Here is a 55,577-nt window from a genome sequence, read left to right as displayed (position 1 = left end):
GTGGATTCCGCGGTGAAATCGGGGGCAATATCGTTGATGCGCAGTCCCATCGGGTTTCCTTTCGGGTTAACTCCGGGGGGCACCATATCGGGCATGGGCAAAGTTCCAAGCCCAAATCCTCCACGCAGGCTTCTTGCGCCGTGGCGGTGTAAATGCGACCATTCGGTCGATGAATAGGAGGGTCCCATGACCGAGCTTCTGGACAAACGCAATTTCTACATCGACGGCAAGTGGGTCGCCCCCGCCGCCCCTCATGATTTCGAGGTGATCGACCCCTCGACCGAGGACCCGGTGGCGATGATCTCGCTCGGTGGGCAGGCGGATACCGATGCGGCGGTTGCCGCCGCCAAGCGGGCCTTCCCGGCCTGGTCGGAGACGCCGCCGGCCGAACGCCTAGCCTATGTAGAGAAGATCCTGGAGATTTATCAGCGCCGCGCCGCCGACATGGCCTGGGCCATCACCCATGAAATGGGCGCGCCGTCCGACATGTCCGCCGCCGATCAGGTGGAATCGGGCACCTATCACACCAAGAACTTCATCCGCGCCTTCAAGGATTTCGAATTCGTCCGTCCGCTGGGTGCGCATGCCCCCAACACCATGATCTCGTGGGAGCCGATCGGTGTGGTGGCGCTGATCACGCCATGGAACTGGCCGATGAATCAGGTCACGCTGAAGGTGATTCCGGCGCTGCTGGCGGGCGATACCATGGTGCTGAAGCCCTCGGAAATCGCGCCGCTGTCGTCGATGGTCTTCGCGGAAATCGTGGACGAGGCGGGGCTGCCGCCGGGCGTCTTCAACCTGGTGAACGGGGATGGCGAGGGGGTGGGCACGCAGCTGACCGTGCACCCGGATGTCGAGATGATCAGCTTCACCGGCTCGACCCGCGCCGGCATCGCGATTTCGCGCGCTGCGGCCGATGGTCTGAAGAAGGTCGCGCTGGAACTGGGCGGCAAGGGGGCCAATCTGATCTTTGCCGATGCCGATGAAAAGGCTGTGGTGCGCGGCGCGCGGCATGTCTTCTATAATTCGGGGCAAAGCTGCAATGCACCGACCCGGATGCTGGTGCAGCGCGAGATCTATGACCGCGCCGTCGAAACCGCGAAGGAGGTGGCCGAGAAAACCGCCGTCGCCAGCGCGCATGAACCCGGCCGCCATATCGGTCCGGTGGTCTCGAAGCGGCAATGGGACCAGATCCAGGGCCTGATCGAAAAAGGCATCGCCGAGGGCGCGCGCCTTGTCGCCGGCGGTCCCGGCCTGCCCGAAGGGGTCAATCGCGGCTATTTCGTGCGGCCTACGGTCTTTGCCGATGTGAGCAATGACATGACCATCGCCCAGACCGAGATCTTCGGCCCGGTGCTGTCGATCATCCCCTTCGATACCGAGGAGGACGCGATCCGCATCGCCAATGACACCGCCTACGGCCTGACCAACTATGTCCAGAGCGAGGATGGCGACCGCCGCAACCGGCTGTCGCGCCGGCTGCGGTCGGGCATGGTGGAAATGAACGGCGAAAGCCGCGGCCCCGGCGCCTTTTTCGGTGGGGTCGGCCGGTCGGGACGCGCCCGCGAAGGCGGTATCTGGGGGATCGAGGAATTCATGGATTCCAAGGCCATCAGCGGCTGGGACAGCAAGGCCTGACCGGGCCATTGTGCATCAGGGCCGGCCGGATGAACCGGGCCGGCCCTTTTCGCTCGGCGCCGGGGAGGGTGACTGATCAGCTGCCAGGCAGAGCGCAGATGACCCGCGCGCTGGGGGTGATCGGCATCCGAACGACTGGCTCCCCGGCGGCTTGCTGCCGCTGTAGGGGCCTAAGGGGGCCGGGGCGCGCATTCTCGACGCCATCGCGCAAGTGCAGAAGGCAGGCGACCGGGTGATCCCGGTCCGCCATCTGGCCCCCGCTGGATCGATCCTGTTCACAGAAGGCGGAGTGGGGTCCGAAATCCGTCCGGCGGTGCTGACGGCAGCGTGGGACGCGCCGGTGGTCATCAAGCGCTTCGCCGATGCCTTTCAGGGCGCTACGCTGATGGAACATCGGGACTGCATCGAGGTATTGCCGATCTGCGGGATGATGACCCGGAACTGTGTCGTCTTCACCGCCATGTCGCGCGATGCCGACCCGTTCCGCGTCCGGGTCATCGGCGATCTCCGCGCCGCCCTGATCGCTCCGGTGCATCTGATTGCGCTGAATGCGCTCGGCGCAAAAACCGAGGTGACGACGGTTGCGGAGGTCCGGCCGCGCTGACCGCCGGTTATGGCCGTGAAATCAGCGGCTTGGAGGGGGCTCGCGGAATAACAGACGATATCAGTCAACTATTTGTTTTAATTGGGGAAAAATCTTGACCCGCCCGCTCGGGCCGCTTATATCTGCGGGCAAGGCCACCCCGGACGCCACCATGACGGCAGCGACCAAAGGCAGCAGAGATTTCGCAGCAAGGCAGCCACCGATCCGGTCGCAACCCAGCCAGCGATTGAAAAAGGGACAGCGCCGCTGTCCCTTTTTTGGTGCCGCGCTGCCGGTCGGGATCAGGCCCAGTCAACCTCGGCCAGGAAGATATAACCGGCGCCGTAGATCGTCTTGATCAGCTGGGGATTTTTCGGGTCCTCGCCCAGCTTGCCCCGCAGCCGCGAGATGCGCACATCCATCGCCCTGTCAAAGCTTTCGCCGCCCGCGCCGCCCAGCGTTTCCAGCATCTGCCCGCGCGAGATCAGACGCCGCGGATTGTCCAGAAACATCCGCAGCACCTCGGCCTCGGCATGGCTGAGCGGGGTTTCGCCGCCGTCAGGGCCCGCCAGCAGATAGCGGTCGAAATCGGCCTGCCATCCGGCGAAGGCGGCGCGCGACCTTTGGCCGGAACGGCTGGCGGCAGGGCGGCGCAGGCGGGCGCGCAGGCGGGCGACCAGTTCAGCCGGTTCGAAGGGCTTGATGATGTAATCGTCGGCGCCCAGCTCCAGCCCGGTGATGCGGTCCTGCACCTGCGCGCGGCCCGACACGATGATGATCGCCGCGCCGGATTCGGTGGCCAGCCGATGCACCAGCGCCAGTCCGTCGCGATCCGGCAGCCCCAGATCGACCAGACAGGCATCGGGGGTGATGCGGCGCAAGGCGGCCTCGAATTCGGTGGCGCGGGAAAAGCCCATGGTGCGGAAGCCCGCCGCCTCCAGCGTGTCGGACATGATCCGGCGGATGTCGGGTTCGTCTTCCAGAATCGCGATCAGTGGGGCGTCAGTCATCGAGCACCTCTGAAATGGCATCGCTGAGGGCGATGCTGTCGAATGGTTTGGTCAGCACCGGGCAGGGGGCGCTGGCGCGCAACGGATCGCCCGGCGGCAGCGCAGTCATCAACAGCAGGGGCGGCCGTCCGCTGCGCGCCAGCGCGTGGCCCACCCCGTCCCCCAGCTGCATATCCGACAGGATCAGCGTCAGGCCCGGCAAATCGGTCAACCCCTGCGCTTCGGCCAGCGACGCGGCCTCGATCACCGAATGGCCCATCGAGGTCAGCATCCGGCGCAGCATCTCGCGCAGGCTGTCATCGTCTTCGACCAGCAGGACCATCTGCGGGCTGACCGGGCGCAGCGGCAGGCGCAGCCGCACCCGCGCGCCGGGGGTGTCGGCGCGATTGGCAAGGTGCAGCGTGCCGCCCGCCAGACGCGCCTGATCGAACACCATCGACAGTCCCAAGCCCGATCCATGGCCCTTCTTCGTGGAAAAGAAAGGCTCGGTGGCGCGGGACAGCGCCTCGGGGGTGAAGCCGGTGCCGGTATCGGTCAGCTCCAGCTCGACCCAGGGGGCGTTGGCGCGGGCCGTCAGGGCGATGGTGCCGCCCGCCGGCCCCATGGCGTCGCGGGCGTTGAGGATCATGTTCAGCAGGCTGTCCTGAACCTGCCCGGGATCAAGCATCAGCGCCGCGTCCGGCAGATCGGTGTCCAGCAGCAGCACCACCCGCTCGCCCAGGGTGGGGCGCACCATGTCGCAGAGATCGCGCAGCAGCCCCTCCAGCCGCACCGGCTGACGGGCAGTGCCGCGCGGGGCGGCGATCTGGCCGATGCGTTGCAGAAGCTGCACCCCCCGCCGGGCGGCGGCCAGTGTCGCCTGCACATCGGCCTGCGCACCGGCTGCCAGATCGGCATGGGACAGCCGGTCCTGAAGGCCGAGGATGATGGTCAGCAGATTGCCGAAATCATGCGCGAGGCCCGAGGTGATCTTGGCCGCCAGCTCGCGCCGCGAGGCATGGGTCAGCGCCTCGCGCACCTCGACCTCGGCAGTGACATCGGTCGACAGCACGAAGACGCCGTTACCGCCGCGGTCCGGGGTCAGCGCGATGCGGATGCGGCGGCCGGATTCGGCATGGGTGATTTCGAACACCTGCTGGCGGCCGGAAAGGGCCTGATCCATATGCGGCCGGATCACCGCATAGGTCGGCGCGCCCAGCACCTGTTCCGCCGTCAGCCCGACAATGTCGGGCCGGGTGCCGGGAAAGACCTGCGGCAACTGGCGGTTGGAAAACAGATAGCGGTGATCGCGGTCCAGATGGGCGATATGGGCCGGAACCATTTCCGTCACCTGCCTGGTCCGGGCCTGGGTTTCGGTGACGATCCGCTTGGCCTCCTGCAGGGCCGAGATCATCGCCGCCAGTTCGCGATTCGCCGCCGACAGCCGCTCGGCATGGTCCAGCACCTGCGAGGATAATTCTTCGGAGCGGGCGCGGAGCATCGCCTCGTGCCGCTTGGTTTCGGTGATGTCGGTATAGACCGTGACCCAGCCGCCCTGCGACAGCGGCGCCCCCTCGACCGAGATCCAGTGCCCGTCGGGGCGCTGGCGTTCCATGTAATGGGGCTGGAAGGCGCGGGCCTGTTCGACGCGGATGCGCACGGCCTCGTCCGGGTCATCCTGCGGGCCGTATTCGCCGCGCAGCACCAGATAGCGGATGGTGTCCTCGAAAAAGGTGCCGGGCCGGGTGAGATTGTCGGGCAGGTCGAACAGTGCCTGATACTGGCGGTTGGACACCGCCAGCCGCAGATCGGCGTCGAAGATCGACAGCGCCTGGCCGATCAGGTTCAACCCCGACTGCATCAGCGCGGCCCGTGAATCACTGGCGATCATGCGAAATCCTTCCTCTGCCCGTTGGTTAGCACCCGAAAGCGGCTTCGCATAGCGCGTAAGAATTCGTTATATTTTCGTAAAACTGCGGAAATGATTGCCGGGAAACCTGTGCAGGCCGATCAGTGGTCGCAAGAACCACGACCGGCCGATCGGGCCGACGCCATTCGGACCGCAGAGGGAGGAGACATGGCGCAACCTGCAGCAACCGCCGGGGCGGAACCGCAATCCATTCCCGCACTTCTGGCGCGGAATGCGGACCGGCTGGGCGACTGCCCCGCCTACCGCGAGAAGGAGTTCGGGATCTGGCAAAGCTGGACCTGGGCGCAGGCGGCCGAGGAGATCCGGGCGCTTGCTCTGGGGATGCTGAACCTTGGCCTTGCGCCGGGCGATCATGTCGCGGTGATCGGGCGCAACCGTCCGGCGCATTATTGGGCGATGATCGCGGCGCAGATGTGCGGCGCGGTGCCGGTGCCACTGTATCAGGACGCCGTCGCCGAGGAGATGGCTTACGTTCTGGGTCACAGCGGCGCGCGTTTCGTCATCTGCGGCGATCAGGAACAGGTCGACAAGGTGCTGGAGGTGCAGTCCGCCGCCCCCCGGATCGAGCAGATCATCTATACCGACAAGCGCGGCATGCGGAAATACGACCATTCCCGCATGAACGCGCTCGCGGATGTGCAGGCCGAAGGCCGGGCGGCCGCGCAAAGGCTGGGGCCGGAACTCGATGCGCGCATCGCCGGGCTGGATTACGACAGCACCTGCGTGATGCTCTATACCTCGGGGACGACGGGCAAGCCCAAGGGCGTGGTGCTGTCGAACCGCAACATCATCGAGACCGCCAGGAACACCAGCGAATTCGACAAGCTGACCGCGCGGGACGATGTGCTGGCCTATCTGCCGATGGCCTGGGTGGGCGATTTCATCTTCTCGATGGGGCAGGCGGCCTGGACCGGTTTCACGGTGAACTGCCCGGAAAGCCCGGCCACCATGATGACCGACCTGCGCGAGATCGGCCCGACCTATTTCTTCGCCCCCCCTCGGGTGTTCGAGGGCCAGCTGACCAATGTGATGATCCGCATGGAGGATGCCGGCCGCTTCAAACGCTGGCTGTTCAGGCATTACATGGGGGTGGCGCACCGCGTCGGACCGGCGCTGCTGGACGGACAGCCGGTCGGCCTGATCGACCGCATCGCCTATGGCCTCGGCAATATCCTGATCTACGGCCCGCTGAAGAACACCCTCGGCTATTCCCGGATCCGCGTGGGCTATACCGCGGGCGAGGCGATCGGGCCGGAGATCTTCGATTTCTACCGCAGCCTCGGGATCAACCTGAAACAGCTTTACGGCCAGACCGAAGCCTCGGTCTTCATCACCCAGCAGCCCGATGGCGAGGTGCGCTCGGATACCGTGGGTGTGCCATCGCCGGGGGTGGAACTGAAGATCGCTGAAAATGGCGAGGTCTTCTATCGCAGCCCCGGCACCTTCGTCGAATATTACCAGAACCCGGAAAGCACGGCCTCGACCAAGGATGCGGAGGGCTGGGTGGCCACGGGCGATGCCGGATTCTTCGAACCCGGCACAGGTCATCTGCGCATCATCGATCGCGCCAAGGACGTGGGCAAAATGGCCGATGGCCGGATGTTCGCGCCGAAATATGTGGAAAACAAGCTGAAGTTCTATCCGAACATCCTCGAAGCCGTGGTGATCGGAAATGGCCGCGACTATTGCACGGCGATGCTCAATATCGACCTCAGCGCGGTCGGAAACTGGGCGGAACGCAACAATATCGCCTATGCCAGCTATCAGGAACTGGCCGGCCACCCGCAGGTCTATGCCGCCATCCGCGAGCATGTCGAGGCGGTGAACCGCTCGGTTGCGGAAGACGAGATGCTGTCGGGCTGCCAGATCCACCGCTTCCTTGTCCTGCACAAGGAACTGGACCCCGACGATGGCGAGATGACCCGCACCCGCAAGGTCCGCCGCGCCGTCATCAACGAGAAATTCGCCGATCTGGTGACCGCGCTCTATGACGGCTCAAGCAGCGTCTATACCGAAACGCAGGTCACGTATGAGGACGGCCGCAAGGGCAAGATCAAGGCGACCCTGCGGATCGAGGACGTGCCGGTCTTCGGCGAGGCGCCTATGCAGAAGGTGGCTGCGGAATGAGCAAAGCCGTCATCACCTACAGTCCCAGCTATCTCAGCGGTGCGCTGATCGCGCTGGCGGGACTTTTGCTGGCGTGGCTGGTGCCTTCGGCGCTGACGGGCTGGATCAGCGACGCCATCGCCGGCGCGCTGACGGGCGGCTTTGGGGTGGCAGCGGCCAGCCGGCTGTGGCCGGGCCTGCCGCTTGGCCAGATGATTCAATACGGCCCCGCCGTCGCCATTTATGGCGTCGTCGTCGGCCTGCTGGCGGGAGGCTGAGATGTTGGACCAGACCGAAGGCTATACCACCGCCGACGGCCGCCAGATCGGCCCGGTTCTGCTGGACCTGCGCGGCATCACCCTGCGCTTCGGCGGTGTCGAGGCGATCAAGAATATCAGCTTCGACATCAGGCAGGGCGAGATCCGGGCGATCATCGGACCGAACGGGGCGGGCAAGTCTTCGATGCTGAACGTGATCTCGGGCTTTTATGTCCCGCAGGACGGCGAGGTCTGGTTCCGGGGCCACAAGCGCGGCCCGATGAAACCCTATGAGGTCGCGCGCCTTGGCATCGCGCGCACCTTCCAGAACATCGCCCTGTTCGACGGCATGTCGGTGCTGGACAACATCATGACCGGACGGCTGAACAAGATGAAATCGGGCTTCATCAGCCAGGCGATCTGGTGGGGCCGCGCCGAGGCCGAGGAGATCGCCAACCGCGAACAGGTCGAAAGGATCATCGACTTTCTGGAAATCCAGAACATCCGCAAGACGCCGGTGGGCCGGCTGCCCTACGGCCTGAAGAAGCGGGTGGAACTGGCCCGCGCGCTCGCGGCCGAGCCGCGGCTGCTGCTGCTGGACGAGCCCATGGCCGGCATGAATGTCGAGGAGAAGGAGGACATGTCCCGCTTCATCCTCGATGTGAACGACGAATTCGGCACCACGATTGCGCTGATCGAACATGACATGGGCGTGGTGATGGACCTTTCGGACCGGGTGGTGGTGATGGATTACGGCCGCAAGATCGGCGATGGCACTCCCGCCGAGGTGCGCGGCAATCAGGAAGTGATCGACGCCTATCTGGGGGTGTCCCATGACTAGGCGCGCACGCATCCCGATGGAGGCGCCGGGCCTCGGCCATGCGCCGGCCGCGCGGGCGCCCACCCGGCCCGAAACCCGGATCATCATCGCCCGCCATGCCGCGACCCGGCCCGGACAGATCGGAGGAAACGCCTGATGGACCAGCTTCTTTACGCCTCGGAAGTGATCGTCAACGGGCTGATGACCGGGGTGATGTATTCGCTGGTCGCGCTGGGTTTCGTGCTGATCTACAAGGCCTCGGGTGTGTTCAACTACGCGCAGGGGGTCATGGCGCTGTTCGCGGCGCTGACGCTTGTCGGCATCATGCAGGGGCAGGTGCCCTTCGCGCATCTGATCAACGCGGCCTTTGGCACCCACCTGGAAAACTTCGGCTGGAACGTGCCCGCGCTGCTGGCGATCCTGCTGACGGCGGCGGTCATGGTCCTGCTGGCCATCGCCATTGAAAAGCTGGTGCTGCAGCATCTGGTCGGGCAGGAGCCGATCATCCTGTTCATGGCAACCATCGGGCTGGCCTATTTCCTTGAGGGGCTGGGCGATGTGATGTGGGGGGCCGACGTCAGGACGCTGGATGTGGGGCTGCCCCAAGGCATCAGCGAGACCATCGAGACCGCCACCAATGACTGGCTCGGCTATGGCTTCTTCATCGACCGGCTGGACATCTGGGCCACGATCATCGCGGCGGTGCTGGTGGCGGCGCTGGTGGCGTTCAGCCAATACACCAAGCAGGGCCGGGCGATGCGGGCTGTGGCCGATGACCATCAGGCGGCGCTGTCGGTGGGGATCTCGCTGCAATTCATCTGGATTATGGTCTGGTCCATCGCGGGCTTCGTCGCCCTCGTCGCCGGGATCATGTGGGGGACGAAATCGGGCGTACAGTTCTCGCTGTCGCTGATCGCGCTGAAGGCGCTGCCGGTGCTGATGCTGGGCGGCTTCACCTCGATCCCCGGCGCGATCGTCGGCGGGCTGATCATCGGCGTGGGCGAGAAACTGTTCGAATTCATCATGTCCAGCCCCGATCTGGCTGGCAGCTGGTTCGGCTTCACCATCAGCGCGACTGAAAACTGGTTCGCCTATGTGCTGGCGCTGATCTTTCTGGTTTTCCGCCCGCAAGGCCTGTTCGGCGAACGCATCATCGAAAGGGTATAGGCATGACCCATCGCGCAAGACTGGGTGGCATCGTCATTGACTGCCAGACCGAACATGTGGCCGAAGCCGCCCGTTTCTGGGGCGCCGCATTGGGCGGCGAAGTCGAGATCGACGAGGAGGGCAAATATGCCGAAATCTCCGGTCAGGGCGAGCTGAAGGTGCTGGTGCAGGCGGTGAGCCATGCCCCCCGCGTCCATATGGATATCGAATCCGATGACAAGGAGGCCGAAGTTGCGCGCCTTGAAGCCCTCGGCGCGACCGTGGTTGCCCGCATTCACCGCTGGATCGTGATGGAGGCGCCGACCGGCCATCGCTTCTGCGTGGTCAACCCCCAGGGGCCCGCCTTTCACACCCATGCGCGAGAGGTCGAATGATGGGCGGGCGGCAAGTCAGCCTGCCTCCGGCGGGGATATTTGAACCAGAGCGAAAGCCCTTGTTCATTCTGGCAGAAATATCCTCCGGGGGTGCGGGGGTGGAAAACCCCCGCCGCGGCGGACGATAGGGGGCGGACAGGATGTTTTACCGTGAGGCAGGCGATTTCAAGACCAGCTACCGCGATGACGGGCAGAGCTTCCCGATCAAGCTGGACCGATACGGCTATTACGCCATTCTGGCGGTCGCGGCGGTGGTGGTGCCCTTCGCCATCAATGACTACTGGGCGAATGCGGTGCTGCTGCCTTTCCTGATCTACGCCATCGCGGCGATCGGGCTGAACATTCTGGTCGGCTATGCCGGGCAGGTCAGCCTCGGCACCGGCGGTTTCATGGCGGTGGGGGCCTACGCGGTCTACAAGCTGATGACCTCTTTCCCCGAGATCAGCATCGTCATCCATATCCTGCTGGCGGGCGGGATCACCGCGCTGGTGGGAATCGCCTTCGGCCTGCCCAGCCTGCGCATCAAGGGGTTTTACCTTGCGGTGGCGACGCTGGCGGCGCAGTTCTTTCTGGTCTGGCTGTTCAACAAGGTGCCGTGGTTCTACAATTATTCGGCCTCGGGTCAGATCAATGCGCCCGAACGCACGGTGCTGGGTTGGGCAGTCACCGGGCCAGCCGCGACGCCCTCGGCCAAATATCTGATCTGCCTTGCCTTTGTTGTCCTTCTCGCCTGGGTGGCACGGAACCTGACGCGGGGCATGGTCGGGCGCAAATGGATGGCGATCCGCGACATGGACATCGCCGCCGAGATCATCGGGGTGAACCCTCTGACGGCCAAGCTGACCGCTTTCGGCGTCAGTTCCTTCTTCATCGGCGTCGCCGGGGCCTTGTTGTTCGCCGTCTATCTGGGCGCCGCCGAAGTGACCGAGGCCTTCGGCATCAACAAGTCCTTCCTGATCCTGTTCATGGTCATTATCGGCGGTCTCGGTTCGATCTTCGGCAGTTTCGCGGGCGCGGCCTTTCTGGTCCTGCTGCCGGTGCTGCTGAAAAACCTGCTGGTCGGGGGCCTTGGCTGGCCCACCAACCTCGCCGCCCATATCGAGCTGATGATCGTGGGCGCGCTGATCATCTTTTTCCTGATCGTGGAGCCGCATGGCCTGGCCCGCCTGTGGCAGCTGGTGAAGGAGAAACTGCGGCTTTGGCCGTTCCCGCATTAACCACGCAGAACCGGGCGAACCGGCACGCAAAACCCTTGGGAGGAGACCAGGAATGAAACTGAAACTTGCCGCCTTGGCCGCTGCCGCCGTAATGGCCGCGGCCCCCGCCATGGCCGATCTGATCGTGCCGAACCTTTCCTATCGCACCGGGCCATATGGCGCGAACGGCACCCAATATGCCGACGGCTTCAACGATTACTTCACGCTGCTGAACGAACGCGATGGCGGCATCGGCGGCGAAAAGATCCAGGTCCCGGAATGCGAGACCGCCTATAACACCGAAAAAGGCGTCGAATGCTATGAGGCGACCAAGGAAGGCGCGCTGGTGTTCAACCCGCTGTCGACGGGAATCACCTATCAGCTGATCCCAAAAGTCTCGGTCGACAAGAAGGTGCTGTATACGCCGGGCTACGGGCGCACCTCGGCCAAGGATGGCAAGGTGTTCGAATGGGTGTTCAACGCGCCGGCGAACTATTGGGACGGGGCCTCGGTCGCGATCAAGTATCTGCTGGACCAGAATGGCGGCAGCCTTGAAGGCAAGAAGATCGCGCTGGTTTACCACAACTCCGCCTATGGCAAGGAGCCGATCCGCACGTTGCAGGAACTGGCCAAGAAGCACGGCTTCACCCTGACCGAAATCCCGGTCGAGGCGCCGGGGCAGGAACAGAAATCGCAATGGCTGCAGATCCGCCGCGACAAGCCGGATTATGTTCTGATGTGGGGCTGGGGCGTGATGAATCAGGTCGCCATTCAGGAAGCCGCCAACATCCGCTTCCCGATGGAGAATTTCATCGGCATCTGGTGGGCAGGGTCGGAAATCGACGTGCTGCCGGCGGGCGCGGGCGCCAATGGTTACAAGGCGCTGACCTTCAACGGCGTCGGCATGGATTATCCGCTTTATGCCGATCTGAAGACCCATGTGCTCGATACCGGCAAGGCATCGCAGGGCGGACAGCATGTCGGCTCGGCCGTCTATTCGCGCGGCATGTATGCGGCCGTGGTCATTGCCGAGGCGATCCGCAAGGCGCAGGAACTGGCCGGGACATCCGCGATCACGCCTGAACAGCTGCGCGAGGGGTTTGAACAGCTGGATATCACGCCGGAACGTCTGACCGAGATCGGCCTGCCGGATTTCGGCCCCGAAATCAAGCTGACCTGCGCCAACCATGGCGGCAGCGGCATGGCGCGCATCCAGCAATGGGATGCGGCGGCGAAGAAGTGGAACCTGATCACCGAGTTCACCGCCCCCGATGCCGAGGTGCTGGACCCGCTGGTGGCCGAGGATGCCGCCGCCTATGCCAAGGAAAGCGGCCTGACCGAGCGTAGCTGCGACTGACGCCCGCAAGGCGGCGCGGGCGACCGCGTCGTCCCCAGAACCCTCTGCCGTCGCTCACACCGTGCAGGGGGAACGACCTGGCGGCGCAGCTCCGCGTCGCCGGGATCTCAGCAAAGGAAACCGCCATGCTCGATGCCGAACCGACCCCCGCGCCGCTGCTGGACGTCAACAATATCGAGGTGATCTATAACCACGTCATTCTGGTGCTGAAGGGCGTCAGCCTGCAGGTCCCGAAGGGCAGCATCACCGCGCTTCTGGGCGGCAATGGCGCCGGCAAGACCACGACGCTGAAGGCGATTTCCAACCTGCTGGCCTCGGAGCGGGGCGAGGTGACCAAGGGCGCCATCACCTATCGCGGCGACCGCGTCGCCGACCTGAACCCGGCGGCGCTGGTGAAGCGCGGCGTCATTCAGGTGATGGAGGGGCGTCACTGTTTCGAACACCTGACGGTCGAGGAAAATCTGCTGACCGGCGCCTATACCCGCAAGGATGGCAGCGTCGCCATCCGCAAGGATCTGGAGATGGTTTATGACTACTTCCCCCGCCTGCGCGAGCGGCGGAAGTCGCAGGCCGGCTATACCTCGGGTGGGGAGCAGCAGATGGTCGCCATGGGTCGGGCGCTGATGTCGCGCCCGGAAATGATCCTGCTCGACGAACCCTCGATGGGCCTTGCGCCGCAGCTGGTCGAACAGATCTTCCAGATCGTGAAGGCGGTGAATGAAGGCGAGGGCGTGACCTTCCTGCTGGCCGAACAGAACACCAATGTGGCGCTGCGCTATGCCCATTATGGCTATATTCTGGAAAATGGCCGGGTGGTGATGGACGGCGCCGCCGATGCCCTGCGCGAGAATCCCGATGTGAAGGAATTCTACCTCGGCATGTCCGACGAGGGCCGCAAAAGCTTCCGCGATGTCCGCTCCTACCGTCGCCGCAAGCGCTGGCTGGCCTGAGGGCGATCTGTGGGGATGACAATCAAGGAAATGAATTGATGCCCGGTTATTTTGACGATCTGGAAATCCGCAGCGCGGATGAGCGTGCCGAATGGCTTTCTGAGGCGCTGCCAGCGGCGCTGAACCGTGCCAAGACCGCGCCTGCGCTTGCCCGCTTGCTGCGTGACGTGGACGCTGCCGCGATCACCGACCGCGCGGCGCTGGCGCGGCTGCCGGTGATCCGCAAGTCCGACCTCATCGAGGCGCAGAAGAAGAACCCGCCTTTCGGGGGCTATGCCACGCGCCTCGCGGCGGAGTTCGACCACATCTTCCAGTCCCCCGGCCCGATCTATGAACCGGGGCGGCGCGATGGCGACTGGTGGCGGCTCGGCCGCTTCATGCACGCCTGTGGCGTGGGGCGGGGCGATATCGTGCAGAACTGCTTCGCCTATAACCTGACGCCGGCCGGGATGATGTTTGACAGCGCCGCCCGCGCCGTCGATGCGGCCATCCTGCCCGCCGGCACCGGCCAGACCGATCTGCAGGTGCGTGCCGCGGCCGATATCGGCTGCACCGTCTATGCCGGGACCCCGGATTTCCTGAAGGTGATCCTCGACCGCGCGGATGAGCTGGGCGAAACGCTGTCCTTCACCCGCGCCGCCGTGGCGGGCGGTGCGCTGTTTCCGTCGCTGCGCCAGCACTATGCCGATCGCGGTATTGCCACCCGGCAATGCTATGCCACCGCCGATCTGGGCAATATCGCCTATGAATCCGAGGCGATGGAGGGGATGATCGTGGATGAGGGCGTGATCGTCGAAATCGTCCGCCCTGGCACCGGCGATCCGGTCCCGGACGGCGAGGTGGGCGAGGTCGTCGTGACCACGATGAATCCCGACTATCCGCTGGTTCGCTTTGCCACCGGCGATCTGTCGGCGGTGTTGCCCGGCCTCTCGCCCTGCGGGCGCAGCAATATGCGCATCAAGGGCTGGATGGGCCGGGCCGATCAGACCACCAAGATCAAGGGCATGTTCGTGCGTCCCGAACAGGTCGCGGGCTTCGTCGCCCGCCACCCCGAGATCACCCGCGCCCGCGTCATCGCCGACCGCGAGGGCGAGATGGACGCCATGACCGTCCAGATCGAAAGCCCGCGCGCGGCGGATGCGGAATACGCCGCCTCGGTCGCCGAGGCGCTGAAGCTGCGCGGCCGGATCGAGATTGTGGCCCCCGGCAGCCTTCCCAATGACGGGCTGGTGATCGAGGATCGGCGCAAATACGACTGACTTGCCGCAGGGCGGGGGGCGCGGCATGATTTCGTCATGACCCACCCGCCCCTGCACGATCCCGACCTGTATCCGCGCCTGCAACTGCGGCTGTATCTCGGCCCGGACTGCTGGATCGGTCCCGGTAAGGCGGACCTGCTGGAGCTGATCGACCGGACCGGTTCCATTTCGGAAGCCGGGCGGCGCATGGGGATGAGCTATAAGCGCGCCTGGTCGCTGGTCGAAGGGCTGAACCGCAGCTTTGCCGAACCGCTGGTCAGCAGCGAACGCGGCGGCGCGGGTGGCGGCGGCGCGGCGCTGACCCGGCAAGGGCAGGAGGTGCTGAGGCGCTTTCGCGGTATCGAAGCTGCCGCGCAGGAGGGCGCGGCGGCGGATATGGCGGCATTGCACGCGCTGCATGTGCGGAAAATCAGCGAATAATTGCCGATGCGCAGCGTCATGGGGATCCGTCACATGCAACCGAAAGAGGTATGACGTCGATGCATGGCTGCTGCCATATCAGATGCAATCACGGATTGCGGAAGGGAATCCGGGGATTTCCGGGTCACGCCGACACCGGTTGGATCCACAGAAAAAGGCACCCCCCGAACCGGGAGATGCCTTCTGCGTCGCTTCGCCGGTCGCCGACCAATCCAAAGATTACTTGATAACTGGCTTTCCCTGATAGGTTTTCTCACCGACGCGGATCACGATGTCTCCGCCCTCGGCCTGCCGCTCAAAGACGCCCTGGACCGAGATATAGCTGCCAATTGTGATGGTGCGAATCATATCTCTCCCCCTTCTTGTGAGGTCATGTTATCCTCGGAAATCCGACCGAATGGTTAATAAACCAGAGCGGACATGTCTGTTCAGAACAGTTTGCCGATTTGCTGTGACTTTTTTGTCACAGCCATGACTGAATAATCGGGATCAAGGGAACATCTGCAGGTGGCATCTCGTAGCTGCGCAGATCCTTGGCCCGGACCCAGGCCAGTTTCTGTCCTTCGCGCGGCACGGCGATGCCTGTCCAGCGGCGGCAGATGAACAGCGGCATCAGCAGGTGAAAAGCCTCATAGCTGTGGCTGGCGAAGGTCAGCGGTGCCAGGCAGGAGGCATGGGTGTCGATGCCCAGTTCTTCGTGCAGTTCCCGGATCAGCGCTGCTTCCGGGGTCTCGCCCTGCTCGACCTTGCCGCCGGGAAATTCCCACAAGCCGGCCAGCGATTTGCCTTCGGGTCGCTGCGCCAGCAGCACGCGCCCATCGGCATCGACCAAAGCCACCGCCGCCACCAGCACGATCTTCATGCCCGCTTCCTTCATTCTGGTAAAAATATCCCGCGGGGTGCGGGGGCGCGCAGCCCCCGCCAACAGCCTTACGACCGGTAATCGGCGTTGATGTCGATATAGCGATGGGTCAGATCGCAGGTCCAGACCGTGCGGGCGAATTTGCCCAAGCCTAGATCGACGCCCAGCACCAGATGGTCGCGCTTCATATAGGCGCTGGCGGCCGCCTCGTCATAGGAGGGGGCGCGCCAGCCGTTTTCGGCCACCACCAGATCGCCGAAGCGGATAGTCAGCTTGTCGCGATCGGCTGCGGCGCCGGATTTGCCGACGGCCATGACGACACGGCCCCAGTTGGCGTCCTCGCCCGCGATCGCGGTCTTGACCAGCGGCGAGTTGGCGATGGCCATGGCGACCTTATGGGCGTCGGCGGCACTGGCCGCACCTGTCACCTGCACCTCGACGAATTTCGTCGCGCCCTCGCCGTCCTTCACCACCTGCTGCGCCAGATCCAGCATGACCATATGCAGGGCCGCCGCGAAATCGCGCGCGGGCTTGGCCCGCATGTCATCCAGGGGCGCCGCCTTCGACTGCCCCGTCGCCGCCAGGATCAGCGCGTCCGAGGTCGAGGTGTCGCTGTCCACGGTGATGGCGTTGAAGGTCTCGTCCACCTGTTTCGACAGCAGTTTCTGCAGGTTCGCGGCCGAGATCTTGGCGTCGGTGAAGATATAGACCAGCATCGTCGCCATGTCGGGGGCGATCATGCCCGACCCCTTGGCGATCCCGGCGATATGGATCGGGCCGCCGTCACCCTGCACCACCGCGCCTGCGCCCTTGGCGAACGTGTCCGTGGTCATGATGGCGCGCGCCGCCGCCGCGACCCCTTCGGCATCCAGCCTGGCCGCCATCTCGCCGATCACGGCGGTGATGCGAGCAACGGGAAGCGGCTCTCCGATCACCCCGGTCGAGGAGGAGAACACGCGGGTCGCCGGCATCGACAGCGCCTCGGCCACCGCGCCGGTCACCCGGTCCACGGCCTCCTGCCCGTTCTTGCCGGTGAAGGCGTTGGCATTCCCGGAATTGACGATGATCGCCGCGCCCTGCGTCTGGTCCTGCGGTCCTTCCAGCTTGGCCTGACAGTCCAGAATGCTGGCCGCCCGCGTCGAGGAGCGCGTGAACGCCCCCGCCACCGTTGTGCCCGGCGCCAGTCGCACCAGCATCACATCGGTGCGGCCCTGATACTTGACCCCCGCCGCGGCCGAGGCGAACTCGACTCCCGCGATCACCGGCAGATCGGGAAATCCCGCCGGCGCCAGCGGGGACACGGGCGAGGGCGCCTTAACCTTTGCGGCCTTGTCGCCCTTGCGCGCCTTCTTGTCGGCCTTCTTGTCGGCTTTGCCGGCTGCGGCTTTCCCAGACTTCTTCTTGTCGTCCCTGGCCATTACTTCGTTTCCGTTCCCAGAATGTCGGTATTCAGCACGGCCGGGTCCAGCCCTTCGGTCTTTTCGACCTTGGCTTCGGCGGTGACCTTTTCGATCTCGGCTTCGACCTTGTCGCGGCGGATCTGCTGGATCAGCGCATCGCGGATATCGGCAAGGGCCGGCGGCTGCTGGACACGGCTGTCGTTCAGTTTGATGACATGCCAGCCGAATTGCGATTTCACCGGCGTGGTCGAGGTCGACCCCTTCTCCATGCCCGCAACCGCATCGCCGAATTCCTTGACCATGCGGTCCTGCGTGAACCAGCCCAGATCGCCGCCATTCAGCCCAGACCCGGTATCGATCGAGCGTTCCTCGGCCAGCTTGGCGAAATCGCCGCCCTTGGCCAGTTCGTCGATGACGGCCTTGGCGGCTTCCTCGGTCTCGAGCAGGATGTGGTCGGCATCATATTCCGTGACCGGCTTGTCGGCCGGGAAGGCCTTTTCGTAAGCGGCCTGAATCTCGGCATCCGTCGGCTCGAATTCGGCAAGACGCTCCAGCGCGGCGCCGGCCAGATAGGCGCGGCGATCGATCACCAGCGCGGCCTTGTCGCGCGGGGTGGCCGTGGCCTCGCCCACCTCGGCCATGGCGGCCTGGCGGATCATCTGGTCCAGCATCAGGTCCCACAACTCCTGCGCGGGCATGCTGGCCATGTCGGGCGGCAGGCCCAGCTTCATCGCCGCCATCTGGCCGAGGGTGATTTCGGTGTCGTTCACCTTGGCGACGACGGTATCGGCATCCTGCGCCGCGGCGGGCAGGACGAGCGCAGAGAACAGCAGGGCGGCAAGGATCGGGCGTACGAGCATGTTTTTTCCTTGAAGATACGCCCCGCCGCAACCAGCGGAATTGGGGGCAAGCGTTGACACTCGGGGGACGCGGGCCTACATCCGGCGCAACCGAAAAGGCGCGCCCGCGCCGTTTTTTCACCTGCACTGATACGGCAGGACGGACGGTCCGGGCAAGGGGCCGCGCCCCAGCCTTTCCCGCAACAAGTCGGCCGGAGTGATCATGCTGGGTCTAGGAAGTTTGGCGAAGAAGGTCTTTGGCACCCCCAATGACCGCAAGGTGAAATCGATCCGTCCGCTGGTGGCGAAGATCAATGCGCTGGAAGCCGAGGCTCAGGCCCGCTCTGACGAAGAATTGATCGCCAAGACCCGCGATCTGCAGGCCCGCGCCCAGGCGGCCGAGTCCTTGGACGCGCTGCTGCCCGAAGCCTTCGCCAACTGCCGCGAAGCGGCGCGCCGCGCCCTTGGCCTGCGCGCCTTCGACACCCAGCTGATGGGCGGGATCTTCCTGCATCAGGGCAATATCGCCGAGATGAAGACGGGCGAAGGCAAGACCCTGGTCGCCACCTTCCCGGCCTATCTGAACGCGCTGGCGGGCAAGGGTGTCCATGTCGTCACCGTCAACGATTATCTGGCCAAGCGCGACGCCGAATGGATGGGCAAGGTCTTCACCCAGCTCGGCATGACCACCGGCGTGGTCTATCCCTATCAGCCCGATGCCGAAAAGCGCGACGCCTATCAGGCGGACGTGACCTATGCGACGAATAACGAGCTCGGCTTCGACTATCTCCGCGACAACATGAAGGGGAGCGTCGAGGAAATGGTGCAGCGCGACCACTTCTTCGCCATCGTCGACGAGGTGGACAGCATCCTCGTGGACGAGGCCCGCACGCCGCTGATCATTTCCGGCCCCTCGCAGGACCGGTCCGAGCTGTATGTGACCCTGAACCAGTTTATCCCGCAGCTGACGGATGAAGACTTCAAGCTGGACGAAAAGGCCCGCAACGCCACCTTCACCGAAGAAGGCAACGAGCGGATGGAGCAGATGCTGTCCGCCGCGGGCGTCCTGCCGGAAGGCCAGACGCTCTATGACCCCGAAAGCACCACCATCGTCCATCACGCCAATCAGGCGCTGCGGGCCCACAAGCTGTTCCACAAGGACCAGAATTATATCGTCAAGGATGACGAGATCGTCCTGATCGACGAATTCACCGGCCGGATGATGAAGGGGCGCCGCCTCTCGGACGGGCTGCATCAGGCGATCGAGGCCAAGGAAGGCGTCAAGATCCAGCCGGAAAACGTGACGCTGGCCAGCGTGACCTTCCAGAACTATTTCCGCCTTTACGACAAGCTGGGCGGCATGACCGGGACGGCGGCAACCGAGGCCGAGGAATTCGCCGATATCTACAAGCTGGGCGTGGTCGAAGTGCCGACCAACCGCCCCGTGCAGCGCATCGACGAACATGACCGCGTCTACCGCACCGGCACCGAAAAATACGCCGCCGTGCTGGAGGCGATCAAGGAATCCCACGAGCGCGGGCAGCCGATCCTCGTCGGCACCACCAGCATCGAGAAATCGGAAATGCTGGCCAATATGCTGACGCATGCGGGCATCCCCCATAACGTCCTGAACGCGCGCCAGCACGAACAGGAAGCCTATATCGTAGCCGAGGCCGGCAAGCCCGGCGCCGTCACCATCGCCACCAACATGGCCGGCCGCGGCACCGACATTCAGTTGGGCGGCAATGTCGAAATCAAGGTGATGGAGGCGCTGCGCGCCGATCCCGACGCCCATCCCGACCAGCTGCGCGAGCGGATCGAGGCCGAACACGCCGCCGACAAGGAAAAGGTCCTGGCCTCGGGCGGGCTGTTCGTTCTGGCCACCGAGCGCCACGAAAGCCGCCGCATCGACAACCAGCTGCGCGGCCGCTCGGGCCGTCAGGGCGATCCGGGCCGCTCGCTGTTCTTCCTGTCGCTGGAAGACGACCTGATGCGGATCTTCGGATCGGAACGTCTGGATGCGGTGCTGTCGCGTCTGGGGATGAAGGAAGGCGAGGCCATCGTTCACCCCTGGGTCAACAAATCGCTGGAACGCGCGCAGGCCAAGGTCGAGGGCCGCAACTTCGACATCCGCAAGCAGCTGCTGAAATTCGACGATGTGATGAACGATCAGCGCAAGGCGATCTTCTCGCAGCGCCGCGAGATCATGGACAGCGCCGAAGTGGACGAGGTCGCCCGCGACATGCGCCATCAGGTCATCGACGATCTGGTCGAGGAATACATGCCGCCGCGCGCCTATGCCGAACAGTGGGACAATGCTGGCCTTGAAAAGGCGGTGGTCGAAAAGCTGAACATGAACCTGCCGGTTTCGGACTGGGCGGCCGAGGAGGGCGTCGACCAGGACGTCATCCGCGAACGCATCACCGAAGCCACCGACACCTATATGGCCGAGAAAGAGGCTGGCTTCGGCCCTGAGACCATGCGCCAGATCGAAAAGCAGGTGCTGCTGCAGGCCATCGACCAGAAGTGGCGCGACCACCTGCTGACGCTGGAACATCTGCGCTCGGTCGTGGGCTTCCGGGGCTATGCGCAGCGCGATCCGCTTTCGGAATACAAGACCGAAAGCTTCACCCTGTTTGAAAACATGCTGGACGGGCTGCGCAGCGACGTGACCCAGCAGCTGTCGCGCATCCGCCCGCTGACCGATGCCGAACGCGAACAGATGATGCGCCAGTATCAGGACCAGCAGGCCCAGCAACAGCAGCAGATGGTTCCCCAACACGAAGAGGCTGAAGGCGGCGAGGCCTCGGCCCAGGCGCCGGGCTTCAACGCGGCCGATCCGGCAACCTGGGGCAATCCTTCGCGCAACGACCCGTGCCCTTGCGGCTCGGGCGAGAAGTTCAAGCATTGCCACGGCCGTCTGGCCTGATCCGGCCGCCGGTACGGGGGCTTTGCGCCCTCGAACCCCCGCAGGATATATGGGCCAGAATGAAAGCGCCGGCTCTTTCATTCTGGCCCATATATCCCGGGGTCCGGGGCAGCGCCCCGGCGTGCTGCCCCTACAGGGCTTTTCGCATCACCAGCGCGTCGATTCCGGGGGCATAGTAATTGCGCCTGCGTCCGGCATCGCCCCAACCGGCGCGCCGATACAGGGCCTGTGCCGCGGCGTTGTCGCCGGCCACCTCAAGGAACGCCGCGACGGCGCCGCGAGTGCGGGCTTGCGTCTCGAAGGCGCGGAGCAGCGCCCCGCCCGTGCCCTGACGGCGCGCAGCCGGCGCAACGGCGAGGGTCAGCAACTCGGCTTCATCCAGCACCGTGCGACCGAGGATGAAGGCCGCCTTGCGGGCGATCAGGAAATTGGCGGGGTCACGCAGAAGGGCCGAGAACTCCACCGCGTTCCAGGGGCGGGGATGGGTGAAGCTGGCGGCGTGGATCTGCGCCAGTTCCGCCGGCGTCATGGCAGGATGACCGGGCCGCGATCTCGCGCCGGGGCCGCGTCGGCGGGACGCAGGTAGATGGGGGCAGGGCGCGGCTGCGGGCTGCCGGAGCGGGCGAGGGCAAGCCGGGCGATGCCTTCGGCGATGGAGACCAGGGGTATGCCGCGCGGGGGGCCGGGGGGCAGGCTGTCCAGCGGGCCCTGCTGCGCATCGCCGGGTTTGTCGCCGAAGTCCTGCCAGATGGCGGTGTCGCGCTTGGCCGGGATGATGATCCGGCACGGCCGGGGCAGCCCGAAGGCGAGCGCCTCGGCGGCGCCGATGCCGATGGCGGGGATGTTCAGGGCCAGCGCCAGCCCGCGCGCGGCAGCGACCGCGATGCGGATCCCGGTGAAATTGCCTGGCCCGGTGCCGACCCCGATCAGCGACAGGTCCGCCCAGCCGAGACCGGCCTCGGCCAGCATCTCCTCGATCAGTGGCATCAGGCGTTCGGCCTGCCCCTTCGACATGTCTTCGTGGCGGCCCGCGATCAGCTGGTCGCCCGACAGCAAAGCGGCCGCGCAATGCGCGGCCGATGTGTCGAAGCCGAGCGTCAGCGCCTCAGGCAATCGGGCGCACCTCGGTCACTTCGGGGATATAGTGCCGCAGCAGGTTCTCGATCCCCATTTTCAGGGTCATGGTGGACGAGGGGCAACCCGCGCAGGCGCCCTGCATGTGCAGATAGACGACGCCGCGATCGAAACCGTGGAAGGTGATGTCGCCGCCGTCCTGCGCCACGGCGGGGCGGACGCGGGTGTCCAGCAGTTCCTTGATCTGGGTGACGATGGCCTCATCCTCGCCCGCATGGTCGGCATGGCCGGTCACATCGACCGAACCCTGCATCACCGGCGCGCCTGACTGGTAATGTTCCATGATCGCGCCCAGAATCGCGGGTTTGATATGGTCCCATTGGGCCGCATCAGTCTTGGTGACGGTCACGAAATCCGAGCCCAGAAACACCCCGGTGACCCCGTTCACGGCAAAGACGCGGGCGGCCAGCGGCGATACGGCGGCCGCATCGCTTTCGGTGAAATCTGCGGTTCCCCGGTCCAGCACGGTCTGGCCGGGCAGGAACTTCAGCGTGGCGGGGTTCGGCGTGGTTTCGGTCTGGATGAACATGGGGCGCTCCTTTGGTGGTTCATATGGGCCGCGCTCGGCTTTCGGTCAAGCCGTGCGGGCGCCGTCGCCTCGGGTTTTCCCGATCCAACGCGGGCCGGACGTTCAGGAAATCGCTTCCAGCCGCTCCCGCGACAGGTCGCCCGGAACCAGCGTGATGGCGCAGGGCAGCGAGGAGAGGTCGCGCAGCACGCGGCTGACGATCGGCCCCGGACCCGCCTTGCCGGCCGCCGCCCCCAGCACCAGCACGCCGATGTCGCTGTCGCTTTCCAGCTGCGCCAGCAGCTGCGTCGTCGGGTCGCCCTCGCGGATGACCAGTTCGGGGTCGATCCCCTGGCTGTCGCGCATCCAGCGGGCAAACAGCTGGAACTGCGAGGTGATTCGGTCCTCGGCTTCCTGCCGCATCAGTTCGGCCACGCCGATTCCGTGCTGAATCGCCTCTGGCGGAATGATGGCCAACACCACCACAACCCCAGATGTATGTGCGGCCCGCATCGCCGCGAAGCGCATGGCGTTCTGGCATTCGGGAGATTCGTCCAAAATAACCAGAAACTTACGCATGATGTGGTCCTTTCGGCAAAAAATCGCGTATGGAGTGCTGCAGTTGAGCCTATCGGGCAACAGATCGGAACTGAAGTATGTCGGCGATGTTAAAACCCAACATGCGATGTGTTAACGAAAGCTTCGGATCTGTTAACACTTTACGCTGGAAGTCGCGCATGACGGGGGCCGAGCTTTGACGCTTTACCATGATTGGGAAAATGTCGAAATTCGACCGGCGCTGTCCGAGGCCGAATTGTGGCGGCTCGATCTGTCAAGCAGTGACAACAGCCTGTATCGCCGCCACCTGAAGCGTGGCGTCGATCTGACGCTGGCCTTGGCGATGCTGGTGGTGCTGATCCTGCCGATGGCGCTGGTGGCGGCCCTGCTGCTGATCACGCAGGGGCGCCCGCTGATCTATTCCGGCCAGCGGATGAAGGCGCCGGGCCAGCCGTTCTGGCAATACAAGTTCCGCACCATGACGCTGCATGATGATGACAGCGGCGCCACCGGGGCGCACAAGCATTGGCGGATCACGCCGCTTGGCCGTTTCCTGCGCCGCACGCGCCTGGACGAGCTGCCGCAGCTGTTCAACATCCTTGCCGGCAATATGAGCTTTGTGGGTCCGCGCCCGCCCTTGCCGGAATATGTGCAACGCTTTCCGGCGCTGTATTCGACAGTGCTGCAGACCAAGCCCGGCGTCACCGGCCTGGCCACGCTGATCTATCACCGGCACGAAGATCGCATCCTCGCCGGCTGCAAGACCGCCGAGGAAACCGACCGCGCCTATTACGCGCGCTGCCTGCCGACCAAGCTGCGCATCGAACTGGTTTATCGCCGTACCGCCTCGCCCTGGCTGGATTTCTGGATCATGTGGAAGACTTTCCTGGCTGTGATCCCCGGCTATGACCGCCCGCGCAAGAAACGCGGGCAGCAGGTCACTGCGCCGCTGGCGCAACCGAACGGATCGGCACCGTCGAAATAGACATCTTCGCGGACCCCTCGCTCAGTTCATTGGCGTGGGCGAGATAGATCAGCACCTGATTCTTCTCGTCATAGATCCGCTTGACCCGCAAGGACTTGAAGATCAGCGACCGGCTTTCGCTGAACACGTCCTCACCATCCTCGCTTTTCGAGATGTCGCCCAGCGTGATCGGGCCGGTCTGGGCGCATTCGATGGCGCTGTTGGACGGATCTTCGAACCAGTTCCCCTGGCTGAGCCGGTCGATGACCGAACGCGAGAAATAGGCCAGATGGCAGGTCACGCCCTGTACCTTGGGGTCGTGGATGGCCTCGACCACGATGTCGTTTCCGACCCAGTCGACGCCGACCTCGGCCACGGTTTCGGCCATGGCGGGGCTGGCGGTCAGGGCCAGCACGGCGAACAGTTTCTTCATTCTTCGCTCCTATCCTGCGGTCTGCCAGTCACGCACAATGTCCGAAGGCCAGATCAGCATCAACACATTCAATATCAATCCGTCGCGGATCAGCCAGATCGTCATGGCTTCGGCGGCCACGAACAGCAGGACCGACGCCCGGACCGGCAGCACCCGCGCCAGCCAGAAGCCGACCATCATCATCAGCATGTCGGCGACCGAATTGATCACGCTGTCGCCGTAGTAATCCAGCGAGATGGTGACGGCGCGATAGCGGTCGATGATCGCGGGCGAATTCTCGACGATTTCCCATGCCGCCTCGACCAGGGTGGCGATGACCAGCCGCGTGCCCAAAGGCAGGCGGCGCGCCCCCAGCCAGAGAAGAAAATAGAACGCCAGCCCATGCAACAGATGCGACGGCGTATACCAGTCCATCAGGTGCTGAGAGTTCTCGGCGCTCATCGTCTGGCCGTGCCACAGTTTGACATAGCCGCATTCGCAGATCGGAATGCGACCCATGGCCAGCAGCAGGACGGCGGCGGCGGCCACGATCAGCAGGCTGGCGATGATGGCGCGCGTCATGCGATTGGCTCGGGGTGCATCAGTTCGGGACCATGATCGGTCAGCAGCCAGACGCCGTTCCTGTCCAGCCGCGCAGCCGATACCGGACCGCCATAACCCGCCCCGCTGTCCAGATTCACCCGGTTTCCGTAATGGGTCGGTTTCTTGATCGCGGTATGGCCGTGCACGATCAGCGCACCATGATCGGCGGTCGACTCCAGAAACGGCTTGCGGATCCACATCATGTCGGTGTGCGTTTGGGCCGACAGATCCACCCCCGGCCGGATTCCGGCATGGACGAACAGGAAACCACCCGGATGCAGGATATTCGGCACCAGCCCGTCCAGCCATTCGATATGGTGGCGGGGGATTTTCCGCAGCGCCTCGGCATGGACCTCCTGCAGCGGGCGATCATAGGCGTCCTCGATACCATAGGCGCCCAGCGTCGCGGCCGCGCCATTGCGCTGATCGCTGGTCCAGGTATTGGGGGATGAGGGTCCGGGGTCTATCCAGCCCGGATCTTCGATGAAGCGTGGCAGCTTGTTGTCGTGGTTGCCCTTCACCACCTGCCAGTCGCGCCCCTGCGCCTGACCTTCCATCAGCAGGTCGATGACGGCCGGCGAATCCGGCCCCCGGTCGATCAGATCGCCGAGATGGATGATGCGCGCATCGCGGCCGCCATCGGCCTCGATCAGGCGATGCGCTTCGCGCAGCCCTTCCAGCCGCCCATGAACATCGCCGAGCGCGTAGATCGGCGCGAAATCGTCCTGCTGTGCCATTGTCGAAACCAGCCGTCCTGAAAAGCAAAAGGCCCGGCGCTACAGTTGCCGGGCCTTGGATTGGTTGCAAGCCGCGATCAGAGCTCGAAACGCAGCGCCTTGGCCTGCAGGAACTTGCCGGTCTTCTGCAGCGCCGCCAGCACGCTTTCGGGCAGCGCCTCGTCCAGATAGAGGATCGCGATCGCATCCTCGCCCGAGGCTGTGCGGCCCAGCTGGAAGTTGGCGATGTTCACGCCCATATCACCCAAGGTGGTGCCAAGCGCACCGATCACGCCCGGCACGTCCTTGTTGCGCGTATACAGCATATGCGCGCCGATCTCGGCATCGACATTGATGCCGCGGATCTGGATGAAGCGCGGCTTGCCGTCGCTGAACACTGTCCCGGCGATCGAGCGCTCGCTCTCCTCGGTGACGACGGTCACCTTGATATAGCCGTCATAGACGCCGCCGGCTTCCTGCCGGGTGGTGGCGACTTGAATGCCGCGATCCTTGGCGATGACCGGCGCCGAGACCATGTTCACATCCGGGTTCGTCGCCTTCATCACGCCAGAGATCACTGCCGCGTTCAGCGCATTCACGTTCATCTCGGCGACCACGCCATCATAGAGGATATTGATCGACTTGATCGGGGTTTCGGTCATCTGGCCGATAAAGCTGCCCAGATGGCCGGCCAGCTTGATCCACGGCCCCATCACCTTGGCTTCCTCGGCGGTGACCGAGGGCATGTTCAGCGCGTTCGACACCGCGCCGGTCAACAGGTAATCCGACATCTGCTCGGCCACCTGCAGGGCCACATTCTCCTGCGCCTCGTCGGTCGAGGCGCCCAGATGCGGCGTCACCACGACATTCGCCATGTTGAACAGCCGGCTCTCGGTCGCAGGTTCGGTTGCGAAAACGTCAAGCGCGGCCCCGGCCACGTGACCCGATTCCAGCGCATCCGCCAGCGCATCCTCGTCGATCAGACCGCCGCGCGCGGCGTTGACGATGCGCACGCCTTTCCTGGTCTTGGCGAGGTTCTCGCGCGACAGGATATTGCGGGTCTTGTCGGTCAGCGGAACATGCAGGGTGATGAAATCGGCCTTTGCCAGCAGCTCGTCCAGTTCGACCTTCTTCACCCCGATCTGGTCGGCGCGTTCTTCCGACAGGAAGGGATCGTAAGCCAGAACCTTCATTTTCAGGCCCAAAGCACGGTCCGCGACGATCGAGCCGATATTGCCCGCGCCGATCAGGCCCAGGGTCTTGTTGAACACCTCGACCCCCATGAAGCGGTTCTTTTCCCACTTTCCGGCATGGGTCGAAGCGCTGGCTTCGGGCAGTTGGCGGGCGACCGCGAACATCAGCGCGATGGCATGCTCGGCGGTGGTGACGCTGTTGCCGAAAGGCGTGTTCATCACGATCACGCCCTTTTTCGAGGCCGACGGAATATCGACATTGTCGACGCCGATCCCGGCCCGCCCGATCACCTTCAGCTTGGGGGCGTTTTCCAGCAGCTTGTCCGTGACCTTGGTGGCCGAGCGGATCGCCAGACCGTCATATTGACCGATGATCTCGGCCAGCTTTTCCTTGTCCTTGCCGACATCGGGCAGGTAATCCACCTCGACCCCACGGTCGCGGAAGATCTGAACGGCGGTTTCCGACAGCTTGTCAGAGACGAGAACCTTGGGCATCTGATGCTCCTGTGGCATGCGCGGGCCTCAACCCTGCGCGTGTTCATTCTGGTGAAAATATCCCGGGGGTCCGGGGGCGGCGCCCCCGGCCGACTGTCACGCCTGCGCGGCGATTTCCGCTTCAAAGGCCCATTCGATCCAGGGCAGCAGCGCCTGCACATCGGCCAGCTCGACGGTCGAACCGCACCAGATCCGCAGACCCGCCGGCGCATCGCGATACGCCCCCAGATCCAGACCCACGCCTTCCTTCTCCAGCCGCTTGGCGACGGCCTTGGCAAAGGCTGCGCCATCCTTGATGCGCGGATCGGTGAATTTCAGGCAAACGCTGGTGGTCGAGGCCGTCGCCGGATCCTCGGCCAGATTCTCGATCCAGTCCCGCGCGGCGCAGAAATCCCAGACGGCCTGTGCATTGGCATTGGCCCGGCCGACCAGACCCTGCAGGCCGCCCACCGATTTCGCCCAAGTGAGCGCGACAAGATAATCCTCGACACACAGCATCGAGGGGGTGTTGATCGTCTCGCCCTTGAAGATGCCCTCGATCAGCTTGCCGCCCTTGGTCATGCGGAAGATCTTCGGCAGCGGCCAGGCGGGCACATGGCTTTCCAGCCGCTCGACCGCGCGGGGCGACAGGATCAGGATGCCATGCGCGCCTTCGCCGCCCAGCACCTTCTGCCAGCTGAAGGTGACCACATCCAGCTTCTCCCAGGGCAGGTCCATCGCAAATGCGGCGCTGGTGGCGTCGCAGATGGTCAGCCCCTCACGGTCCGCCGGGATCTGGTCGCCATTCGGCAGCCGCACGCCGGAGGTGGTGCCGTTCCATGTGAAGACCACATCGCGGTTGAAATCGACGGTGCCGAAATCGACGATCTTGCCGTAATCTGCGATCTGCACCTTGGCATCCAGCTTCAGTTGCTTGACCACATCGGTGACCCAGCCTTCGCCAAAGCTTTCCCAGGCCAGCATCTCGACCGGGCGGGCGCCGAGCAGCGACCACAGCGCCATCTCGACCGCGCCGGTATCCGAGGCGGGGACGATGCCGATGCGGTAATCCGCGGGCACGCCCAGAATTTCACGGGTGGTTTCGATGGCTGCGGCCAGCTTGTCTTTCCCGACAGCGGCGCGATGCGAACGGCCCAGGGGGGCGTCCGACAGCATGTTCAGATCAAAACCGGGGATTTTGGCGCAGGGGCCCGAGGAAAAGCGCGGATTAGCCGGACGCGCAGCCGGTTGCGTATTCGCCATGTGTTACCCTTTCAGGCAAAAGCTCCTCGTTGGGGAGGAGTGTCCCACTGGCGGAAATAAGCCCGGGCCGAAACAAGGGCAAGCGATTTGTTGCGCCTGCCGTAATTTTCACAAAGCTTGCTCAACCCCTGCGACATGACCGCAAATTGCGGTCAGCGCAGCAGGGGCAGCAGCGTCATCAGTTCGGCGATTTCGGAATCGGACAGCTCCGGATCGGGCATGGCGGTTCCCGGTGCGAAATCCTGTGGCGAGCGCAGGAACTGCTCCAGTGATTCGAGATCCCATTGCTGTGCCCCCTTGGCCAGCAAGCCCTCGCTATAGCGGGTGAAATCGCTGGCCGAGGCGATCTGCCGGCCGACGATGTTCAGCAGATAGGGGGCTGTATTGGTCGAATTCGGGCTGATCACGTTATGGCAGGCACCGCAGCCTTCCAGCGCGGTCAGGTTGTTGATCAGCCCGGTGTCCGAGCTTGCCATCTGAAGATTCTCGACCGGCTTCAACATGATGATCTTGCCGCCATCGGTGACCAGAACCATCTGCTTGCCGATGATGTCGATATCGCGGATGCGGTCGCCGATATAGATCGGCTCGACGTAATTGCCGGTTTCCCAGCGGCGCACGCGCAGCAGGCTCTGGCCGCGCAGGGAGGTCACCATCAGGTCGCCGTCCCACGCAGGGTGAAACCCTTCGACATGGATCAGCGCGCTGAGGCCTGGATTGGGCATGAAGGCGACGATGGGCGGGGTATAGCCGCCATGGACGGCACCGGGTGTGGCTGGCTGTTCAGGGAAGGTATAGCCGTTATACAGCGTGCCCATGGAGGTATAGGGCCAGCCATAGTTCTTGCCTTCCTCGATCAGGTTGATTTCGTCGCCGCCCTTCGGCCCGTGCTCGGTCGCGATCAACTCGCCATCCTTGGAAATCGACAGCCCTTGCGGATTGCGATGACCCATTGAGATGATGCGGCTTTCCCCGGTCGTCCGGCTGACCCGCAGGATCTTTCCCAGATCGGTATCGGGCGATTGCGGGGGTGGCACCGACCCGGAAAAGACGTTGCCAATCCCGTTCAGGCTGTAATCGCCAACGGTGATGACGATCTCGTCCGTGCGCGGATCATAGACCATGGCGCCGCCAGCCGATCGGGCCGAATGCCCCCGGCGCAGCGAAAAACTGTCCGTGGTGAAAAACGGCGGCTCGATTCGGAGGATGTCATTTTCCCCCGGCCGCGCCGGGGGCGTGAAACGGCTGATCACCAGCGCCTTGGTGAAGCCCTTATCCCCCATCTGCCCGTAGGAGACGAACCATTCGCGCTTGCCGTCGATCTCGACCGACAGCAGATCGTAAATATCATCCAGAGCCGTGCCATCCGGCCGGACCAGCCGACCGACCTGACGCAGGCAGTCGGGCGCGGCGCATGTATCCGTCGCCAGGTGGAACAGCGTCCCATTGCCGCCCAGAATAAAGGCTTCATCGCCGCCAGCCGGGGCCAGGGCCAGCAGCGGCAAGGGCTTGCCCTCGTCATTGGTAACCTTGATTTCGCGTTGGTGCATGGGAAGCAGCGCCGAATCCAGCAATGCCCTGTCGCTCATGTTCAGATGCATTTTCGGCGCGGCTTCAACGGTTTTCTGGGGCTTCAGCGTCCGCATCGTCTTCACGACGAATTCGAAGACGGGCGTTTTGCGGATGCCCGCATGAAGTCCGACACCAAAGCTGAGAAGCGCAACAAACACGAGAGCGAAGGCAGGCAACAGATAACGACGCATGACAGAGCTACCATTTACGATGCAACCAGAGCGGCCATTGCAGCTTCGTGCACTTCCGCTGATCTGACAAACAAAAAAGACTTATCGGTTCGCAAAAAGCGGGCGTGCCGATGGCAGAGGACGTAAAACCGCGAAGCTTCAGGCCGAGGCGCGAGCCGGATCGCTTGCGGCCGGATCGCTGCCGATGGGGGCGCCCCCATCGGTGAACTGCAGTCGGGCCAACCGCGCATAGAGGCCGCCTTGCGCCACCAGATCGTCATGGCTGCCCTGTGCGACCACGCGGCCATTTTCGAAGACGATGATGCGATCGGCCTTTTTCACCGTCGCCAGCCGGTGGGCGACGATCACCGTGGTGCGGCCTTCGGCCAAGCGGTCCACGGCCTGCTGGACCGCATGTTCCGATTCGGCATCCAGCGCGCTTGTCGCCTCGTCCAGCAGCAGGATCGGGGCATCGCGCAGGATGGCGCGGGCGATGGCGATGCGCTGCTTCTGGCCGCCCGACAGCATCACGCCGCGCTCGCCGAGCTGGCTGTCATAACCCTTGGGCAGTCCGATCAGGAAATCATGGGCGTGGGCGGCACGGGCGGCGGCCTCGACCTCGGCATCGGTGGCATCGGGGCGGCCGAAGCGGATGTTTTCGCGCGCGGTGGTGGCGAAGATGACCGGGTCCTGCGGCACCAGCGCGATGTCCTTGCGAAAATCGTCGCGGTCCATGTCGCGCAGGTCGATCCCGTCCAGCGTGACCTTGCCCGATTTCGGGTCCCAGAAGCGCTGGATCAGCTGGATCACCGTGGTCTTGCCGGCGCCCGAGGGGCCGACAAGTGCCACCGTCTCGCCGGGCTGGATGCTCAGATCGACATCCCTGAGCGCCGACTGATCGGGGCGCGAAGGGTAGTTGAAGCTGACCCCGTCCAGCACGATCTGCCCCCTGACCGGGCGCGGCAGGGCGGTGGGACTGGCCGGATCGACGATGGCGTCGCCAGCCGCCAGCAGGTCGGCCAGCCGTTCGGTGGCGCCGGCGGCACGCTGCAACTCGCCCCAGATCTCGGACAGGGCGCCAACGGCACCCGCGACCAGCACGGCATAGATGACGAACTGCACCAGCTCGCCCACCGACATCAGCCCGGCCTGCACGTCGCGCGCGCCGATCCACAACACCCCAAGCACGCCCGAGAAGATCAGGAAGATGACGATCACGGTCAGCACCGCGCGGGTCGCGATGCGCTTGCGGGCGGAGGTGAAGCTTTCCTCGGTCACGCGGGCGAAATCGGCGCGGGTGGTGGCCTCATGGGTGAAGGCCTGCACGGTCTGCGCCGATTGCAGCGCCTCGGCGGCAAGACCGGAGGAGGCGGCGATCCAGTCCTGGTTCTCGCGCGCCAGCACGCGCAGCCGCCGCCCCAGCCCGATGATCGGGATCAGGATCACCGGCACCAGCAGCAACACCAGCCCGGTCAGCTTGGCCGAGGTCAGAAACAGCATCACCAGCCCGCCGGCCATCAGCAGCATGTTGCGCAGCGCGACCGAGACCGACGACCCGATCACCGACAGGATCACCGTGGTGTCGGTGGTGATCCGGCTGACGATCTCGCCCGTCATCACCCGCTCGAAAAAGGCGGGCGACAGGCCGATGATCCGATCAAAGACGGCCTCGCGGATATCGGCCACGACACGCTCGCCCAACCGGGTGACCAGATAGTAACGCAGTCCCGTGCCCACCGCCAGGGCGGCCACGATCAGCAGCGCGGCTTCGAAATATTCGTCCAGCAGGGCCGAACCGACATCGAAGCCGTCGACCACGCGGCGCACGGCCAGCGGCAGGATCAGGCTGATCCCCGCCGTCAGGATCAGCGCGCCGAGCGCCGCGAAGGCCATGCCGCGATAGGGACGGATGAAAGGCCACAGCGCCGAAAGCGCGCTGACGCGGCGGCTGGAGGGGCGGTCGTGGTCGGTCTTGGGTGCGCGTGCCATGCGTGCCTGTCCTTCGGTTGCACCCCGCTTTAGGCGTCGTGCGCAGGCGCGGCAACCGTCAAAGCCGTATCCGCCCCGCGGCCAAAGCATCGCGCAACTGATCGACCGCCGCCGCCAGACGGCCGTCGATGATGTGCAGATAGCGCGTCCAGTCGCCGACATGGGCCAGATCCTCGGCCCCGTCGGAAATCCCCCGCAACGCGATCAGCGGCAGCCCGAACTGCTGGCAGGCGCGCAGGATCGCGAAGGTTTCCATATCGACCATATCCTCGGGAATGGCCCCGTAGGCCGCGCCGGAAACGATATCGGCCCCCGTCGACAGCGTGGCCAGAGGGATGCCCGGAATATGCAGGTCCAGCGACAAGGTGGCGGGAAGGTCCAGAAACGGCGTGATCCCCCTTGCGAAGCCAAGTGCCGAGGCATCCATATCGCGCCAGCTGACCGAGGATGCCTGATAGAGGCCGCCCTGTTCCAGCCGCGCCGAACCCGCCGACCCCAGCGAGACGACCAGCTTCGGCAATCGCCCTTCGGCCTGCATCCGGGTCAGGGTGATGCCCATGGCAAGCGCGGCCTCGATCGGACCGACGCCGGTCATCAGCGGGGTGAAACGCGCTTGCAGGGCGGGGCCGTATTCGGCCTCGGCAGCCATGACGAACAGGGTGGGGGTGCCGGCAAGATCGGTCAGGAACATGGGCGCGTCTTTCGCTGCGGGACGGTGGTGCGGGCCGCGGGACTCGAACCCGCACGGCCTTGCGGCCCAAAGATTTTAAGTCTCATGCGTCTACCATTCCGCCACGCCCGCAACGGTTTGGAAAGGCATCGATTTCCTTCCCCGGCGGCGCTGAATCTAGCAGCTTCGCCGGCGGGGACAAGCCGAAGCGGCCGGCCGCCGTGCCGAAAATTTGTACGACGTCTTGATCGGGGGACGGGGCGCTGGCAACATGCCCCCGCGGAAGATCGGGTCTGCCTGTCAGGGGCCCCGGCCTTGCCGCCCCGAATGCAGCCAGGGAGGTTTTGTCATGTCCGATTCCGCTTCTTCGCCCGAAACCGAAACCGAAACCGCGCAGTCGACCCCGCGCCGCCGCTTTCTGCGCAACAGCGGCCTTTCGGCCTTTGGCGCGATGCTGGGCATGTCGATCCCGTTCGAACGCAACCTGCCGCAGGGCATCATTCCGGTGGCGCTGGCGCAGGATACCGGGCAGGAACTGATGTCGGGCAAGAAGGGACTGATCGTCCTCAGCGACCGGCCGCTGAACGCGGAGACCCCCGCGCATCTCCTGGATGACGATGTGACGCCCACCGACCGCATGTTCGTGCGCATGAACGGTCTGGTCCCGCAATCAGCCCTCGACGCGGATGCCGAAGGCTGGGTGCTGACCGTGGATGGCGAGGTCGAAAAGCCGCTCGAACTGTCGCTCGACGACCTGAAATCGCAGTTCGAGAACGTCACCCTGCGTCTGGTCGTCGAATGTGGCGGCAATGGGCGGGCGTTCTTTCAGCCCGGCACCTCGGGCAATCAATGGACGATGGGCGCGGTCGGCTGTCCGGAATGGACCGGGGTGCGGCTGGCGGATGTGCTGAACGCGGCCGGAATCAAGTCGAGCGCCGTCTATACCGGCCATTACGGCAACGACCCGCACCTTTCGGGCGAGGAAAAGGACACCATCTCGCGCGGGGTCCCGATCGCCAAGGCGATGGAGCCGGAGGGCATTATCGCCTGGGCGATGAATGGCGAGGACGTCCCCGCCCTGCACGGCTTTCCGCTGCGGCTGGTCATTCCGGGCTATCCGGGCTCGGTCTCACACAAATACCTGACCCGGATCTGGGTCCGCGATCAGGTCCATGACGGCGAGAAGATGGGCGGTTACTCCTACCGGATGCCGGCCTATCCGGTCGCTCCGGGCACTGAGGTGCCCGAGGAAGACATGGTCATTCTTGAGCAGATGCCGGTGAAATCGCTGATCACCTTTCCCGAAACGGGGACGGAGGTGGCATCGGGCCAACCGGCCGAGGTGCGCGGCCATGCCTGGGCAGGGAATGGCGACGTGGCGAAGGTCGAAATTTCGACCGATTTCGGCCAGACGTGGCAGGAGGCGAAACTGGACCCGGCGCCCAACCGTTTCGCCTGGCAGCGCTGGCGGGCGGAAGTGACGCCGCCGCAGCCGGGCTATTACGAGGTCTGGGCGCGGGCGACGGATATGAACGGCGTCAGCCAACCCCCCGTTTCACCGGGCTGGAACCCGCGCGGCTATGCCAACAACATCCAGCATCGCATCGCGCTGATCGCCACCTGACCGCGACACCCCAGCGAATGAGGAACGCCATGCGCCATCTTCTCGCCCCTCTGGCCTTCGCCTGTGCCCTCGGCGCAAGCCTCGCCGCCGCGCAGACCGCACCCGATGCCACCCCGGCATCCCCGCCCAACGCAATATCAGCGGCCGCACCCGAGGCCGCACCCGCGACCGACGCCCCCGCCGAAGTTGCGGCGGATATCCGACCCGACCCGATGAAGGCACTGATCCGCGAGGCAGGGCTGACCTCGCCCAACGATCCGATGACCGCCCTGCGCGCGCCTGAAAAGGCCGAGGGTGACGGTCCGCCGCCCAATCCCGAATTCGGTGGCCTGCCCGACGCGCCAGGCGCCGAGGAGACGTTCTATCAATGCGTCGCCTGTCACTCGACCGAGATCATCAAGCAGCAGCGCGTTACCGACGCCCGCTGGGACGATCTGTGGAAGTGGATGGTGGAACAGCAGGGCATGATCGAACCCGATCCTGAAACGCGCACGACGATCATGAGCTATCTCAAGACGCATTTCTCGTCCGAACGTTAACCACTGGAATGGCGGGCTTTTCTGCACGGCGGCCGGCAAGGCCGAATGGTTTGGCTGGCGAGCGCGCCTGACTTTGGCTAGCGTGGGTGCGAACAGGATTTCATTGAGGTCACGCTGATGCACTTCGTCCCCAAGCTTGCTCTTGCCCTCGGCGCGGCGCTGGCACCTTTTGCCGGCCCCGCACTGGCCGAGACCGACCCGAGCGCGATCATCCGCATCGGTTCGCTTTATGAGCCGCAGAACCTCGACAACACCGCCGGCGCCGGTCAGGGCATCAACGAGGCGTTCAACGACAACGTCTATGAGGCGCTGTTCCGCCTGAACGACGACGGCAGCGTGGTGCCGGTGCTGGCGGCGGATCATACCGTGTCCGAGGATGGGTTGACCCATACCTTCACGCTTCAGGACGGTGTGACCTTTCATTCCGGCGATCCGCTGACGGCGGCGGATGTGAAATATTCGATCGAGCGGGTGCTGGCCGAGGGCTCGAAATCCTCGCGCAAAAGCAGCCTTGCGCCGATTGCCGGGATCGAGACGCCCGACGACAAGACCGTGGTGATCACGCTGAAATCGCGCTCGATCTCGCTGCCCTATAACCTCAGCTATGTCTGGATCGTGAACGATGCCGCGACCGACATCACCGCGACCGAGGATGGCACCGGCCCTTACGTGCTGGACGGCTGGAAGCGCGGCTCGGCGATCTCGCTGAAGGCCTTCGACGGCTATTGGGGCGAGAAGCCGAAGAATAGCGGCGCCACCATCAGCTATTTCACAGAGGCGGCAGCGCTGGACAACGCGCTGCTGACCGACGCGCTGGATCTGGTGACAACGATTCAAAGCCCGGATGCGCTGGCGCAGTTCGAGGACCCGTCGCGTTTCACGATTTCCGAAGGCAATTCGACCGTGAAGGAGATCATGGCCTATAACGACCGTGTCGCCCCCTTCGACAATGTGCAGGTCAGGAAGGCACTGGCGCGCGGCATCGACAAGGCGAAGCTGCTGGAGGCGATCTGGGGCGACCGGGGCATGGTCTTGGGCAGCTTCGTGCCGCCGACCGATCCTTGGTATGAGGATCTGACCGGCGTCGATGCCTATGACCCCGAAAGCGCCAAGGCCCTGCTGGCCGAGGCAGGCTATCCCGACGGCTTCACCTTCACGCTCGACACGCCGAATTACGACCCTCATCCGATCACGGCGGAATTCATCAAGGCCGAACTGGCCAAGATCGGGGTGACGGTGAACATCAACATCATCACCGCCAATGAATGGTATACCAAGGTCTATCAGGCCAAGGATTTTCAGGCGACGCTGCAGGAACATGTGAATCACCGTGACGTGGTGTTTTACGGCAACCCGGATTTTTACTGGGGCTACAACAATGCCGATGTCACGCGCCTGATCGCCGAGGCCGAGGAGGTCGCGACCGAGGAGGAGCACACCGCCAAGCTGCGCGAGGCCAACCGGATCATCGCCGAAGAAGCCGCCTCGAACTGGTTCTTCCTCTATCCGCAGATCGTCGTTTCGGCGGCGAATGTCACCGGCTATCCGGTCAACGGGCTGAACTCGCAGTTCTTCCTGCGCGGGATCGAGAAGTCGAAATAAGCGCCGATGGGCCGCTATCTTCTGCGCCGAACCGTCGTGCTGGCCCTGTCGCTGATCGCGGCGGGGCTGGTGCTGTTCGTGCTGCTGCGCCTGCTGCCGGGCGACCCGGCGGCGGCGCTGCTGTCGGTCGGCGCGGATGAGGCGCAGATCGCGGCGGCCCGTGCGCAGGTCGGATCGGATCAGCCGGTCTGGGTGCAGCTGGGCCGGTTTCTGTCGGACCTCGCGCGTTTCGATCTCGGCAATTCCTTCGTCTCGAACCAGCCGGTCCTGCCCGAGATCCTGGCCCGGCTGACCATCACCCTGCCGCTGACGCTGGCTTCTTTCCTGCTGGCCTTCTGTATCGCCGTGCCCCTGGGCATTGTCGCCGCGGTGCGGGCGGATCGCTGGTATGGGGCGCTGATCTCGGCGGTGTCGCAGCTTGGCATCGCGGTGCCGGTCTTCTGGATCGGGATCCTGCTGGTCTGGCTGGTGGCGATCGAATGGCGGCTGCTGCCGGCCTCGGGCTTTCCCATCGATGGCTGGGCGGATCCTCGGGCAGCGGTCCGGGCGCTGATCCTGCCGGTCATCACCATTGCCATCGTGATGAGCGCCTCGCTGCTGCGCTATGTCCGCTCGGCCACGCTGGACGTGCTGGGCGCGGATTATCTGCGCAACGCCCGCGCCTTGGGCGAGACGCAGGGTCGGGCGCTGATCCGCCACGGCATCCGCAATGGCGCGGTGCCGGTGGTGTCGATTCTGGGGATCGAACTCGCCTCGACCCTGCTGGGCGCGGTGGTGGTGGAACGGGTGTTCACCCTGCCGGGTCTGGGGTCCATGCTGCTTCTGGGCATCCAGCAGCGCGATTATCCCAGCGTGCAGGGGGTGCTTCTGATCTCGACCCTGATGGTGCTGCTGATCGGCTTTGCCGCCGATGTGGTCCAGCGGCTGATCGACCCGCGCCTGCGCGATCCGGGGGCGGGGCGATGAAACGTAACCTGTGGATCGGCATCGTTCTGGTCGGACTGAACGCTGCCGTGGCGCTGCTGACGCTGGTCTGGCTGCCCTACGGCCCGGCCGAGATGGCGGGCGGCCGGCTGTCGCCGCCAAGCTGGGCGCATCCGGCCGGGACCGACCGGCTGGGGCGCGATTACCTGACGCAGGTGATGATCGGGGCGCGGATCGCCATGACCGTGGGCATTGGCGCGACCCTGCTGGGCGGGCTGATCGGGACCACGCTGGGGGTGCTCGCCGCCTTCGCGCGCCGGGGTCTGGACGATGCGCTGGCGGCCACGCTGGACATCCTGATCGCCTTCCCGACGCTGCTGCTGGCGATGCTGGTCGTGGCCGCCAGCGACGGGGCGAGCCTGTGGACCGCCATTCTCGCCATTGGCCTCGCCATGTCGGCGATCATCGCCCGGCTGGTCCGCATCCTGACCAAACGCGTGCTGACGCAGGATTACATCACCGCCGCGCGCTGCTCGGGCCTCGGCTGGGGCAGGATCACCTTTGCCCATATCCTGCCCAATATCTTCCCCACCATCCTCGTCGCGCTGGCGCTGCAATTCGGCCTCGCAGTGATTGCCGAGGCCTCGCTGTCCTACCTGGGCCTCGGCACGCCGCCGCCCAATGCCAGCTGGGGGCAATTGCTGCAGCAGGCGCAATCGACGGTGTTCCGCGCGCCCATGGGGGTGATCGCGCCGGGGCTGGCGCTGGTGTCGCTGGTGCTGGGCATCAACTTCCTCGCCGACGGGCTGCGCGATCTGATCGACTCGGATGGCGAGGCCCTGACCCCCGACGAAGACCTCGAACTGGGCGTGAAAGGGCCGCTGCCATGAGCCTGCTGACCGTCACCGACCTGACCGTTTCCGCCGGCCCGCGCGAGCTGGTCCACGGCGTCAGCTTCGATCTGGGGCCTGGCGAAAGGCTGGGGCTGGTCGGCGAAAGCGGCTCGGGCAAATCGCTGACGGCGATGGCCATCGTCGGGCTGCTGGCGCCCGGCCTGACGGCAGGCGGATCGGTCCTGCTGGACGGGCAGCAGATGGTCGGCCAGCCCGACCGCGATCTGGTGCCCCTGCGCGGCGCGGTCGCGGCGGTAGTGTTTCAGGATTCGCGCGCCGCACTCGACCCGCTGATGCGTCTGGGCGACCAACTGGCCGCGCCGATCCGCCGCCGCGCCGCCCGCGAGGGCCGGGCGCTTTCGGCGGCGGATCTGCGCGCCGAACAGATCCGCTGGCTGGACCGCGTCGCCATCCCGGAGCCCGAGCGCATCCTGAAATCATGGCCCTACGAGGTTTCGGGCGGGCAGCGTCAGCGTATCGCCATCGCCATGGCGCTCGCCTGCGGCCCGCGCCTGCTGATCGCGGACGAGCCGACCACCGCGCTGGATGTTTCGACCCAGGCCGAGGTGCTGGACCTGCTCGACAGCCTTGTCCGCGATGCGGGCCTGTCGCTTCTGTTCATCAGCCACGACCTGCCGGTCGTCTCGCGCGTTGCCGACCGGGTGATCGTCATGCGGCAGGGCCGCGCGGTCGAGGAAGGCGCCACCGCGCGCGTTTTCACCGACCCCCAGAACCCCTATACGCAGGGTCTGGTCGCCGCCGCCCGCCGGCTGGAATCGGCATTGGAGACCCCGGCATGAGCCTGTTCGTGCTGAAGGAGGTCAGCTATGCCTATCCGCGCGGCGACACCGTGTTGCACGATGTCTCGCTGTCGCTGGAGGCGGGGCAGAACCTCGGCATCCTCGGCGAAAGCGGGTCCGGCAAGTCGACGCTTCTGCGGCTTATGCTGGGTCTGGCCGCGCCGAGCGCGGGGGTGCTGACCGCTGACGGCACGCCGCTCGACATTCAGTCCCGCGCCCGGATGCAGGCCCATCGCCGCTTCGCCCAGCCGGTGTTTCAGGATCCCTATACCTCGCTCGATCCCCGGATGCGGATCGGCCGCGCCCTGGCCGAACCGCACGCCGCGCTCGGCCTGCCGGGCGATGCGCAGGCCGAGATCGCCCGAGTGCTGGCGGCGGTGAACCTGCCGCAGGACAGCACCCGGCGGCTTCCGCGCGCCTTTTCCGGCGGCCAGCGGCAGCGCATCGCCATCGCCCGCGCCCTGATCGCGCGGCCCCGCGTGCTGCTGGCGGATGAACCGGTCAGCGCGCTCGACCTGTCCACCCGCGTGCGGGTGATCGACCTCTTGGCCGATCTGTCGCGCGAACTGACGCTGGTGCTGGTCTCGCACGATATCGCCATTGTCGCCGCCCTGTGCCCGCGCCTGATCGTGCTGCAACATGGCCGCGTGGTCGAGGCGGGCGCGACCCGCCAGATTCTGCAAAACCCTCAGCACCCCTATACGCGGATGCTGCTGGCCAGCCTGCCCCGGCTGCCCGAACCGAAGGAGACCGCCCGATGACCTATCAGACCGAGATCGAAGACTGGCGCGCGGATCGCTTGGCCGCGCTGACGGCCGAGGATGGCTGGCTGAACCTGACCGACCGGATCGAGGTCGCGCCGGGCCGGATGACCGTGGGGCGCGCGCCGGATAATGACGTGGTGATCTCGGCCGGGCCGGACCATCTGGGCGTGCTGGATCTTGCCCCGGATGGAACCGCCACCTTTGACGCCGGGGCAGGGCCGCAGCCCTTCCAGCCCGTTCCCGACAACCCGCCGCGCCTGAAGGTCGGCGATCTGCTGCTGGAACGCAGCCAGGTCGAGGGCATCTATGCCCTGCGCGTCCGCGATGCCGCGGCGCCCGCGCGGCAGAATTTCCCCGGCATCGACTATTATCCCCTCGATCCTGCGTGGCGGACCCTCGCTGACTGGATCCTGCTGCCTCAGCCGCAGGATCTGGATATCGACCTGGTGACCGGCGCGCGCGACCGCGTCCGCATCACCCACGAGGCCCGCTTCACCCATGACGGCCAGCAGGTCACTCTGCTGCCGACGCATGAGAAATCCGGCAAGCCGATGTTCGTGATCCGCGACCGGACGGCGGGCGCCGAAACCTACGGGGCCGCGCGCTTCCTAATCGGCGAGGTCGAGGGCGACAAACTGGTGCTGGACTTCAACAAGGCCTTCAACCCGCCCTGCGCCTATACCGATTTCGCCGTCTGTCCGCTGCCGCCGCGTCAGAACATCATTCCCTTCGCGATCCGGGCGGGCGAGAAGAAGCCGGCGGGTCACGACTGATGCAGGGGCGCGCCGGTCATCTGATACATGCGGAGGATTGGAGCGGGCGATGGGCACCAGAAGCAAAATTCCGACAACTTCAGATAGATCTTAATGAATTGAAAATAAACATGAAATATTTTCAAGCCGATCAAGGGAGTTTGGCAATGCTGCGGGAAATGGTGCGGGATCCTGAGCGTGTTTGCCCAAGCTCAAGACTCACTGAATTTCACAGCCAGAACAAGGCGGTTGCGGCGAGCAGGATGGCGGAGAAGAAGGTCTCGGGACATCGGTCGTATCGCGTTGCGACGCGCCGCCAGTCCTTGAGGCGACCGAACATTATCTCGATGCGGTTGCACCGTTTGTAGCGCCGCTCGTCGTATTTGACGGCTTTCCTGCGAGTCTTCCGGCCGGGAGTGCAGGCCTTTGTCCCCTTGTCTTTCCAAGCTTCTCTGAACCAGTCAGCGTCATCGCCCGATCAGCCGGAAGCCACCCTGCCTTCAGCAGGCCGCCCAGCAGCGCCGCAGCGCCGGTGTAATCGCTGACCTGACCGGCCGACATGAAGAAGCCGATCGGGCGCCCCGTTGCATCGGCACGGGCGTGCAGCTTCGTGTTCGCGCCACCTTTGGTCCGCCCAATCCGGCGTCCACGACCCCCTTTTTCACGCACAGGCTCGACGCGGTGCGGTGTGCCTTGAGTTAGGTCGCGCCGATCATGATGGTCTTGTGCTCGGCGCTTCCAGCGGCCAGGCCCACCATGATCCGGGTGACGGCCCCGTTGTCGCTCCGGCGCTTCCAGGCGGTTGTAAAGGGCTCTGCCCGGGCCGTATTCTTTCGGCGCGTCACCCCACTGCAACCCATTACGATTGATGAAGATCATGCCGCTGAGGACACGGCAATCATCGACGGCGGGTTTGCCATGGCTTTTGGGAAAAAAACGGCTTGAGGCGCTCCATCTGGGCGCGGTCAGCAAGCAAAGGTTGCTCATCCATCAGGTCTCCTTGTGGTGCCTGAATCGCGCCAGATGACTGAAATCAACGGGTCTGGGCCTAGTCCTGCCCTGCGTCCGGGACCCCTGGCAGGTTGTTGTCCGAAAGCCAAATCGGGTTTTCGGCATACATATCGCTGATCAGCCGCTTGACCAGGTCGAGATGGCGCGATCTGTCGCCCGCGCGGTAATAGAGGATTACGGGCGAGGTCGCGCCGGGATCGTCGATCACCCGATAGCGCAGGTCCGACCGCATCTGCCGTGCTGAAGACGGGATGATGCAGATCCCGGAATCCGCCGCGACCAGACCAAGCGCGCTTTGGATCTCGCGCATTTCCAGCACGTCGCTGGGGCGGATGTCGTGATCCTGCAAAAGGGTCAGGATCTGGTCGGCATAGCTGGGTCGCGGCGCGTTCGGGTAGACGATCAGCCGCTGACCGGCCAGCATCGACAGCGGCATCGGGCCGTCCTGCTGCGCAAGCGCCGAATCCTCTGGCAGCGCGACCACCAACCGCTCCTGACGCAGGACCGCGCTGGCGATATTCGGATCGTGATGCTTCAGGCGACCAATGCCAAGGTCGATGCGGCCTTCCTTCAGGGCCGGGATCTGCTGGATCGACAGCATTTCAAGCAGCTGGATATCGAGCTCTGGCGCGCTCTGGCGCAGCTTTCGGATAAGCGTCGGCAAGCCGCCATACAGCGTCGAGGCGACAAAGCCGATGGGCAGCACCTGATTGCGGTTCAGCCCGACCCGGCGCGTGGCATCCTTCATCTGGTCGACGCGGCCCAGGATCTGAAGCGCCTGTTCATAGAACAATCGCCCGGCATCGGTCAATTTGATCGGCCGGCTGTCGCGCAGGATCAGGGTAACGCCCAACTCCTCCTCCAGCAGTTGGATCTGGCGGCTCAGCGGCGGCTGCGCGATATGCAATGCCGCTGCGGCACGGGTGAAGTTCCGCTCGCGCGCGACGGCGGTGAAATAGCGCAATTGCCGAAGGTCCAAAGTGATTCTCCCGTTCTCGCGCCCTGATTTTGCCCTCATTTCAGGTATGCTGCGGCGCAGCATACCGCTGAATAGCTGGGTATTTTCAATGATAATACCTTGAAGGTATCATTTCAAACGCAAACGGTGTTGGACTGATGGCACCTGCAAGGCGCAATTTGGCGTCATGGAACATTCATTCGCCCCCTTCGCCACAGGCTCTGCCGCCGCCCCGGTCATCTCTCGGGTTGAAACGGTGATCCTCGATCTGCCGACGATCCGGCCTCACAAGCTGTCGGTCGCGACCATGAACGGTCAGGTGTTGATGCTGGTCCGCGTTCATTGCAGCGACGGGATCGTCGGGATCGGCGAGGGCACGACGATCGGCGGCCTCGCCTATGGCGGCGAAAGCCCGGAAAGCATGAAGACCAATATCGATTGTTGGTTCGCGCCGGTGATGCTGGGGCAGGATGCGACGCGGGTGCAGGCGCTGATGGCGCGGATCGGGCAGATGGTGCGCGAGAACCGCTTTGCCAAATCCGCCGTGGAAACCGCGCTGCTGGATGCGCAGGGCAAGCGCCTTGGCCTGCCGGTCAGCGAGCTTCTGGGCGGGCGCCGACGCGACCGGCTGTCGGTCGCCTGGACGCTGGCCTCGGGCAACACCGCCCGCGACATTGCCGAGGCCGAACAGATGCTGGACCTGCGCCGTCACCGCGTCTTCAAGCTGAAGATCGGCGCGCGCGCGATCCGTGATGACATTGCCCATGTGGCGGCGATCAAGGCCGCGCTTGGCGACCGGGCGGCGGTGCGTGTCGACGTGAACATGGCCTGGTCGGAAACCGAGGCCGCCTTCGGCATGGCCGCGCTGGCGGATGCGGGCTGCGAGCTGGTCGAACAGCCCGTCGCGCAAACCGCCGCGCTGACCCGGCTGGTGCGCCGTTTCCCTGTGGCGCTGATGGCCGATGAATCGCTCACCGGCCCGGAAAGCGCCTTTGAACTCGCCCGCGTCCACGGCGCCGATGTTTTTGCGGTCAAGCTGGAGCAAAGCGGCGGCGCCTTCAACGCCCTGCGCGTCGCGGCCATCGCCGATGCCGCCGGGATAGGCCTTTACGGCGGCACGATGCTGGAAGGCGCGGTCGGCACCGTCATCTCGGCCCATGCCTTCGCGACCTTCGCCAATCTGCAATGGGGCACCGAACTGTTCGGCCCCCTGCTGCTGACCGAGGACATCCTGGCCGAGCCCCTGAACTACAGCGACTTCGCGCTGACCGTTCCGACCGGCCCTGGCATTGGCGTGACTTTGGATGAGGACCGCGTGGCCTTCTTCGCCCGCGACGGCATCCGCAGGACGATCAGCCTGCCCGAGGGAAAGGAGTAGCGATGCTTTACCATGTATCCATGGACGTGAAGATCCCGCGCGATCTGCCCGCCGATGAACGGGCGGAGATTCTGGCCCGCGAAAAGGCCTATTCGCAGGACCTGCAGCGTCAGGGAAAATGGCGTCACATTTGGCGCGTGGCCGGGCAATACGCGAATGTCAGCATCTTCGACGTGCGGGACAATGCCGAGCTGCATGACATCCTGTCCGGCCTGCCCTTGTTTCCGTTCATGGATATCAAGGTCACGCCACTTCTGCGCCACCCCTCAGCCATCCGCGAGGACGATAGCTGACCCCAACGGGACCGCGCCAAGCCGTCCTGCCCAGTTTCAAAATGAATCCAGGAGGAGAACCCGATGACCGTCAAGATTTTCAACCGCCCCGATGTGCAGGAATTCCTGAACGAACTCAGCGGGCTGAACAGCAGCGATGGCAATCCGCGCATGAAGGAGATCGTGCACCGGCTGATGTCGGACCTGTTTCGCGCCATCGACGACCTGAACATCACCCCCGACGAATACTGGACCGGTATTGCCTGGTTGAATGATCTGGGTGCGGCGGGACAGGCGGGCCTGATCTCGCCCGGCCTCGGTCTCGATCACTTCATCGACGAGCGGCTGGACGCCATCGACGCCGAACTGGGGATTGAGAATCCGACCCCCCGCACCATCGAAGGCCCGCTTTACGTGGCTGGCGCGCCGGTCGAACACGGCTTTGCCCGTCTGGACGACGGTCGCGACACCGACGGCCATACGCTGATCATGCACGGCACCGTCTACGGCTCGGACGGCACGCCGCTGCCCGGCGCGCAGGTCGAGGTCTGGCATTGTGACACCCGCGGCTTCTATTCGCATTTCGACCCGACCGGGCTGCAATCCGACTTCAACATGCGCCGCACCATCATCTCCGACGATCAGGGCCGCTACAAATTCCAGAGCATCCTGCCCAGCGGCTATGGGGTGCCCCCCGGCAGCCCGACCGAAAAGCTGCTGACGGCCCTTGGCCGCCACGGCCAACGCCCGGCGCATATCCATCTGTTCATCAGTGCCCCGGATCACCGCAAGCTGACCACCCAGATCAATATCGAGGGCGATCCGCTGATCGACGACGATTTCGCCTATGCCACCCGCGAAGGGCTGGTGCCACGCGTTATCGAGCGCAGCGATGACGAAAGCATCCGCGCCAACAAGCTGAACGGCCCCTTCGCCGAGATCAGCTTCGACATACGCCTGACCGCGCTTGTCGATGGCGTCGACAACCAGATCAACGAACAGCGCCGCCGCGCCGCCGCGTAAGCGGCGCTGTCCGGGCGACCACCTGCGCCGCCCGGACCCTCAGCCCGATCATTCATCACCGACATTGGCAGGGGCTTGCCCGCACCGGGCGCATCCTCTGGGGAAGGAGAACTCATGTCCGCGATCATCGAAAAAGCCCGCGATCTCAATCACCTGCTGGCGGTGGCCGTGCAGGACGACCAGGAAGCCGGTCTATATCGTTGCCGCCGCGACATCTTCACGAACGAGGATCTGTTCGAACTGGAGATGAAGCACATCTTCGAAGGCAACTGGGTCTATCTGGCGCATGAAAGCCAGATCCCGGAAATCAACGATTACTACACCACTTGGATCGGTCGTCAGCCGATCGTCATCACCCGCGACAAGAATGGCGATCTGAACGCCGTCATCAATGCCTGCGCCCATAAAGGCGCAATGCTGTGCCGCCGCAAACAGGGCAACAAGGGCAGTTTCACCTGCCCCTTCCACGGCTGGACGTTCTCCAACACCGGCAAGCTCTTGAAGGTCAAGGATGCCAAGACGACCCAATATCCCGACCAGTTCAACACCCATGGCTCGCATGACCTGACCAAGGTTGCCCGCTTCGAAAGCTATCGCGGTTTCCTGTTCGGCAGCCTCAACCCCGATGTCGCGCCCCTGAAGGACTATCTGGGCGAAACCACCACCATCATCGACCAGATCGTCGATCAGGCCCCCGAGGGACTGGAAGTTCTCCGCGGCAACTCCTCCTACATCTATGACGGCAACTGGAAGCTGCAGATGGAGAACGGCTGCGACGGCTATCACGTCAGCTCGGTCCACTGGAACTATGCCACGACCATGGATCGCCGCAGCGAAACCGGCACCAAGGCCGTCGATGCCAACAGTTGGAGCAAGTCAGTCGCGGGCGTTTACGGCTTCGATAACGGTCATATCCTTTTGTGGACCAATACCAGAAACCCCGAAGTCCGCCCGGTCTACAACCGCCGCGAGGAAATAGCCGCGCGTGTGGGCGAGGACAAGGCCGGTTTCATCGTCAACCAGACCCGCAACCTGTGCCTTTATCCGAACGTGTTCCTGATGGACCAGTTCAGCACCCAGATCCGCGTGGTCCGCCCGTTAGGCGTCGGCAAGACCGAAGTCACCATCTTCTGCTTTGGCCCCAAGGGAGAAAGCGCCGAGGACCGCGCCAACCGCATCCGCCAATACGAGGATTTCTTCAACGTCTCGGGCATGGGCACGTCGGACGATCTGGAGGAATTTCGCGCCTGCCAGACCGCCTATGCCGCGCCCCTGTGGAACGACATGTCGCGCGGCGCGCCGCTGTGGATTCACGGCCCGGACGACAATGCCACCCGCATGGGCCTGACACCGCTGATCTCAGGCGAGCGCAGCGAGGATGAGGGGCTGTTCGTCTGCCAGCACGAATACTGGGCCAAGGTCATGCGCGACGCGCTGCCCGCCGAGAAGAAAGGAGAAGCGGCATGAGCCTCGATCACACCACTTCCGCTATCGGCTATGACGCCATCTGTGCGTTTCTCTACCGCGAGGCGCGCCTGCTGGACGACCGCGAATGGGACGAATGGCTGACCTGCTATGCGCCCGATGCGTCCTACTGGATGCCCGCTTGGGACGACAACGACCAGCCGACCGAGGATCCGCAATCCGAAATTTCGCTGATCTACTATCCCGACCGCAGCGGGCTTGAGGACCGGGTCTTTCGGATCAAGACCGAGCGTTCCGGCGCATCCACGCCCGAGCCGCGCACCAGCCACGCCGTCCTGAATGTCGAGGTGATCGAGGATCGCGGGGCCGAGGTCGATATCCGCTACAACTTTCACACCCTGAACCACCGCTACAAGGTCACGGATCAGTTCTTCGGAACCATGTTCGTGACCCTGCGCAGGGGCGATGACGGGCTGCAGATCGTGGCCAAGAAGATCGTCCTGAAGAACGATTACATCCGCCAGGTCATCGACGTCTATCACGTCTGATCTCCACCCAGCACACATGCGAGGAGGAAGCCATGTGCTACAGGATCGCCCTGAATTTCGAGGACGGGATCACCCGTTTCGTTGACTGCAAAAAGGGAGAGAAGGTTCTTGATGCGGCCTATCGCAAAAAGATCAACCTACCGATGGACTGCTCGGACGGGGTGTGCGGCACCTGCAAATGCCGCGCCGAAAGCGGCACCTATGATCTGGGCGACGAATATATCGACGATGCCCTGACTGGCGACGAGGCCGCCGAGGGGCTGGTCCTGACCTGCCAGATGGTGCCGTCATCCGATTGCGTGCTGTCGGTGCCCACGACCTCGCAGGCCTGCAAGACCGGCCAGCAGTCCTTCGCCGCCACGGTGACGCGGGTTCAGCCGCATCACGACGCCGCCGTGGTGCTGGAACTGGCGGTCGAGGATACCGCTGCCGCGCCGGTCTTTCTGCCGGGGCAATATGTCAATATCGACGTTCCCGGCAGCGGCGCACACCGGTGCTATTCCTTCAGCAGCCCGCCGGGCGAAAATCAGCTTAGCTTTCTGATCAAGAAGATCGCGGACGGGCTGATGAGCAATTGGCTTGCTGGTGCTAAACCGGGCGACCAACTGACCCTGACGGGCCCGATGGGCAGTTTCTATCTGCGCGAGGGTGACGGCCCGCTGCTGTTTTTGGCGGGGGGGACCGGACTTGCCCCCTTCCTGTCGATGCTGGAAGTTCTGGCCCGCGCCGGATCACAGCGGCAGGTTCACCTGATCTATGGCGTCACCCGCGATCTGGATCTGGTGCTGGTGGATCAGTTGGCCGCCTATGCCGACCGCCTGCCGAACTTCACCTATGACACCGTGGTCGCGGACGCGGCTTCGGATCACCCGCGCAAGGGCTGGGTCACGCAGCACATGCCCGAGGACATGCTGGCGACCGGCAAGGTCGAGGTTTATCTGTGCGGCCCCCCGCCGATGGTCGATGCCGTCCGCCGCTATCTGGACGAGAACGCTATCCAGACCGCCAGTTTTCACTACGAGAAATTCACCCCGAACGAACCCCAAAAGGCCGTTGCATGAGCGGGCCTGTCTTTGCAGCCCGCTTCGCCGGCAAGGTTCTGGTTGTCACCGGCGCCGCGCAGGGGATCGGCCGCGCAGTCGCCCTGCGCGCCGCAGCCGAGGGCGGCAAGGTGTTGCTGGTGGACCGGGCCGACTTCGTCGCCGAAGTCGCGGCCGAGGCGGGTGACAATGCGGCCGCATTCAACGCCGATCTGGAAAGCTGGGATGGCTGCGACGCCGCGATGCGTCATGCCGCCCAGACCTTCGGCGGCATCGACATTCTGATCAACAATGTCGGCGGCGCGATCCGCATGCGGCCCTATGCTGAATTCGAACCGGACCAGATCGATGCCGAGATCCGCCGCTCGCTGATGCCGACGCTCTATTGCTGCCGGGCGGTCCTGCCGCATCTGGCAACGCGGGGTGGGGGCACCATCGTCAACGTATCCTCGAACGCGACGCGCGGCATCCACCGCGTGCCCTATTCTGCGGCCAAGGGTGGCATCAATGCCATCACGCAATCGCTGGCGATGGAACTGGCCAGTCAGAATATCCGCGTCGTCGCCACGGCGCCGGGCGGGACCGAGGCACCGCCCCGCCGCATTCCCCGCAATGCCGAAGGTGACAGCGAGGCCGAAAAGGCATGGATGTCGCAAGTCGTGGATCAGGTGAAGCAATCGGCGCCGATGCACCGCTACGGCACCATCGAGGAACAGGCCGCGCCGATCCTGTTTCTGGCTTCGGACGAGGCATCCTACATCACCGGCTCCATTCTGCCGGTCGCCGGTGGCGACACGGGCTGATCGCAGCCAGTCAAACAGCATTTCAGGGAGGAAACGAAATGCGCAATATCGACGTGAACGAGGCGATAGACCGAAGCCCGTTCGGACGGTTTCAATGGATGGTGGTCGCGCTGTGCGGCGTGCTGCTGATCGTGGACGGCTACGACGTTTTCGTGGCCGGGACGGTGCTTCCGACGCTGATCGCCGAATGGGGCCTGACCAAGCCGCAGGCCGGCGCGCTGCAGGCCTGGGCGTTGTTCGGGATGATGTTCGGGGCGCTTGTCCTCGGGTCGCTGGCCGACAGGATCGGTCGCAAGAAGGGGGTCGCGATCAGCTTCGTGCTGTTCACCTCGGCCACCGTTCTGACCGGCTTTGCCAACTCGCCCGAGCAGTTCAAGATCTTCCGCTTCATCGCGGGGCTTGGCTGCGGCGGCCTGATGCCGAACGCGGTCGCGCTGATGAACGAATACGCGCCCAGACGCCTGCGCGGCACCATGGTCGCCATCATGTTCTCGGGCTATTCGGTGGGCGGCATGGTCGCGGCGGGTCTTGGGATCGGGATCATCCCCGAACTCGGCTGGAAGCCGATGTTCTTCGTCGCCGCCGTCCCGCTGCTGCTGTTTCCGCTGGTGCTGTGGAAGCTGCCCGAGTCGCTGGGGTTCCTCATCCGCGAGGGCAGGCAGGAGGAGGCGCGCCGCATCTTCGCCAAGGTCGCCCCCGATACACCGCTTGCCGAGGATGACCGGCTGGTTTTCAGCGAGAAGAAGGGCGCCTCCGCCTCGGTCGCCGAACTGTTCCGCCACGGCCGCAGCCTGCCGACGCTGATGCTCTGGGCTTCGTTCTTCTGCTGCCTGCTGCTGGTCTATCTGCTGTCGTCCTGGCTGCCCAAGGTGCTGCAAGAGGCCGGCTATGCCGAGCGCGCCAGCCTTCTCAGCCTGTTCGCGCTGAATTTCGGCGGCATGGCAGGCGCGGTGGCCGGCGGCTGGCTGGGCGACCGGTTGGGACTGCCGAAGGTCGTCATCGGCTATTTCGCCGCCGCGGCGCTGTCCATCGCGCTGATCGGCATGAACCCGGCACCGGCGGTGCTGTTCCTGCTGGTCTTCATCGCCGGGGCCACGACCATCGGCACGCAGATCCTGCTCTATGCCAGTGTCGCGCAACTCTACAATCTGTCTGTGCGCTCGACGGGTCTTGGCTGGGCCTCGGGGGTGGGCCGGATCGGCGCCATCGTCGGGCCGACGATCGGCGGGGTGCTGTTGGCGCGGGAATTGCCGCTGGGCCAGAACTTTCTGATCTTCGCGATCCCCGCGGCAATCGCCGCCATGGCGATGCTGGTCTACGCGCTGAGCAACCCCGGCAGCGGCAATGCGGCAGCATCTGCCGCGCCGGAAGATGACAGCCTTGTCGTGAAAGCCTGACCATGCCCTATCTGGACCTGCCGACCCATCGCATTCATTACCGGATCGACGGGCCGGCAGCGGACAGACCATGGCTGACCTTCTGCAACTCCCTGGGCACCGATATGCATATGTGGGACGCCCAAGCCGAAGCCTTGGCCGGCGATTTCCGCATCCTGCGCTATGACCGGCGCGGCCATGGCAAATCATCTGTGCCACCGCCGCCCTACGGCCTGGCCGATCTGGGCGGCGACGTGATCGCGCTGCTGGATACGCTTGCGATTGGCCGAACGCACTTCTGCGGCCTGTCCATTGGCGGACTGACTGGGCAGTGGCTGGCGATCCATCACGGCGCGCGGCTCGACCGCGTTGCGGTCAGCGCTACCTCCGCGCGGATCGGCACCGCTGACGGCTGGAATGCCCGCATCGCCGAGGTTCGCACAAACGGACTTATCCAGCTTGTCCCCGCGACCGCAGAACGATGGTTCACACCAGCCTTCCGCCAGCAGGGCCCTGCGACCGTGGACCAGATCCTGACCAGCTTTGCGGCGACCGCGACCGAGGGCTATGTCGGGTGCTGTGCGGCCCTTGCGGCGGCGGATTTGCGCGACTGTCTTGACCAGATTGCCAACCCGTTGCTGGCGATTTCGGGCAGCGAGGATCCGGTCTGTCCGCCGGCCGATCTTGACGCCATCGCAAAGGGCGTCCGCGACGGGCGACACCTTTCGCTGCCCGGCCGCCATATCGTAAACGTGGAGTCCGCCGCACAATTCAATACCAGCCTGAGGGCTTTCCTCAGTTGAGGTGCCACACGTTACTTGACCTCACCGCGGATGTTCCTCGCGCCGCAGTCGGACGGTATTCTGGCGGGTACTGACAGGATACCGAATCTCGGCACCGCCTGCCGCATGCAGTTACAGCTCGGTCGCTGCGGCGCCGGACGCCACTTCTCACCCTACTTCCAGCTGGCAATCACATGACCGGCACGTCCCGTCCTTTACTCCGCCTCCCTGCCGGTCTGATTGGTGATGTATGATTTCGAATGGTCCTGGCCAGCATTCGACGCGATGGTCGCTGATTTGCTGGCTGTAGATGTCTGGCCTACGCCTTGGCATCATCATGAGAAAAAGGTGAAGGCAGGGGGCGGAACTCAAGGACGTTCGGTCAAAGGTGGTGATCCAGTCGGCTCGGACTGCCTCCATCTCAGCTAAGTGCAGCCGAGAGGCCAGCTTTATGGCGGACATAGCGTCGCTAGGCTGGCACCTTTACACGGACAGTGTCGTAGGAGCGTGGCTGCTGAAACAGCGTATGGCTGAAACCGTCATCAGGCCTGGGAATTGGAACTCGTGGCCTCCACTGTATCCCGGCGACCAGTCTCGCCTCGAGCGAGCGGCAGGCGGAAATTACTCTCGCAACAGGCAGTTTTAGGCTACCGATCTATGCGCCTGGCGCATAGCTCAACCTGAACTCGCGTTTAAGCACACGCTTCACCGTTCTTCACCGCCCCGGTTTTTATGACGCGCTACAGGATGTTGCGGGACGCGGTGATGAGTTCAAGAGAGGTATCTGCCGCTATTCGCTAAAAATTCATAGTTTCCAGTGGCTAAGACCGTCCTGGTGGCGGCTGGTTTGGAGCGGGTGATGGGAATCGAACCCACGTATTCAGCTTGGAAGGCTGCTGCTCTACCATTGAGCTACACCCGCAACGCGCCCCTTTTAGGCTGCGTCAGCGCCTCGCGCAAGGCTTGGTGGTGCGGATCGCGCAGGGCTTTGGCGTGTCGCGGCCCGAATGGCATCGACCCCTCTGAACCGATCCGACCCTCACGCGCCACGCTGTGAACCGTGGAAAAGATCGCTTCCCGGCCGGCAGCGCCGCAATACCTCTCCCCTTGCCGACGCAGACCGAATCAAGCGAGGGGGCGCTTCAATATCCGGCAAAGCGCGCCTTGCCTCACCCCAATCGCGCGGGCAGGGACAGTCCGCGCAAGATCTCCGATGCCTCCATCGGGCGCTTTCCGGCGCGTTGCGCCTGCAGCACCTCGACGGCGCCGATGCCACAGGCCACCCGAAAGCCGCCCAAGACCTCGCCCGGCGCCCCGTCGCCGGCAATCACGCGCGAGCGCAGCAGCTTCACCCGCTCGCCCGCGATCTCGCACCAGGCGCCGGGAAAGGGTGACAGCCCGCGAATCAGCCGGTCGACCTCGGCCGCGGGACGGGTCCAGTCGATCCGCGCCTCGGCCTTGTCGATCTTGCTGGCATAGGTGACGCCCTCGGCGGGCTGCGGCACCGCCGCCATTGGCAACCGCGCCAGCACATCGACGATCAGCCCGGCGCCCATCGCGGCCAGCCGGTCGTGCAGATCGGCGGTGGTTTCCTCGGGCCCGATCGGTGTGCGCGCCTCGGCCAGCACCGGCCCTGTGTCCAGCCCCGCCTCCATCTGCATGATGGCGACGCCGGTTTCGGCATCGCCCGCCATGATCGCGCGGTGAATGGGCGCCGCGCCCCGCCAGCGCGGCAGGATCGAGGCATGGATGTTCAGACAACCCAGCCGGGGTGCATCCAGCACCGCCCGCGGCAGGATCAGCCCGTAAGCCACGACCACAGCCACATCGGCCCCGAGCGCCGCAAATTCGGCCTGCGCCTCCGCCCCCTTCAGCGAACGTGGGCAGCGCACCTCGATCCCCAACGCCTCGGCGGCGGCCTGCACCGGCGAGGGGCGCGGCTTCTGGCCCCGGCCCGCCTCGCGCGGGGGTTGGGTATAAACGCAGATGACCTCATGCGCTGCGGCAACCGCTTTCAGCGCTGCGACCGAAAATTCCGGCGTTCCCATGAAGACAACCCGCATCGCGCCCTCTTTCACTTTGGTCCCAATATCCTGGGGTCCGGGGCAAAGCCCCGGCGGCCCTAGCCCCGCTTTGCCAGCTTGCCGGATTTCGCCACCAGCATCTTGCGCCGCAGGGGCGTCAGATGATCGACATAGACCTTGCCGTTCAGATGATCGATCTGATGCTGAACCGAGGTCGCCCACAGCCCGACGAAATCCCGCTCCTCGACCTCGCCCTGTTCGTTCAGGAAGCGCACCGTCACCGCACGCGGTCGGGTGATATGGGCCGAGACGCCGGGCAGGTTGGGGCTGGCTTCCTCGTGACTGCGGAACTGGACCGAGGAATGCAGGATTTCCGGGTTGGCCATTCGCACCGCCTGTCCGCGTTTGTCCGAGGCATCGACCACCGCCAGCCGCAGCATGATCCCGATCTGCGGCGCGGCAAGGCCCACACCCGGCATGGCCTCCATCGTGTCGACCATGTCGTCCCAGATCATGCGGACGGCCTCGGTCACCGCCTCGACCGGCTGCGCGGCGATGTGCAGGCGGCGGTCGGCATAGGGCAGGAAGGGGCGGGCGGTCACGCGGCGCAGCCGCCCTGCTTGAGAACGCGTTTGGTCGAAGCGGGATATTTCGCCAGCATGGCCGGCGGACGCACCGGTCGCCGGGCGAAATTGCCGCCGCAATTCGGGCAGATCCCGCCCAGCACGTCATGCGCGCAATCGGGGCAGAAGGTGCATTCGAAGGTGCAGATCAGCGCCGGGGCGTCGGGCGCGAGATCGCGGTCGCAGCATTCGCAGTTCGGACGAAGTTCCATCATCAGAATTACCCCATTTCCCGCGCGCGATCGCGCTTCAGCTTGACCATCTTGCGGGTGATCATCTGCCGGCGCATGGCACTGATATGATCGATGAACAGCACGCCGTCCAGATGGTCGATCTCGTGCTGGGCGCAAGTGGCCCAGAGCCCGTCGAAATCCCGTTCATGGGTCTTGCCATCCAGTCCCAGCCAGCTGACGCGCACGGCGGCGGGGCGGGTCACCTCGGCATATTGTTCGGGGATCGACAGGCAGCCTTCTTCATAGACGTTCAGTTCGTCGGATTCCCAGGTGATTTCCGGGTTGATCAGCACCATCGGCTGCGGTTCGGCCTGCGGATCGCGCTGCGCATCCATGACGAACATGCGGCTCAGCACGCCGACCTGCGGCGCGGCGAGGCCGACGCCGGGGGCGTCATACATGGTCGCCAGCAGATCGGCGGCAAGCGTCTCGATCTCGGGCGTGATGCGGGCGACGGGATCGGTCACCTTCTTCAGGCGCGGATCCGGGTGAATGAGGATCGGGCGAATTGTCATGCTCGTGATCTAGGACAAGGCTTGGCGCGGCGCAATAAGCTGCCTATCCATATCCCCGACCAGGAGGAACCATGACCACACCCGATTTCGACCAGATCATCGATCGCCGCGGCACCAATTGCAACAAATGGGACGATATGGAGGCGATCTACGGCGTGCCGACCGCGGAAGGTCTGGCGATGTGGGTGGCCGACATGGATTTCCGGCCGCCGGCGCCGGTTCAGCGGGCGGTGGAGCGGCTGGCCGCGCATGGCATCTATGGCTATCCGTCGGCCCACCCGGATTATCTGGCGAACATCCAGTGGTGGATGGACAGCCGTCACGGCTGGCAGGTCGATCCCGACTGGATCCTGACGGCGGCCGGGC

At 64.6% G+C, this 55,577-nt stretch carries 57 protein-coding genes, 2 tRNA genes and 1 pseudogene (2 of these 60 only partly in view); 33 read left to right on the top strand and 27 right to left on the bottom strand.

From position 1 onward, the window contains the following. Window positions 1–50, bottom strand: partial view of a peroxiredoxin gene (locus tag H1S04_RS07510; protein ID WP_181744883.1) — the start only. Its footprint begins 613 nt before the window's first position; the window shows 50 of its 663 coding nt (coding positions 1–50); its start codon is at window positions 48–50; its stop codon lies beyond the left edge, outside the window. A 136-nt stretch (window positions 51–186) separates the two neighbouring features. On the opposite strand from H1S04_RS07510, the gene H1S04_RS07505 reads away from it, so the two are divergent. Both H1S04_RS07505 and H1S04_RS07500 read left to right on the top strand, forming a co-directional pair. Beyond that, window positions 187–1,638 carry an aldehyde dehydrogenase family protein gene (locus H1S04_RS07505; protein ID WP_181744882.1) on the top strand — a complete coding sequence of 484 codons (1,452 nt, stop codon included), beginning with the start codon at window positions 187–189 and terminating at the stop codon, window positions 1,636–1,638. A 190-nt stretch (window positions 1,639–1,828) separates the two neighbouring features. Further along, window positions 1,829–2,242 carry an isochorismatase family protein gene (locus H1S04_RS07500; RefSeq protein WP_298947373.1) on the top strand — a complete coding sequence of 138 codons (414 nt, stop codon included), beginning with the start codon at window positions 1,829–1,831 and terminating at the stop codon, window positions 2,240–2,242. 281 nt (window positions 2,243–2,523) lie between these two features. Here H1S04_RS07500 and H1S04_RS07495 read toward each other — a convergent pair whose 3' ends face one another. Both H1S04_RS07495 and H1S04_RS07490 read right to left on the bottom strand, forming a co-directional pair. Then, window positions 2,524–3,231 carry a response regulator transcription factor gene (locus H1S04_RS07495; protein WP_181744880.1) on the bottom strand — a complete coding sequence of 236 codons (708 nt, stop codon included), beginning with the start codon at window positions 3,229–3,231 and terminating at the stop codon, window positions 2,524–2,526. Continuing rightward, window positions 3,224–5,101, bottom strand: a complete 1,878-nt coding sequence (locus tag H1S04_RS07490) for a PAS-domain containing protein (protein ID WP_181744879.1) — start codon at window positions 5,099–5,101, stop codon at window positions 3,224–3,226. Before H1S04_RS07490 ends, H1S04_RS07495 begins: the two co-directional genes overlap by 8 nt. 186 nt (window positions 5,102–5,287) lie before the next feature. Between H1S04_RS07490 and H1S04_RS07485 the strand changes: the two genes are divergently transcribed. The 11 genes from H1S04_RS07485 to H1S04_RS07435 all read left to right on the top strand — a co-directional run bounded on the left by H1S04_RS07485 (window position 5,288) and on the right by H1S04_RS07435 (window position 15,046). Beyond that, window positions 5,288–7,267, top strand: coding sequence for a long-chain fatty acid--CoA ligase (locus H1S04_RS07485; protein ID WP_181744878.1), 1,980 nt, complete (start codon window positions 5,288–5,290; stop codon window positions 7,265–7,267). Continuing rightward, entirely contained in the window at window positions 7,264–7,524 is a 261-nt protein-coding gene (locus H1S04_RS07480; protein WP_181744877.1) for a hypothetical protein, read from the top strand. The genes H1S04_RS07485 and H1S04_RS07480 overlap by 4 nt, the downstream gene beginning before the upstream one ends. A 1-nt stretch (window position 7,525) precedes the next feature. Then, the gene (locus H1S04_RS07475; RefSeq protein WP_181744876.1) at window positions 7,526–8,344 is read left to right on the top strand and encodes an ABC transporter ATP-binding protein; all 819 of its coding nucleotides are present in this window, start codon (window positions 7,526–7,528) and stop codon (window positions 8,342–8,344) included. Continuing rightward, window positions 8,337–8,480 (top strand): hypothetical protein, encoded by a 144-nt coding sequence (locus tag H1S04_RS07470; protein ID WP_181744875.1) that lies wholly within the window; start codon window positions 8,337–8,339, stop codon window positions 8,478–8,480. The genes H1S04_RS07475 and H1S04_RS07470 overlap by 8 nt, the downstream gene beginning before the upstream one ends. Continuing rightward, window positions 8,477–9,490 carry a branched-chain amino acid ABC transporter permease gene (locus tag H1S04_RS07465; protein WP_181745431.1) on the top strand — a complete coding sequence of 338 codons (1,014 nt, stop codon included), beginning with the start codon at window positions 8,477–8,479 and terminating at the stop codon, window positions 9,488–9,490. The genes H1S04_RS07470 and H1S04_RS07465 overlap by 4 nt, the downstream gene beginning before the upstream one ends. Window positions 9,491–9,492: 2 nt before the next feature. Then, the gene (locus H1S04_RS07460; RefSeq protein ID WP_181744874.1) at window positions 9,493–9,864 is read left to right on the top strand and encodes a VOC family protein; all 372 of its coding nucleotides are present in this window, start codon (window positions 9,493–9,495) and stop codon (window positions 9,862–9,864) included. Window positions 9,865–10,004: 140 nt separating this feature from the next. Further along, on the top strand, window positions 10,005–11,081 hold the full coding sequence (locus H1S04_RS07455) for a branched-chain amino acid ABC transporter permease (RefSeq protein WP_181744873.1): 1,077 nt from the start codon (window positions 10,005–10,007) through the stop codon (window positions 11,079–11,081). Between the two features lie 52 nt (window positions 11,082–11,133). After that, window positions 11,134–12,417, top strand: a complete 1,284-nt coding sequence (locus H1S04_RS07450) for an ABC transporter substrate-binding protein (protein ID WP_181744872.1) — start codon at window positions 11,134–11,136, stop codon at window positions 12,415–12,417. A gap of 125 nt (window positions 12,418–12,542) precedes the next feature. Further along, window positions 12,543–13,367: an ABC transporter ATP-binding protein gene (locus H1S04_RS07445; protein WP_181744871.1), complete on the top strand. Its 825-nt coding sequence runs from the start codon at window positions 12,543–12,545 to the stop codon at window positions 13,365–13,367. Between the two features lie 38 nt (window positions 13,368–13,405). After that, window positions 13,406–14,626, top strand: coding sequence for a phenylacetate--CoA ligase family protein (locus H1S04_RS07440; RefSeq protein ID WP_181744870.1), 1,221 nt, complete (start codon window positions 13,406–13,408; stop codon window positions 14,624–14,626). A gap of 36 nt (window positions 14,627–14,662) precedes the next feature. Further along, window positions 14,663–15,046: a winged helix-turn-helix domain-containing protein gene (locus H1S04_RS07435; RefSeq protein WP_181744869.1), complete on the top strand. Its 384-nt coding sequence runs from the start codon at window positions 14,663–14,665 to the stop codon at window positions 15,044–15,046. A 219-nt stretch (window positions 15,047–15,265) separates the two neighbouring features. On the opposite strand, the gene H1S04_RS18635 is transcribed toward H1S04_RS07435, so the two are convergent. From H1S04_RS18635 to H1S04_RS07420, 4 genes are all read right to left on the bottom strand, one after another. Next, window positions 15,266–15,394: a hypothetical protein gene (locus H1S04_RS18635; protein ID WP_255435476.1), complete on the bottom strand. Its 129-nt coding sequence runs from the start codon at window positions 15,392–15,394 to the stop codon at window positions 15,266–15,268. A 115-nt stretch (window positions 15,395–15,509) separates the two neighbouring features. Beyond that, window positions 15,510–15,908 carry an 8-oxo-dGTP diphosphatase MutT gene (mutT, locus tag H1S04_RS07430; protein ID WP_181744868.1) on the bottom strand — a complete coding sequence of 133 codons (399 nt, stop codon included), beginning with the start codon at window positions 15,906–15,908 and terminating at the stop codon, window positions 15,510–15,512. 68 nt (window positions 15,909–15,976) lie between these two features. After that, window positions 15,977–17,326 (bottom strand): bifunctional glutamate N-acetyltransferase/amino-acid acetyltransferase ArgJ, encoded by a 1,350-nt coding sequence (argJ, locus tag H1S04_RS07425; RefSeq protein ID WP_181744867.1) that lies wholly within the window; start codon window positions 17,324–17,326, stop codon window positions 15,977–15,979. Next, a complete protein-coding gene (locus H1S04_RS07420; protein ID WP_181744866.1) occupies window positions 17,326–18,168 on the bottom strand; it encodes a peptidylprolyl isomerase in 843 nt (280 codons plus the stop codon). Before H1S04_RS07420 ends, argJ begins: the two co-directional genes overlap by 1 nt. 202 nt (window positions 18,169–18,370) lie before the next feature. On the opposite strand from H1S04_RS07420, the gene secA reads away from it, so the two are divergent. Next, window positions 18,371–21,076: a preprotein translocase subunit SecA gene (gene secA / locus H1S04_RS07415; protein ID WP_181744865.1), complete on the top strand. Its 2,706-nt coding sequence runs from the start codon at window positions 18,371–18,373 to the stop codon at window positions 21,074–21,076. A 130-nt stretch (window positions 21,077–21,206) separates the two neighbouring features. On the opposite strand, the gene rimI is transcribed toward secA, so the two are convergent. The 4 genes from rimI to H1S04_RS07395 form a co-directional block, all read right to left on the bottom strand. Next, window positions 21,207–21,605, bottom strand: coding sequence for a ribosomal protein S18-alanine N-acetyltransferase (gene rimI / locus H1S04_RS07410; RefSeq protein WP_181744864.1), 399 nt, complete (start codon window positions 21,603–21,605; stop codon window positions 21,207–21,209). After that, a complete protein-coding gene (gene tsaB, locus H1S04_RS07405) occupies window positions 21,602–22,189 on the bottom strand; it encodes a tRNA (adenosine(37)-N6)-threonylcarbamoyltransferase complex dimerization subunit type 1 TsaB (protein ID WP_181744863.1) in 588 nt (195 codons plus the stop codon). The genes rimI and tsaB overlap by 4 nt, the downstream gene beginning before the upstream one ends. Next, window positions 22,182–22,739 (bottom strand): NifU family protein, encoded by a 558-nt coding sequence (locus H1S04_RS07400; protein ID WP_181744862.1) that lies wholly within the window; start codon window positions 22,737–22,739, stop codon window positions 22,182–22,184. Before H1S04_RS07400 ends, tsaB begins: the two co-directional genes overlap by 8 nt. A gap of 102 nt (window positions 22,740–22,841) precedes the next feature. Beyond that, window positions 22,842–23,297: a universal stress protein gene (locus tag H1S04_RS07395; protein ID WP_181744861.1), complete on the bottom strand. Its 456-nt coding sequence runs from the start codon at window positions 23,295–23,297 to the stop codon at window positions 22,842–22,844. Window positions 23,298–23,472: 175 nt separating this feature from the next. Between H1S04_RS07395 and H1S04_RS07390 the strand changes: the two genes are divergently transcribed. Continuing rightward, on the top strand, window positions 23,473–24,261 hold the full coding sequence (locus H1S04_RS07390; RefSeq protein ID WP_255435475.1) for a sugar transferase: 789 nt from the start codon (window positions 23,473–23,475) through the stop codon (window positions 24,259–24,261). Here H1S04_RS07390 and H1S04_RS07385 read toward each other — a convergent pair. From H1S04_RS07385 to H1S04_RS07345, 9 genes are all read right to left on the bottom strand, one after another. Continuing rightward, window positions 24,215–24,673: a CreA family protein gene (locus H1S04_RS07385; RefSeq protein ID WP_181744860.1), complete on the bottom strand. Its 459-nt coding sequence runs from the start codon at window positions 24,671–24,673 to the stop codon at window positions 24,215–24,217. The genes H1S04_RS07390 and H1S04_RS07385 overlap by 47 nt on opposite strands. Before the next feature lie 9 nt (window positions 24,674–24,682). Continuing rightward, the gene (locus tag H1S04_RS07380; protein WP_181744859.1) at window positions 24,683–25,234 is read right to left on the bottom strand and encodes a DUF2585 domain-containing protein; all 552 of its coding nucleotides are present in this window, start codon (window positions 25,232–25,234) and stop codon (window positions 24,683–24,685) included. Continuing rightward, a complete protein-coding gene (locus H1S04_RS07375; RefSeq protein WP_181744858.1) occupies window positions 25,231–25,992 on the bottom strand; it encodes a metallophosphoesterase in 762 nt (253 codons plus the stop codon). The genes H1S04_RS07380 and H1S04_RS07375 overlap by 4 nt, the downstream gene beginning before the upstream one ends. A 77-nt stretch (window positions 25,993–26,069) precedes the next feature. Further along, window positions 26,070–27,659 carry a phosphoglycerate dehydrogenase gene (gene serA, locus H1S04_RS07370; protein WP_181744857.1) on the bottom strand — a complete coding sequence of 530 codons (1,590 nt, stop codon included), beginning with the start codon at window positions 27,657–27,659 and terminating at the stop codon, window positions 26,070–26,072. Window positions 27,660–27,755: 96 nt separating this feature from the next. Then, a complete protein-coding gene (locus tag H1S04_RS07365) occupies window positions 27,756–28,901 on the bottom strand; it encodes a phosphoserine transaminase (protein WP_181744856.1) in 1,146 nt (381 codons plus the stop codon). A 152-nt stretch (window positions 28,902–29,053) separates the two neighbouring features. Continuing rightward, the gene (locus H1S04_RS07360; RefSeq protein WP_181744855.1) at window positions 29,054–30,664 is read right to left on the bottom strand and encodes a PQQ-dependent sugar dehydrogenase; all 1,611 of its coding nucleotides are present in this window, start codon (window positions 30,662–30,664) and stop codon (window positions 29,054–29,056) included. Window positions 30,665–30,802: 138 nt separating this feature from the next. Next, window positions 30,803–32,632 (bottom strand): ABC transporter transmembrane domain-containing protein, encoded by a 1,830-nt coding sequence (locus tag H1S04_RS07355; RefSeq protein ID WP_181744854.1) that lies wholly within the window; start codon window positions 32,630–32,632, stop codon window positions 30,803–30,805. 58 nt (window positions 32,633–32,690) lie between these two features. After that, the gene (locus H1S04_RS07350; RefSeq protein WP_181744853.1) at window positions 32,691–33,323 is read right to left on the bottom strand and encodes a 5'-methylthioadenosine/S-adenosylhomocysteine nucleosidase; all 633 of its coding nucleotides are present in this window, start codon (window positions 33,321–33,323) and stop codon (window positions 32,691–32,693) included. Window positions 33,324–33,348: 25 nt separating this feature from the next. Continuing rightward, a tRNA-Leu gene (locus H1S04_RS07345) sits at window positions 33,349–33,434 on the bottom strand. Between the two features lie 217 nt (window positions 33,435–33,651). On the opposite strand from H1S04_RS07345, the gene H1S04_RS07340 reads away from it, so the two are divergent. The 8 genes from H1S04_RS07340 (at window position 33,652) to H1S04_RS07305 (ending at window position 41,221) form a co-directional block, all read left to right on the top strand. Beyond that, window positions 33,652–34,926: a sulfite oxidase gene (locus H1S04_RS07340; protein WP_181744852.1), complete on the top strand. Its 1,275-nt coding sequence runs from the start codon at window positions 33,652–33,654 to the stop codon at window positions 34,924–34,926. 29 nt (window positions 34,927–34,955) lie between these two features. Next, window positions 34,956–35,465 carry a cytochrome C-552 gene (locus H1S04_RS07335; RefSeq protein ID WP_181744851.1) on the top strand — a complete coding sequence of 170 codons (510 nt, stop codon included), beginning with the start codon at window positions 34,956–34,958 and terminating at the stop codon, window positions 35,463–35,465. Between the two features lie 117 nt (window positions 35,466–35,582). Next, window positions 35,583–37,067, top strand: a complete 1,485-nt coding sequence (locus tag H1S04_RS07330; RefSeq protein WP_181744850.1) for an ABC transporter substrate-binding protein — start codon at window positions 35,583–35,585, stop codon at window positions 37,065–37,067. Between the two features lie 6 nt (window positions 37,068–37,073). After that, window positions 37,074–38,033: an ABC transporter permease gene (locus H1S04_RS07325; RefSeq protein ID WP_181744849.1), complete on the top strand. Its 960-nt coding sequence runs from the start codon at window positions 37,074–37,076 to the stop codon at window positions 38,031–38,033. Beyond that, entirely contained in the window at window positions 38,030–38,881 is an 852-nt protein-coding gene (locus H1S04_RS07320) for an ABC transporter permease (protein ID WP_181744848.1), read from the top strand. The genes H1S04_RS07325 and H1S04_RS07320 overlap by 4 nt, the downstream gene beginning before the upstream one ends. After that, on the top strand, window positions 38,878–39,684 hold the full coding sequence (locus H1S04_RS07315; protein ID WP_181744847.1) for an ABC transporter ATP-binding protein: 807 nt from the start codon (window positions 38,878–38,880) through the stop codon (window positions 39,682–39,684). The genes H1S04_RS07320 and H1S04_RS07315 overlap by 4 nt, the downstream gene beginning before the upstream one ends. Then, window positions 39,681–40,445 carry an ABC transporter ATP-binding protein gene (locus H1S04_RS07310; protein ID WP_181744846.1) on the top strand — a complete coding sequence of 255 codons (765 nt, stop codon included), beginning with the start codon at window positions 39,681–39,683 and terminating at the stop codon, window positions 40,443–40,445. Before H1S04_RS07315 ends, H1S04_RS07310 begins: the two co-directional genes overlap by 4 nt. Beyond that, the gene (locus tag H1S04_RS07305) at window positions 40,442–41,221 is read left to right on the top strand and encodes a DUF1684 domain-containing protein (RefSeq protein ID WP_181744845.1); all 780 of its coding nucleotides are present in this window, start codon (window positions 40,442–40,444) and stop codon (window positions 41,219–41,221) included. Before H1S04_RS07310 ends, H1S04_RS07305 begins: the two co-directional genes overlap by 4 nt. Before the next feature lie 208 nt (window positions 41,222–41,429). On the opposite strand, the pseudogene H1S04_RS07300 reads toward H1S04_RS07305, so the two are convergent. Beyond that, window positions 41,430–42,187 (bottom strand): annotated as a pseudogene (locus H1S04_RS07300) (IS5 family transposase). Between the two features lie 61 nt (window positions 42,188–42,248). Next, on the bottom strand, window positions 42,249–43,190 hold the full coding sequence (locus H1S04_RS07295; protein WP_181744844.1) for a LysR family transcriptional regulator: 942 nt from the start codon (window positions 43,188–43,190) through the stop codon (window positions 42,249–42,251). 166 nt (window positions 43,191–43,356) lie between these two features. Between H1S04_RS07295 and H1S04_RS07290 the strand changes: the two genes are divergently transcribed. The 9 genes from H1S04_RS07290 (at window position 43,357) to pcaD (ending at window position 51,837) form a co-directional block, all read left to right on the top strand. After that, complete coding sequence (locus H1S04_RS07290) at window positions 43,357–44,547, top strand: muconate/chloromuconate family cycloisomerase (protein WP_181744843.1); 1,191 nt, start codon at window positions 43,357–43,359, stop codon at window positions 44,545–44,547. 2 nt (window positions 44,548–44,549) lie between these two features. Beyond that, complete coding sequence (catC, locus tag H1S04_RS07285) at window positions 44,550–44,840, top strand: muconolactone Delta-isomerase (RefSeq protein ID WP_181744842.1); 291 nt, start codon at window positions 44,550–44,552, stop codon at window positions 44,838–44,840. Between the two features lie 63 nt (window positions 44,841–44,903). Beyond that, window positions 44,904–45,842: a catechol 1,2-dioxygenase gene (gene catA, locus H1S04_RS07280; RefSeq protein ID WP_181744841.1), complete on the top strand. Its 939-nt coding sequence runs from the start codon at window positions 44,904–44,906 to the stop codon at window positions 45,840–45,842. A gap of 114 nt (window positions 45,843–45,956) precedes the next feature. After that, entirely contained in the window at window positions 45,957–47,309 is a 1,353-nt protein-coding gene (locus H1S04_RS07275; protein WP_181744840.1) for a Rieske 2Fe-2S domain-containing protein, read from the top strand. Continuing rightward, window positions 47,306–47,815 (top strand): benzoate 1,2-dioxygenase small subunit, encoded by a 510-nt coding sequence (gene benB / locus H1S04_RS07270; RefSeq protein WP_181744839.1) that lies wholly within the window; start codon window positions 47,306–47,308, stop codon window positions 47,813–47,815. The genes H1S04_RS07275 and benB overlap by 4 nt, the downstream gene beginning before the upstream one ends. 32 nt (window positions 47,816–47,847) lie before the next feature. Then, window positions 47,848–48,876, top strand: coding sequence for a benzoate 1,2-dioxygenase electron transfer component BenC (benC, locus tag H1S04_RS07265; protein WP_181744838.1), 1,029 nt, complete (start codon window positions 47,848–47,850; stop codon window positions 48,874–48,876). Next, window positions 48,873–49,658 carry a benzoate diol dehydrogenase BenD gene (gene benD, locus H1S04_RS07260; RefSeq protein ID WP_181744837.1) on the top strand — a complete coding sequence of 262 codons (786 nt, stop codon included), beginning with the start codon at window positions 48,873–48,875 and terminating at the stop codon, window positions 49,656–49,658. The genes benC and benD overlap by 4 nt, the downstream gene beginning before the upstream one ends. Window positions 49,659–49,696: 38 nt before the next feature. Beyond that, complete coding sequence (locus H1S04_RS07255) at window positions 49,697–51,055, top strand: MFS transporter (RefSeq protein ID WP_181744836.1); 1,359 nt, start codon at window positions 49,697–49,699, stop codon at window positions 51,053–51,055. Window positions 51,056–51,057: 2 nt separating this feature from the next. After that, a complete protein-coding gene (pcaD, locus tag H1S04_RS07250; protein ID WP_181744835.1) occupies window positions 51,058–51,837 on the top strand; it encodes a 3-oxoadipate enol-lactonase in 780 nt (259 codons plus the stop codon). Window positions 51,838–52,664: 827 nt separating this feature from the next. Here the strand turns inward: pcaD and H1S04_RS07245 are convergent. The 5 genes from H1S04_RS07245 to def (H1S04_RS07225) form a co-directional block, all read right to left on the bottom strand. Continuing rightward, window positions 52,665–52,738 (bottom strand) — tRNA-Gly (locus tag H1S04_RS07245). A gap of 247 nt (window positions 52,739–52,985) precedes the next feature. After that, complete coding sequence (fmt, locus tag H1S04_RS07240) at window positions 52,986–53,879, bottom strand: methionyl-tRNA formyltransferase (RefSeq protein ID WP_181744834.1); 894 nt, start codon at window positions 53,877–53,879, stop codon at window positions 52,986–52,988. Window positions 53,880–53,938: 59 nt separating this feature from the next. Beyond that, window positions 53,939–54,442 carry a peptide deformylase gene (gene def / locus H1S04_RS07235; RefSeq protein WP_181744833.1) on the bottom strand — a complete coding sequence of 168 codons (504 nt, stop codon included), beginning with the start codon at window positions 54,440–54,442 and terminating at the stop codon, window positions 53,939–53,941. Next, entirely contained in the window at window positions 54,439–54,678 is a 240-nt protein-coding gene (locus tag H1S04_RS07230) for a DUF1272 domain-containing protein (RefSeq protein WP_181744832.1), read from the bottom strand. Before H1S04_RS07230 ends, def (H1S04_RS07235) begins: the two co-directional genes overlap by 4 nt. A 5-nt stretch (window positions 54,679–54,683) precedes the next feature. Next, complete coding sequence (gene def, locus H1S04_RS07225) at window positions 54,684–55,211, bottom strand: peptide deformylase (protein ID WP_181744831.1); 528 nt, start codon at window positions 55,209–55,211, stop codon at window positions 54,684–54,686. Between the two features lie 71 nt (window positions 55,212–55,282). Here def (H1S04_RS07225) and H1S04_RS07220 point away from each other — a divergent pair, with 71 nt between their 5' ends. Continuing rightward, window positions 55,283–55,577 carry the beginning of a MalY/PatB family protein gene (locus tag H1S04_RS07220; protein ID WP_181744830.1) on the top strand. The gene runs 887 nt beyond the window's last position, so 295 of the gene's 1,182 nt are visible here — the first part of the coding sequence; it begins with the start codon at window positions 55,283–55,285; the stop codon falls past the right edge of the window.

This window comes from Paracoccus sp. S1E-3 (genome assembly GCF_013868135.1).
In the GTDB taxonomy this organism is placed as follows: Bacteria; Pseudomonadota; Alphaproteobacteria; order Rhodobacterales; family Rhodobacteraceae; genus Paracoccus.
The sequence above is the reverse complement of the archived record's forward strand: the minus strand, read 5'-3'. Positions and strand labels throughout refer to the sequence as shown.

Bases quoted from the DNA above. Each gene is read 5' to 3' on its own strand.
- H1S04_RS07395 (WP_181744861.1), bottom strand. From the start codon at position 23,297: ATGCGTAAGTTTCTGGTTATTTTGGACGAATCTCCCGAATGCCAGAAC.
- H1S04_RS07325 (WP_181744849.1), top strand. From the start codon at position 37,074: ATGGGCCGCTATCTTCTGCGCCGAACCGTCGTGCTGGCCCTGTCGCTG.
- mutT (WP_181744868.1), bottom strand. From the start codon at position 15,908: ATGAAGATCGTGCTGGTGGCGGCGGTGGCTTTGGTCGATGCCGATGGG.
- H1S04_RS07315 (WP_181744847.1), top strand. From the start codon at position 38,878: ATGAGCCTGCTGACCGTCACCGACCTGACCGTTTCCGCCGGCCCGCGC.
- H1S04_RS07275 (WP_181744840.1), top strand. From the start codon at position 45,957: ATGTCCGCGATCATCGAAAAAGCCCGCGATCTCAATCACCTGCTGGCG.
- H1S04_RS07305 (WP_181744845.1), top strand. From the start codon at position 40,442: ATGACCTATCAGACCGAGATCGAAGACTGGCGCGCGGATCGCTTGGCC.
- H1S04_RS07495 (WP_181744880.1), bottom strand. From the start codon at position 3,231: ATGACTGACGCCCCACTGATCGCGATTCTGGAAGACGAACCCGACATC.
- H1S04_RS07355 (WP_181744854.1), bottom strand. From the start codon at position 32,632: ATGGCACGCGCACCCAAGACCGACCACGACCGCCCCTCCAGCCGCCGC.
- H1S04_RS07230 (WP_181744832.1), bottom strand. From the start codon at position 54,678: ATGATGGAACTTCGTCCGAACTGCGAATGCTGCGACCGCGATCTCGCG.
- H1S04_RS07480 (WP_181744877.1), top strand. From the start codon at position 7,264: ATGAGCAAAGCCGTCATCACCTACAGTCCCAGCTATCTCAGCGGTGCG.
- H1S04_RS07360 (WP_181744855.1), bottom strand. From the start codon at position 30,664: ATGCGTCGTTATCTGTTGCCTGCCTTCGCTCTCGTGTTTGTTGCGCTT.
- H1S04_RS07340 (WP_181744852.1), top strand. From the start codon at position 33,652: ATGTCCGATTCCGCTTCTTCGCCCGAAACCGAAACCGAAACCGCGCAG.
- H1S04_RS07335 (WP_181744851.1), top strand. From the start codon at position 34,956: ATGCGCCATCTTCTCGCCCCTCTGGCCTTCGCCTGTGCCCTCGGCGCA.
- H1S04_RS07440 (WP_181744870.1), top strand. From the start codon at position 13,406: ATGCCCGGTTATTTTGACGATCTGGAAATCCGCAGCGCGGATGAGCGT.
- H1S04_RS07330 (WP_181744850.1), top strand. From the start codon at position 35,583: ATGCACTTCGTCCCCAAGCTTGCTCTTGCCCTCGGCGCGGCGCTGGCA.
- H1S04_RS07255 (WP_181744836.1), top strand. From the start codon at position 49,697: ATGCGCAATATCGACGTGAACGAGGCGATAGACCGAAGCCCGTTCGGA.
- H1S04_RS07475 (WP_181744876.1), top strand. From the start codon at position 7,526: ATGTTGGACCAGACCGAAGGCTATACCACCGCCGACGGCCGCCAGATC.
- serA (WP_181744857.1), bottom strand. From the start codon at position 27,659: ATGCCCAAGGTTCTCGTCTCTGACAAGCTGTCGGAAACCGCCGTTCAG.
- benD (WP_181744837.1), top strand. From the start codon at position 48,873: ATGAGCGGGCCTGTCTTTGCAGCCCGCTTCGCCGGCAAGGTTCTGGTT.
- H1S04_RS07490 (WP_181744879.1), bottom strand. From the start codon at position 5,101: ATGATCGCCAGTGATTCACGGGCCGCGCTGATGCAGTCGGGGTTGAAC.
- H1S04_RS07505 (WP_181744882.1), top strand. From the start codon at position 187: ATGACCGAGCTTCTGGACAAACGCAATTTCTACATCGACGGCAAGTGG.
- H1S04_RS07310 (WP_181744846.1), top strand. From the start codon at position 39,681: ATGAGCCTGTTCGTGCTGAAGGAGGTCAGCTATGCCTATCCGCGCGGC.
- H1S04_RS07320 (WP_181744848.1), top strand. From the start codon at position 38,030: ATGAAACGTAACCTGTGGATCGGCATCGTTCTGGTCGGACTGAACGCT.
- H1S04_RS07435 (WP_181744869.1), top strand. From the start codon at position 14,663: ATGACCCACCCGCCCCTGCACGATCCCGACCTGTATCCGCGCCTGCAA.
- H1S04_RS07470 (WP_181744875.1), top strand. From the start codon at position 8,337: ATGACTAGGCGCGCACGCATCCCGATGGAGGCGCCGGGCCTCGGCCAT.
- pcaD (WP_181744835.1), top strand. From the start codon at position 51,058: ATGCCCTATCTGGACCTGCCGACCCATCGCATTCATTACCGGATCGAC.
- H1S04_RS07485 (WP_181744878.1), top strand. From the start codon at position 5,288: ATGGCGCAACCTGCAGCAACCGCCGGGGCGGAACCGCAATCCATTCCC.
- H1S04_RS07290 (WP_181744843.1), top strand. From the start codon at position 43,357: ATGGAACATTCATTCGCCCCCTTCGCCACAGGCTCTGCCGCCGCCCCG.
- H1S04_RS07365 (WP_181744856.1), bottom strand. From the start codon at position 28,901: ATGGCGAATACGCAACCGGCTGCGCGTCCGGCTAATCCGCGCTTTTCC.
- rimI (WP_181744864.1), bottom strand. From the start codon at position 21,605: ATGACGCCGGCGGAACTGGCGCAGATCCACGCCGCCAGCTTCACCCAT.
- secA (WP_181744865.1), top strand. From the start codon at position 18,371: ATGCTGGGTCTAGGAAGTTTGGCGAAGAAGGTCTTTGGCACCCCCAAT.
- H1S04_RS07350 (WP_181744853.1), bottom strand. From the start codon at position 33,323: ATGTTCCTGACCGATCTTGCCGGCACCCCCACCCTGTTCGTCATGGCT.
- H1S04_RS07460 (WP_181744874.1), top strand. From the start codon at position 9,493: ATGACCCATCGCGCAAGACTGGGTGGCATCGTCATTGACTGCCAGACC.
- benB (WP_181744839.1), top strand. From the start codon at position 47,306: ATGAGCCTCGATCACACCACTTCCGCTATCGGCTATGACGCCATCTGT.
- H1S04_RS07375 (WP_181744858.1), bottom strand. From the start codon at position 25,992: ATGGCACAGCAGGACGATTTCGCGCCGATCTACGCGCTCGGCGATGTT.
- H1S04_RS18635 (WP_255435476.1), bottom strand. From the start codon at position 15,394: ATGATTCGCACCATCACAATTGGCAGCTATATCTCGGTCCAGGGCGTC.
- fmt (WP_181744834.1), bottom strand. From the start codon at position 53,879: ATGCGGGTTGTCTTCATGGGAACGCCGGAATTTTCGGTCGCAGCGCTG.
- H1S04_RS07420 (WP_181744866.1), bottom strand. From the start codon at position 18,168: ATGCTCGTACGCCCGATCCTTGCCGCCCTGCTGTTCTCTGCGCTCGTC.
- H1S04_RS07380 (WP_181744859.1), bottom strand. From the start codon at position 25,234: ATGACGCGCGCCATCATCGCCAGCCTGCTGATCGTGGCCGCCGCCGCC.
- catA (WP_181744841.1), top strand. From the start codon at position 44,904: ATGACCGTCAAGATTTTCAACCGCCCCGATGTGCAGGAATTCCTGAAC.
- H1S04_RS07455 (WP_181744873.1), top strand. From the start codon at position 10,005: ATGTTTTACCGTGAGGCAGGCGATTTCAAGACCAGCTACCGCGATGAC.
- catC (WP_181744842.1), top strand. From the start codon at position 44,550: ATGCTTTACCATGTATCCATGGACGTGAAGATCCCGCGCGATCTGCCC.
- benC (WP_181744838.1), top strand. From the start codon at position 47,848: ATGTGCTACAGGATCGCCCTGAATTTCGAGGACGGGATCACCCGTTTC.
- H1S04_RS07450 (WP_181744872.1), top strand. From the start codon at position 11,134: ATGAAACTGAAACTTGCCGCCTTGGCCGCTGCCGCCGTAATGGCCGCG.
- H1S04_RS07385 (WP_181744860.1), bottom strand. From the start codon at position 24,673: ATGAAGAAACTGTTCGCCGTGCTGGCCCTGACCGCCAGCCCCGCCATG.
- H1S04_RS07445 (WP_181744871.1), top strand. From the start codon at position 12,543: ATGCTCGATGCCGAACCGACCCCCGCGCCGCTGCTGGACGTCAACAAT.
- def (WP_181744831.1), bottom strand. From the start codon at position 55,211: ATGACAATTCGCCCGATCCTCATTCACCCGGATCCGCGCCTGAAGAAG.
- argJ (WP_181744867.1), bottom strand. From the start codon at position 17,326: ATGGCCAGGGACGACAAGAAGAAGTCTGGGAAAGCCGCAGCCGGCAAA.
- H1S04_RS07400 (WP_181744862.1), bottom strand. From the start codon at position 22,739: ATGTTCATCCAGACCGAAACCACGCCGAACCCCGCCACGCTGAAGTTC.